The 57,671-nt window shown below is 64.1% G+C and carries 44 protein-coding genes (2 of these 44 only partly in view); 24 read left to right on the forward strand and 20 right to left on the reverse strand.

Features of this window, described 5'->3' with window-relative positions; all coding sequences use genetic code 11:
* Together GTP55_RS11205 and GTP55_RS11210 are read right to left on the reverse strand one after the other, a co-directional pair.
* Positions 1 to 917: the 5' portion of a GMC family oxidoreductase gene (locus GTP55_RS11205; protein WP_161045021.1), read on the reverse strand. 823 nt of this gene lie to the left of the window's left edge; only the first 917 of its 1,740 coding nucleotides appear in the window; it begins with the start codon at positions 915 to 917; its stop codon lies beyond the left edge, outside the window.
* Positions 918 to 919: 2 nt separating this feature from the next.
* Positions 920 to 1,612 carry a gluconate 2-dehydrogenase subunit 3 family protein gene (locus GTP55_RS11210; RefSeq protein ID WP_161045022.1) on the reverse strand — a complete coding sequence of 231 codons (693 nt, stop codon included), beginning with the start codon at positions 1,610 to 1,612 and terminating at the stop codon, positions 920 to 922.
* A gap of 146 nt (positions 1,613 to 1,758) precedes the next feature.
* Between GTP55_RS11210 and GTP55_RS11215 the strand changes: the two genes are divergently transcribed.
* Positions 1,759 to 2,625 carry an alpha/beta fold hydrolase gene (locus GTP55_RS11215; RefSeq protein ID WP_161045023.1) on the forward strand — a complete coding sequence of 289 codons (867 nt, stop codon included), beginning with the start codon at positions 1,759 to 1,761 and terminating at the stop codon, positions 2,623 to 2,625.
* 1 nt (position 2,626) lies between these two features.
* Positions 2,627 to 3,565 (forward strand): AEC family transporter, encoded by a 939-nt coding sequence (locus tag GTP55_RS11220; RefSeq protein ID WP_371868323.1) that lies wholly within the window; start codon positions 2,627 to 2,629, stop codon positions 3,563 to 3,565.
* Here GTP55_RS11220 and GTP55_RS11225 read toward each other — a convergent pair whose 3' ends face one another.
* Positions 3,566 to 4,561, reverse strand: a complete 996-nt coding sequence (locus GTP55_RS11225; protein WP_202423659.1) for an OmpA family protein — start codon at positions 4,559 to 4,561, stop codon at positions 3,566 to 3,568. It lies immediately after the preceding gene.
* Between the two features lie 120 nt (positions 4,562 to 4,681).
* Between GTP55_RS11225 and GTP55_RS11230 the strand changes: the two genes are divergently transcribed.
* Positions 4,682 to 5,185 (forward strand): hypothetical protein, encoded by a 504-nt coding sequence (locus tag GTP55_RS11230; RefSeq protein ID WP_161045024.1) that lies wholly within the window; start codon positions 4,682 to 4,684, stop codon positions 5,183 to 5,185.
* Here the strand turns inward: GTP55_RS11230 and GTP55_RS11235 are convergent.
* Positions 5,182 to 6,303 (reverse strand): mechanosensitive ion channel family protein, encoded by a 1,122-nt coding sequence (locus GTP55_RS11235; RefSeq protein WP_229257876.1) that lies wholly within the window; start codon positions 6,301 to 6,303, stop codon positions 5,182 to 5,184. The two genes, GTP55_RS11230 and GTP55_RS11235, sit on opposite strands and share 4 nt — an antisense overlap.
* A gap of 209 nt (positions 6,304 to 6,512) precedes the next feature.
* Here GTP55_RS11235 and GTP55_RS11240 point away from each other — a divergent pair, with 209 nt between their 5' ends.
* The gene (locus tag GTP55_RS11240; RefSeq protein ID WP_161045025.1) at positions 6,513 to 8,858 is read left to right on the forward strand and encodes a glycoside hydrolase family 31 protein; all 2,346 of its coding nucleotides are present in this window, start codon (positions 6,513 to 6,515) and stop codon (positions 8,856 to 8,858) included.
* A 1-nt stretch (position 8,859) separates the two neighbouring features.
* Here GTP55_RS11240 and GTP55_RS11245 read toward each other — a convergent pair whose 3' ends face one another.
* Together GTP55_RS11245 and GTP55_RS29545 are read right to left on the reverse strand one after the other, a co-directional pair.
* A complete protein-coding gene (locus GTP55_RS11245) occupies positions 8,860 to 11,130 on the reverse strand; it encodes an acyltransferase family protein (RefSeq protein WP_161045026.1) in 2,271 nt (756 codons plus the stop codon).
* Complete coding sequence (locus tag GTP55_RS29545) at positions 11,127 to 12,674, reverse strand: arsenate reductase/protein-tyrosine-phosphatase family protein (RefSeq protein WP_202423660.1); 1,548 nt, start codon at positions 12,672 to 12,674, stop codon at positions 11,127 to 11,129. Before GTP55_RS29545 ends, GTP55_RS11245 begins: the two co-directional genes overlap by 4 nt.
* A 186-nt stretch (positions 12,675 to 12,860) precedes the next feature.
* On the opposite strand from GTP55_RS29545, the gene GTP55_RS11255 reads away from it, so the two are divergent.
* The 3 genes from GTP55_RS11255 to GTP55_RS11265 all read left to right on the forward strand — a co-directional run bounded on the left by GTP55_RS11255 (position 12,861) and on the right by GTP55_RS11265 (position 17,491).
* Positions 12,861 to 14,381: a PAS domain-containing hybrid sensor histidine kinase/response regulator family protein gene (locus GTP55_RS11255; RefSeq protein ID WP_161045027.1), complete on the forward strand. Its 1,521-nt coding sequence runs from the start codon at positions 12,861 to 12,863 to the stop codon at positions 14,379 to 14,381.
* A 78-nt stretch (positions 14,382 to 14,459) separates the two neighbouring features.
* A complete protein-coding gene (locus GTP55_RS11260; protein ID WP_371868324.1) occupies positions 14,460 to 15,413 on the forward strand; it encodes a methyltransferase in 954 nt (317 codons plus the stop codon).
* Positions 15,414 to 15,415: 2 nt separating this feature from the next.
* The gene (locus GTP55_RS11265; RefSeq protein WP_161045028.1) at positions 15,416 to 17,491 is read left to right on the forward strand and encodes a Mur ligase family protein; all 2,076 of its coding nucleotides are present in this window, start codon (positions 15,416 to 15,418) and stop codon (positions 17,489 to 17,491) included.
* Positions 17,492 to 17,686: 195 nt separating this feature from the next.
* Here GTP55_RS11265 and cphA read toward each other — a convergent pair whose 3' ends face one another.
* From cphA to GTP55_RS11285, 4 genes are all read right to left on the reverse strand, one after another.
* Complete coding sequence (gene cphA, locus GTP55_RS11270) at positions 17,687 to 20,338, reverse strand: cyanophycin synthetase (protein ID WP_161045029.1); 2,652 nt, start codon at positions 20,336 to 20,338, stop codon at positions 17,687 to 17,689.
* Positions 20,339 to 20,342: 4 nt separating this feature from the next.
* Positions 20,343 to 21,170, reverse strand: a complete 828-nt coding sequence (locus tag GTP55_RS11275; protein WP_229257877.1) for a cyanophycinase — start codon at positions 21,168 to 21,170, stop codon at positions 20,343 to 20,345.
* Between the two features lies 1 nt (position 21,171).
* Positions 21,172 to 22,575: an iron-containing redox enzyme family protein gene (locus tag GTP55_RS11280; RefSeq protein ID WP_161045030.1), complete on the reverse strand. Its 1,404-nt coding sequence runs from the start codon at positions 22,573 to 22,575 to the stop codon at positions 21,172 to 21,174.
* A gap of 108 nt (positions 22,576 to 22,683) precedes the next feature.
* Entirely contained in the window at positions 22,684 to 23,145 is a 462-nt protein-coding gene (locus tag GTP55_RS11285) for a MarR family winged helix-turn-helix transcriptional regulator (RefSeq protein WP_161045031.1), read from the reverse strand.
* Between the two features lie 32 nt (positions 23,146 to 23,177).
* Between GTP55_RS11285 and GTP55_RS11290 the strand changes: the two genes are divergently transcribed.
* Positions 23,178 to 23,882 (forward strand): siderophore-interacting protein, encoded by a 705-nt coding sequence (locus GTP55_RS11290; RefSeq protein ID WP_161045032.1) that lies wholly within the window; start codon positions 23,178 to 23,180, stop codon positions 23,880 to 23,882.
* A gap of 4 nt (positions 23,883 to 23,886) precedes the next feature.
* Here GTP55_RS11290 and GTP55_RS11295 read toward each other — a convergent pair whose 3' ends face one another.
* The 6 genes from GTP55_RS11295 to GTP55_RS11320 all read right to left on the reverse strand — a co-directional run bounded on the left by GTP55_RS11295 (position 23,887) and on the right by GTP55_RS11320 (position 29,657).
* Positions 23,887 to 24,774, reverse strand: coding sequence for a LysR family transcriptional regulator (locus GTP55_RS11295; RefSeq protein WP_161045033.1), 888 nt, complete (start codon positions 24,772 to 24,774; stop codon positions 23,887 to 23,889).
* A gap of 175 nt (positions 24,775 to 24,949) precedes the next feature.
* Positions 24,950 to 25,669, reverse strand: coding sequence for a hypothetical protein (locus GTP55_RS11300; protein ID WP_161045034.1), 720 nt, complete (start codon positions 25,667 to 25,669; stop codon positions 24,950 to 24,952).
* A 20-nt stretch (positions 25,670 to 25,689) separates the two neighbouring features.
* Positions 25,690 to 26,223: a hypothetical protein gene (locus GTP55_RS11305; RefSeq protein WP_161045035.1), complete on the reverse strand. Its 534-nt coding sequence runs from the start codon at positions 26,221 to 26,223 to the stop codon at positions 25,690 to 25,692.
* Positions 26,220 to 26,675: a (2Fe-2S)-binding protein gene (locus GTP55_RS11310; protein ID WP_161045036.1), complete on the reverse strand. Its 456-nt coding sequence runs from the start codon at positions 26,673 to 26,675 to the stop codon at positions 26,220 to 26,222. Before GTP55_RS11310 ends, GTP55_RS11305 begins: the two co-directional genes overlap by 4 nt.
* Positions 26,676 to 26,688: 13 nt before the next feature.
* Positions 26,689 to 28,839 carry a xanthine dehydrogenase family protein molybdopterin-binding subunit gene (locus GTP55_RS11315; RefSeq protein WP_161045037.1) on the reverse strand — a complete coding sequence of 717 codons (2,151 nt, stop codon included), beginning with the start codon at positions 28,837 to 28,839 and terminating at the stop codon, positions 26,689 to 26,691.
* Complete coding sequence (locus GTP55_RS11320; RefSeq protein ID WP_161045038.1) at positions 28,836 to 29,657, reverse strand: alpha/beta fold hydrolase; 822 nt, start codon at positions 29,655 to 29,657, stop codon at positions 28,836 to 28,838. Before GTP55_RS11320 ends, GTP55_RS11315 begins: the two co-directional genes overlap by 4 nt.
* Positions 29,658 to 29,859: 202 nt before the next feature.
* On the opposite strand from GTP55_RS11320, the gene GTP55_RS11325 reads away from it, so the two are divergent.
* Positions 29,860 to 30,792: a GlxA family transcriptional regulator gene (locus tag GTP55_RS11325; RefSeq protein WP_161045039.1), complete on the forward strand. Its 933-nt coding sequence runs from the start codon at positions 29,860 to 29,862 to the stop codon at positions 30,790 to 30,792.
* On the opposite strand, the gene GTP55_RS11330 is transcribed toward GTP55_RS11325, so the two are convergent.
* Complete coding sequence (locus tag GTP55_RS11330; RefSeq protein ID WP_161045040.1) at positions 30,789 to 32,078, reverse strand: MFS transporter; 1,290 nt, start codon at positions 32,076 to 32,078, stop codon at positions 30,789 to 30,791. The two genes, GTP55_RS11325 and GTP55_RS11330, sit on opposite strands and share 4 nt — an antisense overlap.
* A 93-nt stretch (positions 32,079 to 32,171) precedes the next feature.
* Between GTP55_RS11330 and GTP55_RS11335 the strand changes: the two genes are divergently transcribed.
* Positions 32,172 to 32,807 carry a response regulator transcription factor gene (locus tag GTP55_RS11335; RefSeq protein WP_161045041.1) on the forward strand — a complete coding sequence of 212 codons (636 nt, stop codon included), beginning with the start codon at positions 32,172 to 32,174 and terminating at the stop codon, positions 32,805 to 32,807.
* Positions 32,808 to 32,828: 21 nt separating this feature from the next.
* On the forward strand, positions 32,829 to 33,734 hold the full coding sequence (locus tag GTP55_RS11340; protein WP_161045042.1) for a catalase: 906 nt from the start codon (positions 32,829 to 32,831) through the stop codon (positions 33,732 to 33,734).
* Here the strand turns inward: GTP55_RS11340 and GTP55_RS11345 are convergent.
* Positions 33,701 to 36,640, reverse strand: a complete 2,940-nt coding sequence (locus GTP55_RS11345) for a sensor histidine kinase (protein ID WP_161045043.1) — start codon at positions 36,638 to 36,640, stop codon at positions 33,701 to 33,703. The two genes, GTP55_RS11340 and GTP55_RS11345, sit on opposite strands and share 34 nt — an antisense overlap.
* A 303-nt stretch (positions 36,641 to 36,943) precedes the next feature.
* Between GTP55_RS11345 and GTP55_RS11350 the strand changes: the two genes are divergently transcribed.
* The 7 genes from GTP55_RS11350 (at position 36,944) to GTP55_RS11380 (ending at position 47,068) form a co-directional block, all read left to right on the forward strand.
* Positions 36,944 to 37,438 (forward strand): gluconokinase, encoded by a 495-nt coding sequence (locus tag GTP55_RS11350; RefSeq protein ID WP_229257878.1) that lies wholly within the window; start codon positions 36,944 to 36,946, stop codon positions 37,436 to 37,438.
* A 42-nt stretch (positions 37,439 to 37,480) separates the two neighbouring features.
* Entirely contained in the window at positions 37,481 to 40,474 is a 2,994-nt protein-coding gene (locus GTP55_RS11355) for a TonB-dependent receptor plug domain-containing protein (RefSeq protein WP_229257879.1), read from the forward strand.
* A 3-nt stretch (positions 40,475 to 40,477) separates the two neighbouring features.
* The gene (locus GTP55_RS11360) at positions 40,478 to 41,845 is read left to right on the forward strand and encodes a gluconate:H+ symporter (protein WP_161045044.1); all 1,368 of its coding nucleotides are present in this window, start codon (positions 40,478 to 40,480) and stop codon (positions 41,843 to 41,845) included.
* Positions 41,846 to 41,849: 4 nt separating this feature from the next.
* Positions 41,850 to 44,876 (forward strand): glycosyl hydrolase family 28-related protein, encoded by a 3,027-nt coding sequence (locus GTP55_RS11365; protein ID WP_161045045.1) that lies wholly within the window; start codon positions 41,850 to 41,852, stop codon positions 44,874 to 44,876.
* Positions 44,866 to 45,738 (forward strand): alpha/beta hydrolase, encoded by an 873-nt coding sequence (locus GTP55_RS11370; RefSeq protein ID WP_161045046.1) that lies wholly within the window; start codon positions 44,866 to 44,868, stop codon positions 45,736 to 45,738. The genes GTP55_RS11365 and GTP55_RS11370 overlap by 11 nt, the downstream gene beginning before the upstream one ends.
* A 92-nt stretch (positions 45,739 to 45,830) precedes the next feature.
* Entirely contained in the window at positions 45,831 to 46,073 is a 243-nt protein-coding gene (locus GTP55_RS11375; RefSeq protein WP_161045047.1) for a hypothetical protein, read from the forward strand.
* A 251-nt stretch (positions 46,074 to 46,324) separates the two neighbouring features.
* Positions 46,325 to 47,068, forward strand: coding sequence for a Crp/Fnr family transcriptional regulator (locus tag GTP55_RS11380; protein WP_161045048.1), 744 nt, complete (start codon positions 46,325 to 46,327; stop codon positions 47,066 to 47,068).
* Here the strand turns inward: GTP55_RS11380 and GTP55_RS11385 are convergent.
* Positions 47,065 to 47,253, reverse strand: coding sequence for a hypothetical protein (locus GTP55_RS11385; RefSeq protein WP_161045049.1), 189 nt, complete (start codon positions 47,251 to 47,253; stop codon positions 47,065 to 47,067). The two genes, GTP55_RS11380 and GTP55_RS11385, sit on opposite strands and share 4 nt — an antisense overlap.
* A gap of 172 nt (positions 47,254 to 47,425) precedes the next feature.
* Between GTP55_RS11385 and GTP55_RS11390 the strand changes: the two genes are divergently transcribed.
* The 5 genes from GTP55_RS11390 (at position 47,426) to GTP55_RS11410 (ending at position 55,458) form a co-directional block, all read left to right on the forward strand.
* Complete coding sequence (locus GTP55_RS11390; protein WP_161045050.1) at positions 47,426 to 49,678, forward strand: TonB-dependent receptor; 2,253 nt, start codon at positions 47,426 to 47,428, stop codon at positions 49,676 to 49,678.
* Positions 49,678 to 50,622, forward strand: coding sequence for a fatty acid desaturase (locus GTP55_RS11395; RefSeq protein WP_161045051.1), 945 nt, complete (start codon positions 49,678 to 49,680; stop codon positions 50,620 to 50,622). The genes GTP55_RS11390 and GTP55_RS11395 overlap by 1 nt, the downstream gene beginning before the upstream one ends.
* On the forward strand, positions 50,619 to 51,410 hold the full coding sequence (locus GTP55_RS11400) for a phosphate/phosphite/phosphonate ABC transporter substrate-binding protein (protein WP_229257880.1): 792 nt from the start codon (positions 50,619 to 50,621) through the stop codon (positions 51,408 to 51,410). The genes GTP55_RS11395 and GTP55_RS11400 overlap by 4 nt, the downstream gene beginning before the upstream one ends.
* Before the next feature lie 698 nt (positions 51,411 to 52,108).
* Positions 52,109 to 53,692 carry a rhodanese-related sulfurtransferase gene (locus GTP55_RS11405; RefSeq protein ID WP_371868343.1) on the forward strand — a complete coding sequence of 528 codons (1,584 nt, stop codon included), beginning with the start codon at positions 52,109 to 52,111 and terminating at the stop codon, positions 53,690 to 53,692.
* A gap of 83 nt (positions 53,693 to 53,775) precedes the next feature.
* Complete coding sequence (locus tag GTP55_RS11410; protein ID WP_161045053.1) at positions 53,776 to 55,458, forward strand: methyl-accepting chemotaxis protein; 1,683 nt, start codon at positions 53,776 to 53,778, stop codon at positions 55,456 to 55,458.
* A gap of 74 nt (positions 55,459 to 55,532) precedes the next feature.
* Here the strand turns inward: GTP55_RS11410 and GTP55_RS11415 are convergent, their stop codons facing one another.
* Complete coding sequence (locus GTP55_RS11415) at positions 55,533 to 56,576, reverse strand: ATP-binding protein (protein ID WP_161045054.1); 1,044 nt, start codon at positions 56,574 to 56,576, stop codon at positions 55,533 to 55,535.
* Positions 56,577 to 56,758: 182 nt separating this feature from the next.
* Here GTP55_RS11415 and GTP55_RS11420 point away from each other — a divergent pair, with 182 nt between their 5' ends.
* Positions 56,759 to 57,671 carry the 5' portion of a GlxA family transcriptional regulator gene (locus GTP55_RS11420; RefSeq protein WP_161045055.1) on the forward strand. It continues 41 nt past the right edge of the window, so the window shows 913 of its 954 coding nt (coding positions 1-913); it begins with the start codon at positions 56,759 to 56,761; the stop codon falls past the right edge of the window.

The raw sequence follows: 57,671 nt of genomic DNA on the forward strand, positions 1-57,671 counted from the left end.
ACGTTATTCATCTGGAAGCTGGCCAGCACCACCATCGCTGCCGGCTGGTCGACCTGCTTGCCGTTGGCATCGATGTAGCGCACGCCGGTGGCCAGCTTGCCGCTGCTGTCGAGCAGGATGCGGGTGACGTAGCTGTTGTGGCGCACGTGCAGGTTGCTGCGGCCCTTCAGCACCGGAATGATGGTGGTCTGCGGCGCCGCCTTGGAATAGAGGAAGCAGCCGAAGCCCTCGCAGTAGCCGCACAGGTTGCAGGGTCCCATGCGCACGCCATAGGGGTTGGTGTAGGCGGCGGTGCTGTTCGCAGCAGGTACGGCGAAGGGCTGGTATCCGAGTTCCCGCGCGGCCTTGGCGAACAGCTGGGAACTCAGTATCGGCGGCATCGGCTGCTGCGGAAACGGGTTGCTACGCTTGCCCTCATACGGATTGCCGCCGGCTGTTCCGGCCACGCCGGTGACTTTTTCAAAGTGGTCGAAATAGGGCTCCAGTTCCTCGTAGCTGATGCCGTAGTCCTGGATGCTCATGTCATCCGGGATGAATTTTTTTCCGTAGCGCTCTTCGTACACGCTGCGGATGCGCAGGTCGTTGGGCGAGGCGCGCCATTGCTGGCCATTCCAGTGCGCGCCTGCGCCGCCGGTACCATTACCCAGGATGAAGGAGCCGTATTGGCGATACGGCACGGCGATCTCGCCCGGATTGTGGCGGATGGTGACGGTTTCGCCGGCCAGCGGCTGCCACAGGTCGCCGCGCACCGCGTACTTCAGTTCATCGGCGATGCGCGGGTACTCAAAGTCCGGCGCGGTGTCGCGTTCAGGGCCGCGTTCCAGCACCAGCACGGACAAGCCGGCGTCGGTCAGTTCCTTGGCCATGATGGCGCCGGTCCAGCCGTAGCCGATGATGACTGCATCTACTGGTTTCATGGTCAGCCTCGCGATCCGTCTATCGACACCGGGCCGTAAGGATATTTGCGTCCCTTCTGGTCGATGAAATCGGTGAAGTCGGCGCGTGCGCCGGGAAAGCCGACCATCTTCCAGGCCGCCATGTCGCGGTTGCCGCCGTAGAGCGGATCGGCAAAGTAGCCTTCGCGGGTGTTCCGCAGCAGCAGGGCGAAGAAGGCGGCGGCCAGCAGGCTGTCTTCCGGCAGGTGGCCTTGATCGGCCTGCGTCAGCAGCGCGTCGCGCCGGGCCGCATCCAGTTGGGCGAACGGCTGTTTGTGGGCGTGCATGGCGGCGCGGTCGATCAGGGCGATGCCGGCCCGGTATAGCTCGCGCGGCGTCTGGCGCAGCTGATAGCCCAGCGTCGGCGGCGTGTCCGGGTGAAACGGCCCTTGCATATACCAGTAGGCGCCGTGGCCGTAGGGCAGCTGCATCTGCTTGTCGAGGAAGACCGGCACGCCGGCGTCCACGCCACCTGGGCCATTGCCGTCGTCGGGAATCAGGCGTTCGACGGCGGCGTTGATGAACGCCCATTCGGCGGCCGTGAAGTAGGCCGGCGAATAGGGCTTGGACTGGGCGCCGGCGCCGCTGGCGGTGCTGGCCGCGCCGATGCCGGAGGCCAGCGCAACACCCGCCGCGCCGCGCAGGAAGTCGCGTCGCTTGAGGGGACTCTCACTCATCTTGTTTTCCTTGCTTGGATGTCATCCCCCGGAGTGTAGGCGCGCGCGTCCTCATTCTTCCTCTCTCCAAAGTCCTCATCCTAAGATAGTGTTGATTGACAGGCCAAACTGATTTAATCGCCGGGTTATCCAATCGCGAGGAATCTATGAGCATCGACATCAAGCACCACACGGTGCAGGCCAACGGCATCCGTCAACACTATCTGGACGCGGGCAAGGGCGCGCCGGTGGTGCTGCTGCACGGCTTCCCTGAAACGAATTTCGCCTGGCGCTTCCAGATCCCGGAACTGGCCAGGCACTATCGCGTGATCGCGCCGGACCTGCGCGGCTACGGCGAAACCGACAAGCCGGCCGGCGGCTACGACAAGCGCAATATGGCGCGCGACCTGCTGGAACTGCTGCGCACGCTGGGCATTGAGAAGATCGCGCTGGTGGGCCATGACCGCGGTGCGCGCGTGGCGACCCGCTTCGCCAAGGATTATCCGGAACTGGTGGACCGCCTGGTGGTGATGGACAATGTGCCGACCCGCATCGTGGCGCGCGAATTCAGCCCGGCGGTGGCCAAGTCGTACTGGTTCTTCATCTTCAACCAGGTGCCGGACCTGCCGGAAGCGCTGATCTCCGGGCGTGAGGATTTGTGGCTGCGCCATCTTTTCTCCGACTGGTGCTACAACCCGCTGGCGATCGACGGCAAGGCGTTCGACACCTATGTGCAGGCCTACCGCCGTCCCGGCGCGCTGCGCGGCGCCATGTCCGACTACCGCGCCATCAATGAAGACGTGGAGCAGGACAAGGTCGATGCCGACATCAAGATCGCCTGTCCGACGCTGGCCCTGTGGGGCGAGGACTTCCACGCCGTCGGCAAAATGTTCGACATGGCGAAGATCTGGTCGGAGATGGCCAGCAACCTGCGCACTGCACCAATCGCACAAGCGGGCCACCTGCCGCAGGAGGAGCAGCCGGAGCGCGTCAACGAAGCGCTGCTGGACTTCCTGCTCGGCTGGAAAGGATAACGTGCAGGTTCTGTTCTCCATCGTGCTGCCGATCTTCGCACTGATCGGCGTCGGCTGGCTGGCGCGATATCGCGGCTGGATGGGCGAGGCCGGGGCATTCGAGATGAACCGCTTCGTGGTCTATCTCGGCATGCCGGCGCTGCTGTTCCAGATCATGGCCAAGTCCAGCTGGAAGCAGCTGGACCAGCCGGGCTTCATCGCCGCCTTTGGCCTGGCCAGCGGCGCGGTCTACGCGATCACCGTGGCGGTGAGCCGCATGCGCGGCGGCGAGCTGGCCGACGCCAGCCTGGAAGGACTGAACGCCGCCTACGCCAATGTGGGCTTCATCGGCTTCCCATTGGCGATGGCGGCGTTCGGCCCAGCGAGCATGATGCCGGCGACGATCACCTCGATCCTGACGGTGTGCGTGTTGTTTGGCATCGCCGTCACGGTGGTGGAGCTGGGCGTGAGCGAGGGCGGCGGCATCGGCCGCATACTGAAGAAGGTGAGTTGGTCGCTGGCGCAGAATCCCATGCTGCTGGCGCCTGTGCTTGGCGCGCTGTATGCCGGCTATGCGCCGCCGCTGCCTGAAGGCGCGGACCGTTTCCTGTCCTTGCTGGCGCATGCGGCCAGCCCGTGCGCGCTGGTGTCGCTGGGATTGTTCATCGCCGACCAGCGCGGCCGGCCGCAGATTCCGGCGCTGAGCGCGCAGGTGGCGCTCAAGCTGATAGGCCAGCCGGCGCTGACGTGGGTGCTGGCGGTATATGTGTTCCACTTGTCGCCGGCGATGACCGGGCTGGCTGTGGTGCTGGCGGCGCTGCCGACCGGCACCGGCCCGTTCATGCTGGCGCATATGTACAAGCGCCAGGCAGTCGGCATCGCCGGCAGCATCCTGGTGTCCACCGTGCTGTCGATCGTGACCATCTCGGTGCTGGTCAGCTGGTTCCGTACGACCAGCTGATTACTGCTTGACCAGCTCCACGCGGCGGTTTTTCTGGCGTCCGGCGTCGGCGTCGTTGGAGGCCACCGGCGCGTAAGAGGCCACGCCTTTGGCGGCAAGGCGCCTGGCATCGACCTTGTAGTCGGTGGCGAGCGTCTTGATGACCGCATCGGCGCGCTTCTGCGACAGCTCCACGTTGTGCGCCAGCGCCCCCTGATTATCGGTGTGTCCGACCACGAACACCTTCAGCTGCGGATTCTGTTGCAGCAGCTTGGCCATTTCGCCCAGCGCCGCCTTCGATTCCGGCTTGACGTCGCTCTTGTCGGTGTCGAAGTAGACGCCGTACACCGCAACCTTGCCCTCGGCCGCGATGCTCTTGGCCATATCGGCCGCATTCAGGTTGACGCTGACCTTACCGCTTTCCATCGGCTTGCCCTCGACCACCTGGATATAAAAACCGCCGTTGCGGTTTTCGGTCGGCGGCACCACCCACAACGCCACGTGCACCAGCATGCCGTCGGCGGTGGTGCCCTTGGCCACCAGGTAGCGGTCGTCGTGGCGGCCGTAGATGAAGGGTTCGTACTGCTGGCCGCCGTCGATGAAGTTATGGCCCATGTGTTTGTCGTACATGTATTCGCCGAAGTTTTCGCCGCAGGTCTCCTTGGCGCAGGTGAACACGGTTTTCAGGCCGGCCTTTTCCAGCGCGGCCTGGTAGTTGCGCATCACTTCGACGGCGGAACGGGTGCGCGGATAGTTGTAGGCAATGCGGGTATAGCGGCCTTCCAGCGTCAGTGCATTCTCAAATCCCGGCTTGCCGCTTTTGTCCACCACGCGTTTGCCGGCGGGGATCGTGACTTCGTCGAACTCCTTGAAGTCGTAGCCGACGATCTTCGAATCGGTAAAACGCGACAGCAGCGGATGGTCCTTGGCGCCTTTTACCGTGTCCTTGGCCGGCATGTCCGCATAGGCGGCTGAGGCCAGCACGGCGCCGCACACCAGCAGGGAGAGATTTCGCATGGCATTGCCTTGTAAAGATAATAAGAATTGCAATTATAGGAACATTTAATGTGCCCTAGCGCACGATTCGTGTGAGCAACGCGCTCTACAATCCAGCAATTAAACTGCGGAGTATCAACGATGAAGAAAATTATGCTGGCATTCGGTCTGGTGCATGCCTTGATCGCCTTGCTGTTCACCGGCGGCGCGCTGTTCCTGATCGTCATCGGCGCGCAACTGGGCTGGCACGCGGCGCATGCGGAGGGGCTGGTGGCGGCGCAGGAAGTGATCGAGGCGATCGGCATCCTGGCAGCTGCCGTGGTGGCGCTGCAAATCGCCGAGACCATTATTGAAGAAGAAGTGGTGCGCGACGCCGACATCAGCGCGCCGACCCGCGTGCGCCGCTTCCTGTCGCGCTTCTTCGTGGTCGTGGTGGTGGCGCTGGCGATTGAAGGCCTGGTCGCCACCTTCCACGCGGTGCATGAGGACGTCAGCGAATTGCTGTATGTCGCGGCGCTGATTGGCAGCGTGGGCGTGCTGCTGGCCGCATGGGGCGTCTTCGTTCACCTGAATCGCTCGGCCGAGGAACTGGAGCCGGAAGCGATGCAGGATGCGCAGGCCGAAGACGAAAAGCTCAAGCCTTAATGCGCGCGGGCGGCGAGATGGCGCTCCGGTTGCTCCGTCTCGTTAGCCGCCTGCGCACCTTTCTCGAACAGCAGGCGACGTGTGGGCGCGTTGGCGTCCACGCCCAATTCGCTGAACACTTCCAGGGCGCCCAGCAACACCGCCTGCTGTGCGTTCATGAAGTTGGCGTACGACGAATTCAGAATATAAAACACCAGCTCATATTCCAGCGCATCCTGGGTGATGGATTTCAGGTGCACGCGGTCCGCACGCACGTCCGGCTGGCGTTCCACCACGGCCTTCAATGCATCAGGTATCTTGGCGGCCAGCGCCGCCGGCGTGGCCGGATTGATACGCAATGAGAACTGCACGCGGCGGTTTTGCATGCGCTTGTAGTTGCGGACCACGTTTTTCAGCAGCTCCGCATTGCCGATGATGATTTGCTCGCCGCTGTCGGCGCGGATGCGGGTGGTTTTCAGGCCCACATGCTCCACCGTGCCGGAGACGTTGGTGATGGCGATCGAATCGCCCACCTCGAACGGTTTGTCCACCGCGATGGCCAGCGAGGCAAACAAATCGCCCAGCACATTTTGCACCGCCAGCGCCACGGCGATACCGCCGATCCCCAGGCTGGCTACCAGCGCCGAGACGTTGATGCCCAGGTTGGACAACGCAGCCAGCAGGAAGATCACCCATACGGTGGTCTTCAATGCCCACACCATCAGCGTGTTGGCAACGGTTGTGGGCGAATCCGGATTCTCAGAGTGATGGCGGAAGTAGCGGCGCGCCCCCAGCGTGGCGGCGCGGTCGAGGTACAGCACCAACTGGAAGCCCAGCACGATGAACCACAGATGGCCGAGGCGGTCTTCCCATAACGTGGGCAGTTCCAGCATTTTGAGGCCGACCAGCAGCGAGATCGCCAGCACGGCCAGAAGGCTGGTGCGGTTCAGCGTTTCCTTGAACAGCTGCACCGCCGGGCGGTCCGGGCGGCCGGCTGCGTCATGTTTGCAGAGGCGCCGGCGCAACAGCCGCAGCACGCCGTAAATGGCGCAGAAGGTGATCGCGGCCGCGGCGGCGGCAACCATCAGTTCCTCGCCGTCGAGATTCGTAAATGGGGTGAGATAGCGTTGAATATTCAAATCCTGCTCCTGTCGATGAGGCTGAGATTCTCCATCCTAGGCGTGCAGAGTGCAGTACTCTGTTCGTTGCAGCACATGCAAACGGCATTTTGCTTTCTGAGTAGCAACTTAAACCCGCATAAACATAGTCCGATTTGGTGATTTTCATAATTGCTATACTGAAAATGAAGACGCACAATGCTGGCACATCTCCACACTAAGAGAGGCTTATGAGACTGCTCGCCCCCACGCCGGTATTCACCGCGCTCGTATCGATTTTTGCGTTGACTTCTTCCGCGCTTGCCGCGCCTATCGCCACCCTGGACCGTGACGGCGCCTACGTGTCGATTGAAGCGTACGGCCCCAATGTGGTCCACGTGACGATCGCCGTCGACAAGGACCAGGTACTGAAAGGCCCCGGCTACGGCGTGCTGCCGAAGAACGCCGACAACGCTGCCTTCCGCCACAGCGGCGGCAAGGACGGCGACGTCTTCACCTCGGCCGCGATGACGGTGCGCGTCAATCCGTCGCCGCCGCCGTCGGTGCCGACCCAGGGCCAGAAGTATTTCGCGCCGTCGCTGGCGCCGGTCGGCCTGCAGGTGTTGAACGCCAGGGGCGAGACGGTCGTCAGCATGAATGGCTGGGAGATGTCGCCGCAGACCGTCAACACCGAAAAGACTTTCCAGGTCGGCGCGTCGTTCTCGGTGGCGCGCGACGAGCATTACTACGGCATGGGCCAGAACCAGGAGTCGCTCGGTGCGCTGGACCTGCGCGGCCGCGTCCTCGATTGCAAGCACTGGTACGATGCGCCGGCCGGCGAGACGGTGTGCGTGCCGTTCATGGTGTCGTCCAAGGGCTATGGCATCGTGTGGGACAACCCGTCCGCCACGCGCTTTATCGCCGGCGTCAACGGCCGCACGGCGTTCCAGTCAAATGTCGGGGAGCGCGTCAGCTTCTTTGTCATCACCGGTGCTACGCCGGAAGAGATTTACTCGGGCTATGCGCGCGTGACCGGCAAGACGCCGATTCCGCCGAAATCCGCCTTCGGCCTGATTCAGTCGAAAGCCCGCTACGACAGCCAGCAGGAAGTGCTGCGCGTGGCGAACACCTATCGCCAGAAGAAGTATCCGCTGGACGTGATGGTGGTGGACTGGTTCTACTGGACCCGCATGGGCCAGATGGATATCGACCCGGCGCAGTTCCCAGACCCCAAGGGGATGAACAAGCAGCTGCACGAGATGGGCATGGAGTCGATCATCTCGATCTGGCCGCGCTACGAAACTTCCGGGCGCTATTTCAATGAGCTGGATCACAAGGGCCTGCTGTTGAAAGACAAGGATGACAAGACCGTCGACGGCCTGCCGTTCCGCTCCGACCGCACCGGTGGCCTGATCGATCCGACCAATCCCGCCGCGCGAAAATGGTTCTGGGAGAAGGCGCGCGACAATATCCTGTCGCAGGGCTTCGACTACCCGTGGCTGGACGAGACCGAGCCGGATCTGGTGCCGGACGGCTTCTTCTATTCGATCGGTTCGGGCGACCGCTATCACAACCTGTTCCCGCTGATGCACGTGGAAGGCGTGGCCGAGAACATGCGCGCGTGGAAGCCGAACAAGCGGGTGCTGATTCTGTCGCGCGCCGCGTATCTGGGTTCGCAGCGTACCGGCGCCTTGTTCTGGTCTTCGGACATTCAGCCGACCTGGGAGGCGCTGACACGCCAGATCCCGACTGGCCTGAACATGACGGCGTCCGGCATCGCCTACTGGGGCAACGATATCGGCGGCTGGCAGAAGCTGGCGGCCGAGAGCAGCGCGGTCAAGCCGCCGTTGCTGGACCCGTCGGATGCCCGCAATGTGGTCGGCAATAACCATGACTACCCTGAGTTGATGACGCGCTGGTTCCAGTACGGGACCTTCCTGCCGACGCTGCGCCTGCACGGCGACCGCAAGGAAGCCGAGATCTGGTCTTTCGGCAAACAGGCGGAGGCCGTGATGGCGCGTTACGATACGCTGCGCTACCAGCTGATCCCTTACATCTACTCGCAGGCCAAGTTCACGCACGATACCGGCGCGCCGTTCATGCGTCCTTTGTGGATGGACTTCGCCAACGATCCGAACGTGGCCAACATCGGCACGCAGTACATGTTTGGTCCGGCCTTCCTGGTCGCCCCGGTGACGGAGCAGGGCCAGACCGAGAAGGATGTGTACCTGCCGGCGGGTGCGGATTGGTACAACTTCTGGACCAACGAGAAGCTGGCCGGCGGACGCTGGGTGAAAGTGGCTGCGCCGATCGACCAGATTCCGGTATTTGTGAGGGCCGGTTCGATCGTGCCGATCGGCGCCGAGGTGCAGTCGACTGCGACCAGGCAGGGCATCGCTGCGATCAACGTTTATCCGGGCAAGAGCGGCGAGTTCCGCCTGTATGACGACGATGGCGTGAGCTATGACTACGAGAAGGGCAAGTCGACCGTGACGCAGCTGAAGTGGGACGACGCGTCCGGCAAGCTGAGTGCCAGCGGCGGCGACGCCGGCCTGGTCAAGTCGGCGGCGGGCCTGCTGAAGGTGATCGGCAAGTAAGTCACTTTGCCTTGTTGGTCTGGTTTTGGTAGCGCTGTTCGCGCAATCGCTGTAATACGCTGTGGCGCAGGTCGCGCCACAGCGGCAGCGGATCGCGCCAGTCGTGGACGAAGTAGCAGGCGCCGGGACGCAGGAATTCGGTCAGGTAGGCCGCCAGTTCGCGCCAGCGTTTGGCCAGCGGCGAGGGCCGCATGAGCAGATGCAGCAGACGGCGTGTCTCCGCCGTCATGAAGCGGCAGCGCACGCCGGCGCGATACGGGCTGGCCGCAATCGGTAGTTGAAGACCGAGCGCCTGGTAGCAATACCACGGAAAGCTGGCGCCCGCGTGGCAGGCCAGCGGCAGGCTGCCCCAGAAGCGGCCATTCACCTCCATCAGCGCCGCGCGTCCGGTGGCGGGATCATAACGATATTCGACCATCGCCACGCCTTCCCAGTCCAATGCGCGCAGCAGGGCCACCGACTGCCGCATCAGCTGCTTCGACAGCGGCGTCGATACGCATAGCGTAGAGGTGCCGCCCTCCGGCGGCCACTCATGCAGGCGCCGATGCTGGAACTGAACCAGCGCCTCCCCACCCTTCATGAATACGAATTGTCCCAGGCCGTAGCCGTCGCAGTATTCCTGAATCATGGGATAACGGCCCAGCGTCCGGTAGCGCCTCAGGGCGGTCATCAGCGCCTGCGCGTCGCCGCAGTGCTGCGCCTTCTCCAGCGCCATGCCGGCCTGGCGCAGCAACGGCGCCACGGTGTTTGGATCCGCCCATTTCAGCACCACCGGATAGCGCGCTTCGCGCGCAGCGCCATCGGCCTGCGCGACCGATGCGGGGTGCCAGGTGCGCGGCACGAAGATACCCACGCGAGTCGCTGCCGCGTAGGTCAGCTCCTTGCGCAGCACGCGCTCCATGCGGACGGCGTCGGCAAACATCATGCGATAGCCGGGTAGCGTATCGCGCGCCTGGTTCAGCATCATGATATCGGCCTCCGAAATGGCGAACAGCGCGGCCGGCCCAGTCTCCTTAGCAAGCTGGCGCAGTTGGACGATCACATCGTCCGCGCGCACCACGCCGCGATGCAGGTAGCGCGAGCCGAGTCCCAGCGACTGCTCGCTGCGCGCAATCCCAACTACCCTGACGCCATGCCGGCCAAGATCGCGGATGATGGCCAGGCCGATGGGCGTGTCGATGCCCAGCACCACGGCCGGCATCGGCTGCGGTGCGGGCGACGCCAGCAGCCGGTGTATCGCCTGCCGCCAGTGGTGCCGCTGCTGCTCTGTTACCGTGCCGATGGCGAAGATGCTGGCAAACACCGCCAGCATGGTGGCGACATAGAACCAGGGCCTGGCCGGATCGCCGTTGAACAGCGCCGCGTAGAACTGCATCAACGGCTGGTGCAGCAGGTAGATGCTGAAAGTGTAGGCGGCCAGCGGCCGCACCAGCGGCGCCAGTCGTTCCAGCGGCGGCGCCAGCGCGCGCATGCCGACAAAATGGCAGGCGACGATGATCGCCAGCAGGTAGTCCGTCATAAAGTAGCGCGAGAACGCGAACTGCTGGTGCCAGTGCGCGCCGACGATCTGGCGCAGCCACGCGCTGCCTGCCTCCGTCAGCTGATAATGATGAAACAGCGCATAGCCAATGCCGGAGCAGGCCAGCAGCACGCCGCCGGCGACGCGGCCGACACGCTGCAGGGCCGTCCAGCGATGCAGCACCACGCCAGTTGCCCATACGGGCGCCAGCAGCAGGATCTTGGGGCCGATCAGCAGCGCCACCGCGCCGCACCACAGCACGCGCTTGTGGCCGCGCGTGAAGGTGAGGATGGCGAACAGCACGTAGTACCAGAACTCGTAGCACAGCGACCAATACGGCACATTGGAAAAGGACATGATCGACAGTGTCCATACTTCGTTGAGGAACGCCAGGCTGGTAAGGATGCGCAGCCAGGCCAGATCGCGGGTGGTGGCGTCGCCGTAGAACTGCGGCGCCATCGCTTCGCCGAGGCTATCGAGCAGCGGCGTAAGCAGCACTGCGGGCAGCGCCACGGAATAAAAGCGCGCCAGCCGGCTGGACCAGTATTCCAGCGGCGTGTTTTCGCGCGTGCTGGTGATGTGGGCGATGACGTAGCCGGACAGGACGAAGAACACAATCACCGCCGCGTGGCCGTGGGTGCTGAGCGGCAGCTTGTCCACGCTGAGCAGGCGGATGTTGGAGTGGTACAGCACCACCAGCAGCGCGCTGACGAGGCGCACCAGGTCAAGGTAAGCCGAGAACGAAGGCTTCATGCGCCGCTCCGTGCCAGGGTGCGGTGCAGTCCTTGCACCGCTTGCCGCAAGCGCGCAAAACACTGGTCGAAATAGGCGTCGCTGAGGGTGTACGGGTCGTGCAAATGCGGCGTGGGCGGATAGCACCACAGCCCGAGCAGGGCGATCTGGATGTCCCGGTGTGCGATCAGGCGGCGCTGAAGCTCGTGCGCGTGGCGGACTTCCATCGCCACAAACAGGTCGCCGGCTTGCACCTCGAAGTCGCGGAAGTCGGTCGCGCGGTGCGCCGACAGTTCTTCGCCGCTGCGCTCCGCCGCTTGCAGGGCGGATTCGGGCGGAGGCACGCCGGTGCAGGCGGCCAGGCCGATCGAGGCGGCATGCATGCCGAGTCCCTCGGCCACGCGCTCCGCATAGGCGCTGCGGCAGATGTTGCCCAGGCAGACAAACACCACGCGCCGTACCTGGTGAGGATGCTGCAGATGGAACGCCGCCAGCCGGCCAGTACGCAATTCCAGCCTTGCCAGCCATGCCCGCACGGCGCCGCGCCAGGTGCCGTGCGGCCGTTGGCCGAAGCGGATCGCCCACCTGCCGTAGCCGTCGTAGGCGATCTGCGCGGCGATGCGGCCGGCGGTGCGCCACGCCCATCCCTTCATTGGCGCGTTGTGCGAGGAGGCGGCTGTCAACGGCTGGCTGGCGGCAGCGGCCAGGCCGCATGCCTGGAAGCGCTGGGCGTGCGCCGCCAGGTAAGCGCACAGGCGCTCCATGCGCGCCTGGTTCAGCGCGTGCCGCCGCAGCCGCACGAAGCCCGCGCCCTCGCTTTGCACGTACTCAAACGGATGCGTGAGGATCACTACCATTTCCATGCCCGCCGCATACGCCTGATCCAGCAGCGCGCGCATCTCGCCGAAGCTGGTGCTGGAAACCGCGACCGATTTCAGATGCGCGCGGCGGTCGCGGTAACTCAGCACAGGGCATTCCAGCACCCCATGCCGCAGGTGCCGTCCGGCGTACAGCTGGTACCACGGCAGCCCGGCGTTGTACACGCCGAGCCCAATGTTGGAGCTGTACGGGATGCGTGCCGCCGCCAGCGCGCGAAACAGATTGTCGTCATATTGCAGATTCCCGGCGCGAAAGACCTGCGGTGGCGGCAGACCCCAGTCGGCAAACGTGGCCTGGCCGTGCCGCAGCAAGGCCAGCGTGGACGCCGGATCGCGCCCGGCCAGGTCGTCCTGGCGCGGCTGGCGCCGCACCCGTTGCGGCCAGTCGGGATACTGAAACACCGACCAGCAGGGATGTACATGGAGCTGCACCTCGTGGCCGGCGGCGGCGATTTGCTGCGCCAGCGCGCGCATCGGATCACTGCGGAAGTAGTAGCGTTGCGCGGTCTCGACAAAAAACGTCGCCTGCACCCCATGGCGGCGGAAACAATCGAGCAAAAAGCCCAGTCCCTGCGAGCGCCCGTCAACGTCGCAGCGCACCATCGGCGCGCCCACCGGCCGCCGCGCTGGATCGGCAAACGCCCCGGCGATGCTGAACTCCGTATCGATTGTGATGCAGACGCGCATGGCGGCCATCCGGAAAAAGCGATCCGGCCAGTGTAGCCAGCGCCATTGCGGCCGGCATGCGTTTGATCAAGCGCAAGGCAAAAACAGCGTTGCGCCGGATGAGCTGGATTGTCCAGGACAGGCGATTGTGTGCGTGTTTTCTTGTCTCTCTAGTAAAATCGGATGATAAGAGCCATCGAGGAAGTCATGCACAGTGTCCAGTCCAATGTAGACGCAATAGAAGCCGAACGGTTCCGCCAGTTCATCATGGGCGTGACCGACTACGCGATCTACATGCTGTCGCCCGAGGGCGTGGTGGTCACCTGGAACGCCGGCGCGCAGCGCTTCAAAGGCTATCCGCCCGACGAAATCATCGGCCGCCACTTCTCCATGTTCTACACCGAGGAAGACCGCGTCGCCGGCCGTCCGGCGTATGCGCTGGAGCTGGCGCGCAGCAGCGGCAAGTTCGAGGACGAGGGCTGGCGCGTGCGCAAGGACGGCAGCCGTTTCTGGGCCAGCGTGGTGATCGACCCGATTGTCGATCCGGCCGGCGAGCTGCTGGGCTTTGCCAAGATCACGCGCGACATCACCGAGCGCCGCGTGGCGGCCGAACAGCTGGAGCGTGCGCGCGAGGCGCTGTTCCAGTCGCAGAAGCTGGAAGCCATCGGCAAACTCACCGGCGGCATTGCGCACGACTTCAACAACCTGCTGAACGTGATCATGAACGGGCTGGAACTGCTGCGCATGTCGCGCGATCCGGCGATGCACAGCAAATCGATCGACACCATGTCGCGCGCAGCGCAGCGCGGCGCCTCGTTGACGCAGCAGTTGCTGGCCTTCGCCCGCCAGCAGCCCTTGCGCCAGGACCCGCACGACGTCGCGCGCGTGATCCGCTCGTTCGAGTCGGTGTTGCGGCGCGCGCTGCCGGACGACATGCGCCTGCATCTGCAACTGCAGAGCGACCTGCCGCAAGCCATGCTCGATCCGACGCAGTTCGAGTCGGCGCTGCTCAACCTCGTGGTCAACGCGCGCGATGCGATGGACGGCAGCGGCGAAGTGCTGATGGATCTGTCGGCCGTTACGCTCACCGAAGCCCAGGTCGAACAGCTGCCGGCCGGCCGCTATGTGCGCGTGATGGTCAGGGACCGTGGCGTCGGCATGACGCCGGACGTGATCAAGCGCGCGGTCGAACCGTTTTTCACCACCAAGGAAGTGGGCAAGGGCACCGGCCTTGGCCTGAGCCAGGTGTATGGCTTGATGCAGCAATGTCAGGGTGCGCTGACGCTGGAATCGCAGCCGGGCGAGGGCACCTCGGTGTCGATGTACTTCCCGGCCGTGCGCCGTCAGGGACCGATCGATGAGGGCAAAGGCCCGGCGGAGAAGGTGCTGCTGGTGGACGATCAGCCGGAGGTGCTGGAAACCGCCATCAGCCTGTTCACGCACCTGGGCTATGAGGTGCTGTCGGCCGATAACGGCATGCAGGCGCTGGAGACGCTGCGGCTCAATCCCGGCATCTCCATCCTGTTCAGCGATGTGGTCATGCCCGGCATGAGCGGGGTTGAACTGGGCCAGATCGCGCGCCGCGAGATCCCCGAGCTGAAAATCGTGCTGGCTTCCGGCTACGTCAAGGCGGCACTGGGCGACCAGATGCCGGACATCGGCAACTTTGAGCTGATTGCCAAGCCCTATCGGCTGAGTGATCTGATTCGTACGCTCAAGGTGTTATAGCGATTGCGTTGCAACGTGCGCTAGCGCACCCAAGCCGCCAACGGTGTGCGTCACTATCAAGGTTTAACAGGAGCCTTCGTGACGACCCCGTTTTTGACTGCCGTTCAACATCAGGCGTTGCTGGCGCTTGGCGCCGCGCTGCGCGCCCGTAAATACCAGTTCACCACCGTGACGCCGGCCACGCAGGCGCGCGTGCTGGCGCGTCCCTTCGCGCCGGACCAATCCACCCTGCGCGACATCTTCGGCTGGAACCGGCCCTTTACCGCAGCCGCCATCGACGATGATCTGCTGGCCTGCATGCGCGCCGCCGGCGTGCTGGAGGAACAGGATGGGCTGCTGCGCAGTAGCGTGCGGCTGTCGACGCTGGCCGGCGAGTGGCTGTTCCATTCGTCTTACCCGACCACCCAGGCCGATGCGGTGTTCTTCGGCCCGGACACCTGCCGCTTCGTGCGCGCCATGGAGCAGACGCCTGCGCCTGCGGCCGATCCTGTACGCCGCATCGTCGATATCGGTTGCGGCAGCGGCGTCGGCGCCATTACGCTGGCGCGCCGCTTCCCGCAGGCCGAAGTGCTGGCAGTTGACATCAACGACCGTGCACTGGCGCTGGCCGACGTCAATATCCATTTGGCCGGCGTAGAAAACGCCAGTGCGCATCACAGCAATTTGCTGACGCAGGTCGACGGCCTGTTTGACCTGATTGTCGCCAACCCGCCGTATCTGCTGGACGCGGCGGAGCGCGCATACCGGCACGGTGGCGGTAAGCTCGGCGCCGGCCTGTCGCTGCAAATCGTGCAGGCGGCGATTGTGCGGCTGGCGCAGGGCGGCGCACTATGGCTGTATGCCGGCGTGGCGATGGAAAAGGGCGAAGACGCGTTCCTGCGTCAGGCCACAGCGATGCTGGAAGAAGCAGGCCTGCGCTGGACCTACGAAGAAATCGATCCCGACGTGTTTGGCGAAGAACTGGAGACGACAGGGTATGCCGGCGTCGAGCGCATCGCGGCGGTGTGGCTGGTCGCCAGCAAGGAGGCCTGAGTATGCGGATATTGCAACAACGCCTGCTGCGCGGCGCAAACCTCTACAGTCCCACGCCGTGCATCGTCGCGGTGATTGAATCGCCGCTGGCGGAAGCCGGCCCGCAGCTCGCCTACACGGTGCGCTTCCTGCAGCAGGCCTGTGGTGAAGCGGTTGAGTTCATGCACGCCGAGTTGGAAGACAACAAGGCTGCCGCCGGCGACCCACCGCGCTGGCGCGTGGTGGTGCAATACACGCTGGAACATCTGGCGCAGGCTGCGCTGGCCGCCGCCGTCGAACTGATTGCCGCCACCGGGCGCGGCGAAGCACCGGACATTCCGGCGGCGGTGTCGACCCTGCGCGCGCTGGCCGAGTCGATGGCGCTGCCGGCGGCCACGCAAGCGTTGTTGCGCGAAGCCGCTGCGCTGGGCGTGCCGGTACAGCGCATCAGCGAGCATGGCGGCTTGATACGCCTTGGCTGGGGCCAGCGCCAATGGCGCTATCTGGCGCGCGCCGACGATGACAACCGGCTGCTGACCAACACGCTGCTGCGCGAGCGCCAGCTGATGCGGTCCTTGCTGATCGAAGCGCAGCTCGGCGTGCCGGCCGAAGATTTTCACGCGCCGCAGCGGCAGGAGGGCGAACGCCTGCGCGTGCAGATCCTTGACGGCGTGGCCCAGCATGCAGATGCGGCCGTGCGCGGCGTCGCCCAGCGCGCCGCAGCGACGCTGGGACTGGCGCACGCGCAGGTCGATCTGCTGCCGGGCCGGCGCCTGCCGAAAGTGGATGCCGTGCTGGCGGCGCCGCCGCCGAGCCAGGAGCAGCACGGGTTGCTGCGCGCCTTGCACGCCGATCCGGCCAGGGGACGCATACCGGTCATCGGTATCACCGGCACCAACGGCAAGACCACCACCACGCTGATGATCGCGCATGCAGTGCAACTGGCGGGCTTCCGCACCGGCTGCGCCAGCACGCAGGGCATCACCGTGGCTGGCGACCTGTATGGCGAAGGCGATTGCACTGGTTACTGGTCGCATCGCGCCGTGCTGGCGTCGCCGCAGACCGAATTCGCCGTGCTGGAGACCGCGCGCGGCGGCCTGCTGAAGCGCGGTCTGGCGTATGACCGCTGCAGCGTGGGCGTCATGCTGAACGTCTCCGACGACCATCTGGGCATGGACGGCGTTGACACCGTGGAGCAACTGGCGCGCGTCAAGTCGCTGGTGGTGAGCGCCGCCGATACCGCCGTGCTGAACGCCGACGATGCGCACTGCGTCGCCGCGCGGGCGCGCCTGGCGCCCGGTGCGCGCGCGGTCTACTTCTCCATGAAGCCGGACAACCCGGTGCTGCTGGCGCATCTGGCGCAGGGCGGCGACGCCGTGTGGCTGGAAAATGAAGTCATCATGCTGAGCCAGCGCCAGGTGCGCCAGCGCGTGATGCCGGCCACGCATATTCCCGCCACCAGCGGCGGGCTGGCGCGCTACAACATCGCCAACAGCCTGGCGGCGGCGGCGGCGCTGGCGGCCAGTGGTTTCAGCGTGATGCAGATCAGCGCCGGCCTGTCCAGCTTCGAGTCCAACGCGGCGACCAATCCGTTGCGCTCCAACGTGTTTGAACTGGGCGCGATGACCATCGTGCTGGATTACGCCCACAATCCAGCTGCCTACTCGGCGCTGGCCACGCTGGCGCGCGGTCTGGCGCAAGGGCAGGGCCAGAGCAAGGCCACCGGCCAGGCACCGGGCCGGGTGCTGGCAGTGGTAACGTCGCCCGGCGACCGGCGCGATGCCGATCTGGCGCGTACCGGCGCCACCTGTGCTGCGCACTTCGATGAATTGTTTGTATACGAGTCGGCTTCGCGCGGCCGTGCGCACGGCGAAGCGGCGCAAATCATTGCCGACGGCGCGCGGGCGTCCGGCGGCGCTGCCATTCACACTTACGACCATGCGGCGGCAGCGGTGCAGGAGGCATATCTGGCTTGCCGGCCGGGCGATGTACTGTTGTTCGCGTGCGGGACCGAGGTGGCGACCTTGATCGAGGCAATTCGCCCGATCGACGCACCGGCGGCTTCCCGCCTGGCACAGCAGGCCGCCCCCACCGCATAATGAGGCAATGTAAAAAAGCCCGCTTTTATGCGGCAGTGCCGCCCAGTTAAGCAACGTCGTTCCCGCGAAAGCGGGAACCCATGCCGCGTTTGCTCAGTAGACGTGTTATGGATTCCCGCTTTCGCGGGAATGACGATGTGAAATTTAAGCTTCACTGAACGGCATTGCGTTTTTTTGCCGGCCTTTTTTCAAGTCTTACACCAGCGTGGCGTCGATGCGCGCCGCGCTGACCGGGTCGACCGGTCTCAATGCATCCACCAGTTCCGATACCGACGAGCCGCAGGCATACACCAGCACATCGCCGGCACGGCATTGCGACAGGCCGAGACGCAGTGCCTGTGCCGGGTCAGCTTCCAGCAGCACGCCACCGGCGTCCCCTCGCGCGGCATGTGCCGCCGACTGCATCGTGGCGGCGCGCTGGCCTGCTTCGCGGCCACGATGTTCCGCCGGCCATTCATAAAATACCGTGGTATCGAAACCGCTGCCGCAAATCTGGCCGATCTGCTGGAAGTCGCGTTCGCGGCGGTCGCCGGGCGAGGTGACCACTGCCACAGTGCGGCCTTGCGTCATGGCGCGCGCGGTGGATGCCAGCGCACCAAATGCCGCCGGGTTGTGGGCAAAGTCCACGATCACCCGTACGCCGTTGACGTCATACAGATTGGCGCGCATCGGATTGTGGCGCGCGTCGGAGACAAAGCTGCGCAGGCCGGCGGCGATCGCGCCGTTACCCAGGTCGCTGGCCATCAGTGCCGCTGCAGCGGCCAGGCCGTTGGCGATGTTGTGGCGCGCGCAGCCACCCAGCGTGGATGGCATCTCGGTCGCATCGAGCAGCACCTGGCGCTGGCCATCGCGGTCGGACGCCATCAGCGCGCCATCTTCCAGCCAGGTGGCGCGGCCGCCGGCCTGCAGGTGTTGCAGCAGCGCTGGATGCTGGGCGTCGCAGCTGAAGTAGATGCGTTCCACTTTCTCATCCAGACCCGCGCCGATGGCGCAGCAGCGCGCATCTTCCGCATTCAGCACCACTGCGCGGGAAGCGGCTTGCAGCACCACGCCCTTGACGGCGGCCAGGTCTTCCAGCGTTTCCACGCCTTCCAGGCCGATATGGTCTTCGCTGACGTTCAGCAGCACCGACACGTCGCAACGGTCGAACGCCAGGCCGCGTTTCAGGATACCGCCGCGTGCGGTCTCCAGCACCGCAAATTCTACCTCCGGCGCCGACAGCACGGTGCGCGCGGACCAGTAGCCGCTGCAATCGCCGCGCTTGACCGTGGTGCCGTTGATGTAGACGCCTTCGCTGGTGGTGCAGCCGGTGGCAATGCCGGCCTGGCGCAGCGTGTGTTCGATCATCAGCGTGGTGGTGGTCTTGCCGTTGGTGCCGGTGACCGCGATCACCGGAATGCGGCCGTCCTCATTGCCGAACATTGACTCTACGATGGCGGCGCCGGCGTCGCGCGGCACGCCGGCGCTGGGATATTCATGCATGCGGATGCCCGGCGCGGCGTTGATCTCGATCACTGCGCCATTGCGGCCGTCCAGCACCTGCGAAATGTCCTCGCAAACCAGGTCGATGCCCGCTACATCCAGGCCGATCTTGCGGGCGGCGCGCACGCACATCTGCAGCGTTTCCGGCGGCAGCTTGCCGGTCACGTCTTCGGCGGTACCGCCGCTGGACAGGTTGGCGTTGCCGCGCATGACCACGCGGCGGCCGGCTTCCGGCACGCTGTCGAAGTCCAGGTTCTGCGCCGCCAGCGTGGTTTCGGCGTGGCCGTCCAGCGGAATGCGGGTCAGGATATTGGTATGGCCTTCGCCGCGCGCCGGGTTGCGGTTTTCCTGCTCCACCAGCTGACGCACGGTCGATTCGCCATCGCCAATGACGGCGGCAGGGCGGCGCAGGGCGGCTGCGACCACGCGTTCGCCTGCCACCAGGATGCGGTAATCGTCGCCGGGAATGTAGCGTTCAATGATGATGGTGCGGCCATGTTCGCGTGCGCGTTCGAATGCCAACTGCACTTCATCCGGGGTGCCGCAGCGCGTAGTTACGCCGCGCCCGTGGTTGCCGTCCAATGGCTTGACGGTGACCAGGCCTTCCAGTTCACGCGCGGCGCGCAGCGCCTGCTCCAGCGTGCGCACGCTGACGCCTTCAGGCACGGGCACGCCGGCTTCCTGCAGCAGCGCCTTGGTCAGCTGCTTGTCCGAGGCGATGCTGACCGCGATGTGGCCGGTGTCCCCGGTGATCGTGGCTTGCAGGCGCTTTTGCTGTGCGCCCCAGCCGAGCAGGAACATATTGGCGTCGTCGGTCAGGCGCTGATACGGGATGCCCTGGCGGATCGCCGCCCGCAGGATGGCGCCGGTGCTGGTGCCGATCGCGTGTTGTTCGGCGGTGTCGCGCAGCGCGGCGACGCCGGCTTCCAGCTGTTGCGCCAGACCCTGCGCGCCGGTGGCCAGGCCGCGCACCAGCGCGATTGCCAGGTCGCAGGCATCAATCGCCACGTGCTCCGATTCGTACGAACACACCACACGGTACTGGCCAGGCGTGTCCTGCACTTCATGCGTGCGTCCCAGATAGGTCGGCGTGCCGGCCAGGCATTGCAGCGCAATGGTCACGTGTTCCACCACGTGCGCCAGGTTGGCGCCGTTGTTCAGGGCCTGAACGAAGCCGCCGTATTGGCCTACCGAGCAGCGGTGATCGTACAGCGATGGCAGCAGTTCCAGCATCTGCTGGTTAAAGCCTTCGATGCTGGTGCTGGTGTGGTCGCGCAGCCCTTGCAAATCGATGACGCTCAGCAGGCAAGGCTGGTTGGAATACAGATTCGGGCCACGGAGTACGTGCTGTTTGACGATGTTCATGCGATCAGGTCCTGTCGGTTAAATATTGGATGAAATCTGCCAGCGCGCCGCCTGCGGCGGGGCTGGTAAAGCGGGAGCCGGACGGCAGCAGGTGCAGCCGCACATCCTGCATTTGCGGTACTTCCCCGCGCGCGATGTCGGCGATGGTGGTGACGGCATTGCGGCAATCGACCACCGTCACGCCGCCGGTGCCGGCTACTTCGATGGCGTTGTCCTTGACGATCAGCGCGGTGTCTTCGTCAATGCCGGCGCCCAGCAGGAACGGGCTTTGCGCGATGACGCTCAGCAGCCGGTTCAGGCGGTGGCGTTGCGAAAAGTGCTGGTCGATGATGACGCGGGTGACATAGCCCAGGCCTGCGCCGAGCCGCACCGCGCCTTTTTCCGGCGCCAGATCGGCCTTGCCCTCGGCCAGCATGTGGGTGCACATGCCGGAAGCGCCGGCGCTGGTGCCGGCGATGCAGGCGCCGTTTTCCAGATAAGCCATGCGCATGGCGCGGTCCATCTTCGTGCCGCCGATGAAGGCCATCAGGCGCTTCTGGTCACCGCCGGTCATGAATATGCCGCGCGCTTGCGCCAGCTTCAGCGCCAGCATATCGTCGTCGGCATCCGCGCGGCTGTCGATGCGCACATGGGTGACATCGGTGGCGCCGAGCGCGTCGAAGGCAATACGGTACATCTCCCAGACGTCCTCCGGCACCGTGCTGGCTGCCGTGGTGACGATGATCGGGCTATCCAGGCCGCCCGCCAGTTCGACAAATTTTTGCAGCACATCCTTGTTATCGGTACGGTCTTCATTACCGCCGATGATCATTAAACTACCGGTTTGGTTCATATCAGGCGATCAGTTGTCGGTACATGCGGGTCGCCATCAGGCCCAGAGGACGATGGTGCTGGGCTGGAGTCATCAGCGTCTGCAGCAGCTGCACGGCGGCTTGTTTGCTGCCTAGCGTGGCGACTTGCTGTTCCAGCTGGCGCAGCGGGCTGCTGTCGTCATCGTCGGCGTGGTGGCGCACGATGCCGCGCAGCGCGCCGTGGCGCGGCGTCTGGTGCAGGCCGAGCGAATCCAGCGAGCGCTGGCGTGCGCGGAAGCTCGGCACCCGCGCCGGCGTCACGATCCAGTCGCGCAGCACCTGCTGTTCGTAGGCGCTGAAGACGCCGAACATTTCGGCGCGCTCGCTCTGGATCAGGCGCCAGAAACGGCTGTTCTCCGGCGGCTGGCCGCGCTGGATCCAGCCGGCGCTTTCCAGTTCCGCCAGCATCTGCGGGATTTGCTGCGGATCGCTGAGCCACTGGTTGATGCTGCGGCCGGCCAGGCGGCAGTAGTCGGAATGCATATTGGCGCCGGCGTGGGCCTTGGCGGCCATGATGTTTTCCAGTTCTTCCTGCAGGTCGAAGCCTTCGATAATCGACGTGGTGCAGGCGCCAAGGTCGTTGAGACGGTAGCCGTTCTGCACGCGCTGCCACACGCTGGCGCTATCGCCAAAGCGCGGCAGCAGCTGCAACAGCGCCTGCACCGCCTTGTGCGCGTGGCCGGTGCTGCCGTTGTCCACCGTGATGTGGAGCGTGAAGTAATAGGGATCGATGCCCAGTTCATTGAGCTCGTAGGCGGTGATCAGCAGATGCAGCGGCAGCTGTTCGTAACCGAGGTTGTAGCCGATGATCTCCGGCAGGAAGCGCTCGGCGTCATAGGCCAGCGCCAGCTGAATCGCGCCTTGTTCAAAATAAGTGTCCGGCAGCTGCTGCCAGTCCTCGCAGTCGTGCGCAGCCAGCAGTTTTTTGTACAGCAGGACGTGGTTCTTTTCCGGCACGCCGTCGCCCAGTTCTTCCAGGTAGGTCTGGATCAGCGGGCGGAAGTCGGGATCGTCCCAGCGCGCCAGCAGGCCATACAGCCAGGCGCCGTCCACCAGCTTGGTGGGTGCGGCGTACTTAAGGAAGTGCAGGGCGTGCGCCTGGTTGCTGAAATAGCGGCGTGGCGCACCTTCGCGGCGGCCTTGCAGGTAAGCCTGGTATTCGACGCCGACGGTAAAGGCGCGGCTGGCGATCCATGGCGCCAGCTGCTCCGGTTCGGCCGGCAGGTCGTCGCGCAGTTGCTGCGCGGCCTGGAGCCGCTGCCCCAAAAAGGTGCGGGCATCGGCGAGTGTCGCATCGTCCGGCGGCCCGGCGTTGAGTGAACGGTAAATCGCTGCGGCGCTGGTGGCGACGGCAGGGGCGGAGACGGCATACGCAAGCTGTGACATGAGATTCCCGATAAGTGGGGTAGTGAGTCCGTTGATTATCAACGGTGCCAGCTATGCCCCACATCGGTGCGCCTCTTGTGTTTGTGTAAGAGTAGGCCGACAGACGATCTACATCTTGTCGTCCGCTTCCAGGTTATTGCGGATCTGCTGCAACAGTCCTTGTAATTGAGTCAACTGCTCGGCGCTCATGCCAGTGACGGCGGCCGACGAGGCGTGGATGCCCAATTGGTGCAGGCTGTGGAAGATGTTATGGCCTGCCGCGCTGAGCGTCAGGCGGGTGATGCGGCGGTCTGCCTCGTCGGCGGTGGCGTCCAGCAACTGCTTGTCGCGCAGGCCTTTCAGCAGGCGCGCCAGCTGCGCCTTGTCACGGCCCGAGTGGGCCACCAGATCGCCCTGGGTGGCGCCGGGATGGCGAAAAAAGAAGCCCAGCGCCTTGTATTCCATATGCGTCAACTCGTGCGGGTTGTCGCGCAAGCCGCGCAACTGGCGGGCGCGGAACAAATGCATGATCGAGTGGATGGCGTCGAACACCTGTTCCGATTGGTTGACTTTATTAACTTGTTTGGTCATAATAGGGGACATTATCAACTAAGGAGCGGAAGATGAGCAATCGAATTCAGCGCGTGCGGCACGACATCAAACGGCGGGAACTGCAAGTGGCCAAGGTACAGCATCTGGCTCCGGACTATGTCAGCGTAACATTCAAAGGCGAGACCTTACACGATTTCGTCTCGGCTTCCTACGACGACCATGTCAAATTCATGCTGAGTGATGAAGGCCGGCGCGATTTCACTCCGCGCAGCTATGACAATGTGGCCGGCGAACTGACCATCGAATTCGCGCTGCACGCCACCGGCGCCGCCTCCGACTGGGCGCGCCAGGCGGCCGTGGGCCAGACGGCGGTGATCGCCGGTCCGCGCGGCTCGATGATTATCCCGATGGATTATGACTGGCATCTGCTGGCCGGCGATGCGACCGCGCTGCCGGCGATTCGCCGCCGTTTGGAAGAACTGCCGCGCGAGGCGAAAGTAACGGTGCTGGTGGCGGCGGAGAGTGCGGCTTTGCTGCCGTTCCGCAGCGAAGCGCAGGTGGACCTGCAACTGCTGGACAGCCAGGAAGCGCTGCTGGCCGCGATCCGCGCCCTGCGACTGCCGGCGGGCGAAGGCTTCTTCTGGTTTGCTGGTGAAGCGTCGGTGGCCGCGCAGGTGCGCGACGCGGTGTTTGTCGACAAGGGCCACCCGCGCGAGGCAGCCCGGATCTCCGCGTACTGGAAGCAGGGTGCGTCCGGCCACCACGAAGACCTGTAACAGTTTAGATGCGCAGCGCGTCTACCACCAGCTGGAAGGCGGATGAGGACTGGCGGCGGCTTGGGTAGTACAAGTGATAGCCGGGGAAGGTCGGGCACCATTCTTTCATGACGCGTATCAGCGTGCCTTCCTTCACCAGCTCGCACACCATATCTTCCGGTACATACGCGATGCCGTAGCCGGCCAATGCGGCGCGCAGGCGCGAGGTGGTGTTGTTGAACACCCATTGGCCGTCGACGCGCACGTTAAGTTGCGTGCCGTTCTTTTCAAATTCCCATATCTGCAGATTGCCGTGCGTGGGCAGGCGCAGATTGATGCAGCTGTGCTGTTGCAGGTCTTGTGGCGCGCGCGGTTTGCCATGCTTGGCAAAATACTCCGGCGTCGCCACCACCGCCATACGCAGGTCGGGGCCGATGCGTACCGCGATCATGTCCTTTTCCACCTGGTCGCCCAAGCGCACGCCGGCGTCGAAGCGCTGGGAGACGATGTTGGTCATGCTGTAGTCGACGTTGATGTCGATCTTCACATCAGGATAGTCGTGCATAATCGGCGACAGCTTGGGCCACAACACATTGTTGGCCGCATGCTCGGCCGCCGTAATGCGGATGGTGCCGGCCGGCTTGTCGCGCAATTCGTTGAGCGAGGCCAGTTCCTGCGTGATCTCGTCAAAGCGTGGCGCGGCGGTGTTGAGCAGCCGTTCGCCGGCCTCGGTCGGGGTGACGCTGCGCGTGGTGCGCGTCAGCAGGCGAATGCCCAGGCGCGTCTCCAATCCGCGTATCGTGTGGCTCAGCGCCGACTGCGATACGCCCAGCTGCTTGGCCGCCTTGGTGAAGCTGCCCTCGCGCGCCACCGTCACAAACGCCAGCAGGTCGTTGAAATTCTCGTATTCCATTGATGAAGACTCGTCATAAGCTCATCCGGATTATACCGTCTTATCAATAGGCCGCTGCGCGCCCAGACGGTCGGCCATGCCTCCAACCTGGAATTCGTGGCGCTTACCGCATCCAGCATCTTCCTGATACTGGCGCTGCTGCTGATGGTGCGGTTGCAGCGATCGCGCGTCTTAGTTAGCTGAATTTGATCTGGCTGACGCCGATCGATACCACCAGCGGTTCCGGCTGGTGTCCCAGGTCGGCGTCTCGCACGTAGATCAGGTGGCGGGTCGGCATGCTGATGCCGTCGAAGGTGCCGTAGTCATGGAAGTAGTGCACCGCCGGCGTACCGCCGCTGATATCGACGTCATAGTCGTGGCGACGCAACTTGCCGTCTTCGGCGAAGTAGAACGTCTGTTCGCGGCTGTGGGTGGCTATGCTGTCCGGGTAGCGCACCTTCAGGCGGCGCAGCGATTCCCCGCCCTCCTGCCACGACATCAGTTCTTCGAACTCGAAACCTGGTTCGGCAAACGCGAACGGCAGCGTCAGATAATTCCAGATGGCGTAGCCGACGAAGTAGGCCAGTTGCGGCTCGCTCCATTGGGTCTCCAGGCCAAAGCCGGCAAACGAATCGCGCGGCGACGGCAGCGATTCGACCACCGTGTCGTCTGCCGTTTCGATAATGGCGTGCTGCGGCGTGACCGAGGTGCGGCGGCCCGCCGCGCCGAACGGCGAGTGCGAAGTCCACTGACGATGCAGTTCGATGCTGACATCCACTTCATCCAGTTTGCCACCGTGGCCTTTGAGTGGCCACAGAATGCCGCCCTGGCTCAGATGCGCGGTCAGCTTGTTCAGGCTTTTCCAGTGTTGCAGGCCGCCGTGGGCCTTCAGGACTTGTTTGAGCAATGCGTTCATGATGTTCCTTGGTGTGTGAGTTATTGAGGGCAGGGCATGCCGGCATCCGCCCATGTTTCCAGCGCCTTGATGAAGTCTTCATGCGACATCGGCGGCAGCGTGCGCTGGGCGCCCGGATTCCACGCCCACAGCACCAGCGGATCGGTTTTCATGTGTTCGATCACTTGTTCGCCGGTCTTGCGGTTGCCGTTGCGTTTTGGGTCTTTCATCTGCTGGCACACGCCTTTCTTGTCCAGGCCTTGCCACTTCATGCTGAGCGGCGCCAGGTGCCAGTTGGGCGCGCCCGGCACGCGGCCTTGCGCGCTGTTGGACGCCTGGTGGCAGGCGGCGCAATGCAGCACTGCCGAACCGTGGCCGTCGGCGCCGCGCACCACCTGCTGCGCGTGAACGATGCCGATGTCCTTCTGGTGCGGGGCCTCGACCTGGTGGCAGTTGATGCAGCGCGGCGACATCACCACGCTGGCCACCGGGTCGAACAGCTTGCCGTCACCTTTGGGCGCGGCCTGCGCTACCCCGGCAAGCGCGGCACACATCAGCAGGAGCGCGCGCATCATGCTTTCCCCGCTGCTTTGTGGATGGCGGCGCGGATGCGCGGATACGTGCCGCAGCGGCAGATATTGCCGGACATGGCCTGGTCGATGTCCTTGTCGGTCGGTCTGGGAATCGCCTTCAGCAGCGCGGTGGCGGCCATGATCTGGCCGGACTGGCAGTAGCCGCATTGCGGCACGTCGATTTCCGCCCATGCCATCTGCACGCGCTTGCCGACCGCCGATTCGGCGATCGCTTCGATGGTGGTGATCTTCTTGCCTGCCGCCGCCGATACCGGCGTGACGCAGGCGCGCGACGGCTGGCCGTCCAGGTGCACGGTGCAAGCGCCGCACAGCGCCATGCCGCAGCCAAATTTGGTGCCGGACATATGCAGTTCGTCGCGCAGCACCCACAGTAGCGGGGTGTCTGGTTCGGCCTCGACGTCGACCGCTTTGCCGTTGATGTTCAATGAAGTCATGCTCGTGCTCCTGTTAAGTGGTTGCCGCGGCCAGGGCCTTGGCGATTGGCAGCTTTCGCACCCGGGTGCCGGTGGCGGCATACACCGCGTTGGCCAGCGCCGGCATCAACGCCGAGGTGCCCGGTTCGCCCATGCCGCCGGGCGCCTCGTTGCTGCTGACGATGTAGGTATCGATCACCGGCGTTTCGTGCATGCGCAGCACGCGGTAGTCGTGGAAGTTGGTTTGCTCGACGCGGCCATCCTTGAAGGTGACGTCGCCATACAGCGCGCCAGAGATGCCGAAGATAACGGCGCCTTCCACTTGCGCCTTGACCGTGTCCGGATTGACCACCACGCCGCAGTCCAACGCGCATACCACGCGGCTGACGCGCACTTCGCCGTCCTGGATATGGGCATCGACCACCATCGCCATGTAGGTGCCGAAGGCGAATTGCACCGACAGTCCGCGTCCGGTCTTGCCGGCGTGAGATCCCTTCCAGCCGGCTTTTTGCGCGGCCAGCTTCAGCACCTGTTCAGCGCGTGGATTCTGCTTGAGTAGCGCCAGCCGGTAGGCCAGTGGGTCAGCCTTGGCGCTGGCCGCCAGTTCGTCGATGAAGCTCTCCACCACGAATACATTGTGGGATGGGCCGACGCCGCGCCAGAACGCGGTAGGGATGTGCGGCGGTTCGTGGCGGGTGTAGTTCACCTGGATCGCCTTGAAGTCGTAGGGCGGCTTCTCGGCACCGTCCACGGTTTCCGGGTCCCAGCCGTTGTTGAACGCCGGTGGCAGGAAACGGCCCAGCACCGAGGAGCCGGTGGTGTGATGCGACCAGGCCACCACATCGCCTTGCGCATCCAGCCCAGCGCGCATCTGGTCGTAGAAATAGGGGCGATACATATCGTGCTGGATGTCGTCCTCGCGGCTCCAGATCACCTTGACCGGATGCGGGACCTCGCGGGCGATGCGTACCGCGCGTTCAACGCCGTCGATTTCCAGCCGGCGGCCAAAGCCGCCGCCCAGCAGGAAATTATGCACGCTGACTTTTTCCAATGGCAGGCCGGTGACCTTGGCCGCCACCGCGCGGGCGCGGGTGATGACCTGGGTACCGGTCCAGACTTCGCAGCTGTCCGGCGTGACGTGCACGGTGCAGTTCATCGGCTCCATCGGCGCGTGGGCCAGGAAGGGCAGCTCGTAAGTGGCGTCGATGACGCGCGCGGCGCCGGCAAAGGCCTGCTCCGGGTTGCCGTCGCTGCGCACTTGCGCGCTGCCGGCATCGGCCGCGCGCACCATGTCGGCGACGATGTCGGCGCTGCTCAGTTTCGCATTCGGACCGTCATCCCAGCGCAGGTCCAGCAACAGCAGGGCTTTGTGCGCGGCGCCGTAGTTGTCGGCGATGACGGCGGCGCCGTCGTCCAGCCTCACCACCTGGTGCACGCCGGGCACCTTGAGCGCGGCCGCTTCGTCCAGCCCTGCCAGACGGCCGCCGAACACCGGCGATATCGCCAGCGCGGCCACTTTCATGCCGGGCAGCTGGACGTCGATGCCGTATTCGGCCGAGCCATTCAGCTTGTCCGGCGTGTCGAGACGGCGCGTGACTTTGCCGATCAGACGGAAGTCCTTGGGCTGTTTCAGTACGATGGTCTTCACATCCGGCAGCGGCAGTGTGGCGGCGGCGTCGGCCAGCGCGCCGTAACCGAGCTTGCGGCCGGACGGCGCGTGGATCACCGTGCCATGCTCGGCGCGGCAGGTGGCGGGATCGACCTGCCACTGCTGCGCTGCGGCCTGGATCAGCAGCAAGCGCGCGGCGGCGCCGGCCTGGCGCATCGGCATCCAGGCGGCGCGCATGGTGGTCGAGCCGCCGGTGACCTGGAAGCCCAGCGCCGGATTCATATAGCGCTTGTCGTCGGCGCCGGCATGCTCCAGCGCGACGTCCTTGAGGTCCACTTCCAGTTCCTCGGCGATCAGCATGGGAATCGAGGTGTAGGTGCCCTGGCCCATTTCGACATAGGGCATGGCCATGTGAACCTTGCCGTCGGCGGTGATGCGTACCACGGCGTTCGGTTCGAAGACGCTGGAGGACGTGGTCGAGGCGTCACGCGCGCGCGCCGCAGGAATGGCGATTTGCAGCATCAGACCACCGCCGACGGCGGCCATGGCCTTCAGGAATAGGCGGCGCTCGGTCATGCGAGTTCCTTGCGCAGGAAGGTGTCGACCTGTTCGACGAACAGCGACGGGTACTGGAACAGCGAGGCGTGGCCGGCGTCCGGATACAAACTCAGTTGTGCATTCGGCAGGTGCTGGAACAGGCGTATCGATTGCTCGGTCGGAAACATGGTGTCATTGCTGCCCTGGACCACCAATACCGGGTGCTTGATGCGCTTCAGCAGCGCGTAACCGGCGTCGCGCTGGCCGCACCAGCTTTCGATTGCCAGGTACTGGGCGGTGAATGTCTGCGACGGCGGATTGGGGCCTGCCTCATCGCGGAACTTCAGGCGTTGCAGGAAGGCCTTGCCGCGTTGCTGGCTGTTGGCGGTCGGCGTGAAGAACAGGTGCAGCAGGATTTCGCCCGGCGTCTTGCCGCCGATTTCGCTGATCACCTTGCGGAAGTCGCCCGCGCCCATGCCGGACGGGCAACCGCCGGCCAGCACCATGCGGCGCACGCTCTTCGGCAGGTTGGCGGCGATTTCCTGCGCCAGGAAGCTGCCCAGCGAAAAACCCAGCAGGTCGACCTGCCCCAGGCCCAGCGCCTCGATTACGCTCAGTGCCTGCTGCGCCATCTCCGGCACGTTGGACGGCGTGATCCCATGCGACGCGCCGACGCCGGCGTTGTCGAATACGACCACTTGCCGATGCCGGGCCAGGCCCTCGATCACCAGCGGGTCCCAGTTGTCCATGGTACCGGTGAAGTGCTGCATCAGGAACAGCGGTGGTTCGGTGCCGCGCTCGCCGTACAGGCGATAGGCGGTCTGGATGCCGTTGACCGTGATGTATTGGGTCGTCATGGGAGCTCCTTGCAGGGTGAAATGAAAAAATTATATGAGCGCGCTCCCTGCAATTTGGGACGTAAACCGCGCAATTCGGGACATGCTCCCCATATGAGGGGATGCTGCACAGCGACCGTGTGCAAGCTAGCCCCCGAAAGAGGTTAGATGCCCCCGCTTACGCTGGATCCCGGCGCGCGCGACGCTCCGCTACCATCGGCGCATGAAATCAATCGCCTTTTTTGTGTTCCCAGGATTCGAGGTGCTGGACTTCGCCGCGCTGACGGTGTTCGAGCTGGCGAACGTACTATCGGGCGCGCGTTTATATGACATGACGATGCTGTCGCAGACTGGCGGTAGCGTCGCCAGTTCCGCCGGACCGGCAGTCGCAACGCAGGCTGGCGCCGATACATCAGCCATCATGGATACGGTGCTGGTGTTCGGCACGGTCGGCAGCATGCCGACCAGCGCGCCGCTGCTGGAGATGGTGCGCAGCGCCTGCATGGCCGCACGCCGCGCCGGCAGCATCTGTACCGGCGCTGAACTGCTGGCGGCCACCGGGCTGCTGGACGGGCGGCGCGTCACCACGCACTGGGCGCGCGCCGCCGACCTTCAGCAGCGTTTTCCGCTGCTGAAGGTGGAGCCGGAGGCAATTTACATCCATGATGGGAAGTACTGGAGTTCGGCCGGCATGACGGCCTGCATCGACTTGGCGCTGGCCATGGTGCAGCAGGATCATGGCGTCGAGCTGGTGCTGAAGATCGCGCGCCAGATGGTTATCTATCACCGCCGTGCCAGCAACCACTCGCAGTTCTCCACGCTGCTAGAGATGGCGCCGCGTTCGGACCCGATACAAAAAGTGCTGTCCTATGCGCGCACGCATTTGCGGCGACAGCTGTCGGTGGACGAACTGGCCGGCGTGGCGAACCTGAGCCGGCGCCAGTTCAGCCGGCGCTTCCGCGACGAGACCGGGCAGTCGCCGGCCAGGGCGGTGGAGTCGCTGCGGCTGGAGTCGGCGCGCGCGATGATCGAAAACACGCGCCACACGCTGGACTACATCGCCCGGGAATCGGGCTTTGCGCAGGTGGAGCAGATGCGGCGCGCCTTCCTGCGCGTCTGTGGTGCGCCGCCGCAGTCGCTGCGGCGGGCAGCCTAGGTCTGAGCCTTGCGCACGAACAGTGCGGTGAGCATGCCGATCACGCAGACCGCGATCACATAGAAGGCCGGCGCCAGCGGTTCATTCTTCAGCATCAGCGTGACCACCATCGGCGTCAGGCCGCCGAAGATGGCGTACGACAGGTTATACGAGAACGACAGGCCGGAAAAGCGCACCTGCGGCGGGAATGCCTGCACCAGCACGCACGGCACCGCGCCGACCACGCCGACAAAGAATCCGGTCAGGCCGTACAGCGGCAGCAGCCATTCCGGCTGCACCCGCAACGTGGTGTAAAACACCCAGGTGCAGATGGCCAGTAGCAGGGCGCCGATAAACAGCACCGGCTTGGCGCCGATGCGGTCGGCCATCACGCCGTAGCAGATGCAGCCCAGCGCCAGGCCGACCGTGGCCAGGGTGTTGGCCAGCAGCGAGGTGCGGGCGTCGATGTGATACATCTTTTGCAGCAGCGCGGGCGTCATCAGGATCACCACCACGATCCCGGCCGACAGCATCCAGGTCAGCAGCATCGAGACGGCGACGGCGGCGCGGTGGCTGCGCAGCACGGTCTTGAGCGGCATCTCGGCGGCCAGCGCCTGGCGTTGCGCCATTTCGGCAAACACCGGCGTCTCGTGCAGCCAGCGGCGCAAGTACATCGAGGCCAGGCCGAACACGCCGCCCAGCAGGAACGGCCAGCGCCAGGGGCCGGCCAGTACTTCCGCTGGGAGGTAAGCGGTATTCAGGCCGGTCGCCACCAGGGAGCCAAGCAGGATGCCGACGGTCAGGCCAGCGGTCAGCACGCCGCAGGCGTAGCCGGTGTGGCGCGCCGGCACATGCTCGGAGACAAACACCCAGGCCCCCGGCACCTCGCCGCCGACCGCCGCGCCCTGCAGCACGCGCATCAGCAACAGCAGCATTGGCGCGGCCAGGCCGATGCTGGCGTAGGTCGGCAGCAGGCCGATGGCCAGCGTCGGCACCGACATCAGCAGGATCGACAGCGTGAACATGCGCTTGCGGCCCAGCAGATCGCCGAAGTGCGCCATGACGATGCCGCCCAGTGGCCGCACCACGTAGCCGGCGGCGAAAATGCCGAAGGTTTGCAGGGTGCGCAGCCACTCCGGCATGTCGGGCGGGAAGAACAGCTGGCCGATGACGTTGGCAAAAAAGACGAAGATGATGAAATCGTAGAATTCCAGCGCGCCGCCGAGGGCGGCCAGCGCCAGGGTCTTGTAATCCTGGCCAGTCAGCGGCCGGCTGGCGGTGGCAGGCGGAACGGCGGTGGCGATCATGTGCGCAGGTCTCTTATGTCGGTAGGGATAGGGGCGTATGCTACCCTAGAACGGGGGATGCCGGGCTGCGTCAAAATGCGTAGAATCACTGATATGAGCTATCCACACTCCATCCGTGTCATGATCGTCGACGATCACCCCTTGCTGCGCGAGGGGCTGCTGGCTATCCTGGCGAAAGCGCCGGATATCGAACTGGCGGCCGAAGCTGACAGCGGCGAAGAGGCGGTAGCGCGTTATGCCGAAGCCCGGCCCGATGTCACGCTGATGGACTTGCGCATGCCGGGCCTGGGCGGCCTGAATGCGATTTCGGCGATCCGCCGCAATCGTCCCAACGCCCGCCTGATCGCCTTGAGTACCTATGCCGGCGGCGCGCTGGTGCAGGCCGCGCACAAAGCCGGCGCCAGTGGCTATCTCCTCAAAAGCATGCTGGCCGAGAATGTGCTCGACAGCATACGCACGGTGCATCGGGGACGCGAGGTTTGGCCTTCCGAACTGCTGGGCGGGCAGATTTATTTTGACCGCGACCGTTTGAGCTTTCGCGAACTGGATGTGCTGCGCAATGTGGCCGGCGGCCTGTCCAACCGCGCCATCGGCGAAAAGCTGGGCATCAGCGAGGAAACCGTCAAGAGCTATATGCGCACCGTGATGACGAAACTGGACGCCAATGACCGCACCCACGCGGTCACCATCTGCCTGCAACGCGGCCTGCTGGAAACCTGGGAACTGTAGGCAGGACGGGCACACGGCACGATGACGATTTCCTCCGGCCGGCAGCCTTTGCTCGATGCCCTGACCCATCTTGGCGCCCATGCCGGCAAGCGCGCCAGCCACGCGCGAGGTTACTGCGCCGTTGGCCACTTCGCGCCGCATGCCAACGCCGCCCACTTTGCCGACATTGCGATACTGCGCGACGGCCCACTGCCGGCCACCGTGCGTTTTTCGGTCGGCGGCAGCGATCCGGCGATTTCGGAAAAGACCCGCAACCTGCGCGGCATGGCGGTGCGCGTGCACGGCGAGCATGAATCGTATGACATGGTGCTGGTATCCGAGCCGATTTTTTACGCCGCCACGCCGGTTTCCTATCTGAGCTACCTGGAAGCGCAAGCCGCTGACCCCAATACCGGCGTGCCCGATCCGCAGCGCATCGCCGCCCACGAGCAGCGCCACCCGGACACGCTGCGCCTGCCGGCCTTACTGGCGTCGCACGCGGCGCCGTCCTCGTATGCCTGCACGCCCTATCATTCGACCCATGCTTTTCTGTTCACCGGCGCGGATGGTGTTGCGCGGCCGGCGCGGCTCATGGCGGTGCCGGAAGCCGGTACGCGCTATTTGAGCGCAGCGCAGGAACGCCAGCTACCATCTGCCTTTCTGGAGCGCGAGATGGACGAACGCCTGCTGCAAGGGCCGATCCGCTTCCAGTTGTACGCGCAACTGCCGGCGGCGGGCGATCCGCTGGACGATCCCAGCATGCCATGGCAAGGGCAGGAGCGGGTGCCGCTTGGCGCGCTGCTGATCACCGCCCTGGCCGACACCAGCTGCGACTTCATGACCTTTATGCCCACGCGGCTACCGACCGGCATTGCCGCCAGCGACGATCCCATGCTGCGCGCCCGCGCCAACGTCTACGCCTCGGCCTCGCTGGCGCGGCGGCGATAGGCCAGCGTGGCCGGCACCGAGATGCGCCACACGGTGCCGCCGGCGCCGGTTTCCAATTCCAGCCCGGCCTGCAGGCGATGGGCGCGTTCGTGCAGGCCTTCCAGGCCCCAGTGTCCCGGCTTGCTCTGCGCGGCCGCCACTTCCGCCGGCATGCCGACGCCGTTATCGCTGACCACCAGCTTGAGCGCGCGCTCGCCCCACTGCAACACCACATTTACCTCGCTGGCCCGGGCGTGGCGGATGGCGTTGAGCAGGCACTCGCGTCCCATCAACAGCAGTTCGTCGTGGACGACGGGGTGCAGTTCGCGCGGCGCGCCTTCGCTGCGCACCGCGATTTGCAGGCCGGCGCCGGCATGTTCGGCGGCGGTGGCCTGCAGGGCGTCGCTCAAATTGAGCCGCGTGGCGGCTTCGGCGCGCAGTTCGCTGACGCGGTCGCGGCCCTCGACCAGCGCGTCGGTGGCCAGCTTGACGGTGCGGTCCATCGCGTGTCGCATCGGTTCCTGCGGCGGCAAGTCCATGGCGATCGCCTTGACGCTGTAGATCACCCCTTGCATCGATTGCAGCAGGGTGTCGTGCAGGTCGCGGGCGATGCTCTCGCGCTCTTCCACGCGCAGGTTGAAGCGCTCCAGCGCGCGCCGGGTGTTGATGCGCAGCCGCTGGCGGTACAGCAGATAGAGCAGGGTGGCGGCCAATAGCGCCAGCGCTGCCTTGAACCAGCCGGTTTGCGTCACGGTGGGATCAATGCCGAAGTCCAGGCTTGCTTCTTTGCTGCTGACGTTATTTTCGTTCACCGCGCGCAGCAGGAAGCGGTAGGCGCCCGGCCCCAGGTTGGTGTAATAGGCGCTGCGGCGCTGGCCGGCCTCCTGCCAATCCTGGTCGATACCATCGAGCCGATACTGGAAGCGCAGCTTTTCAGGTTTGTCGGTCCCCAGCCCGGTATAGTCGATGCGCAGTTGCACGGTGCCGGCAGGCAGGCGCAGTTGATCTTGCGGCGCGTAGGCCGCATCGGCTTGCAGCAGCAGGATTTCCACGCGCGGCTGCAGTGTGCTGCGCCAGAGTTTGTCGGGGTCCAGCCGCCACAGGCCGGAAGTGCTGGCGAACCACAGCTTGCCTTTGCTGTCGGTGAGCGCCGTGTTGTCCCATACGCCGGTAGCTGCTTCGCCGGCATAACCATCGGCGGCGTCGAACAGCGTATAGCGCAGCAGGCGCTCGGGATGCGTCATGGCGTCCTGCCAGTCGGCCTGAGTGATGCGCAGCACGCCATGGCCGCCATTGAGCCAGCGGTCGCCGTTGGCGCTGGCGGTCATGCCGGTCACATTGCTCAGCGCCGCCGGCTGGTCGGTGTTCAATTTGGTCCACTGGCCGTCGCGCAGTACGGCGACGCCGTTCTCGCCGGCGAGCAGCACCTCGCCGCCGGCAAAGATGCCGCAGATCGCCGTGATGCCGTGCTGCTCGGGCGACCAGGCGGTGCGCACCACGCCATTGTCAAAGTGCGACACCACGCCCTTGCTGCTGACGAACCACATCTTGCCGTCGCCGTCCACCGCAGAGTTGATGTAGCCCGATTCCATGACTGCGGAGCGCTTGCGCCACTGGCCGTCGACCAGCACAAAGGTGCGGCGATCGGCCAGCTTCAGCCACAGGCGGCGGCCGTCGTCGACTACCGCATAAGTCGCGTAACTGCCCGGTTCTGCGGGCCAGGCGATCTGCTCGACCCGCTGGCCGCGGCGTCGCGTGAGCGCGGTCGGACCCGCCATCAGCAAGGCGCCGTTGCGGTCGGCCGCGACGAAATCGTAGTCGGCGTGCGCGCGCGGCGGCTGGCCCGGCGTCAGCTGCCAGACGTTATGTTTGCGGCGGTCGCTGACCCACACCTCGCCGTCGTCGCCGCGCGCCAGCGTGTAGAAGCCGTCGGCGCCGCCGACCTTGGCCGGCAGCATGGCGCTGTTGCGGAAGCGCTCCAGGCCCGCCTGCGTCGCCATCCAGATATTTCCGAGATGGTCTTCCAGCAGCAGATTGGTCGACAGATTGCTGACCTGCCATGGCTGATCCAGTTTATCGGTGGCGTCGCGCGACGCCACCACGGGCTGGTTGCGCTGGTCGGCGCCGCGCAACAGGCACAGGCCGACCGGGCAGCGCACCGTCCACAGATTGCCGTCGTGGTCGAACTGGCTGTTGACACTGGCCCGCGACGGCGCCAGCCAGTCGGGCCGGCGCAGCGTCGGCGCGGGGGTGGGCAGTCTTTGCAGGCGGTCCCCGGCGCCGGCCCAGAGCTGGCCATCCGGCGTTTCGACCAGCGCGTCGGAGGGCGCGGCGTCGATCCGTTCAAAGCGGCCGCTGTCGCGGTTCAGGACAAAAGTGCCCTTGTCGGAACCGAGGTAGAGCCGTCCGTGCTGGTCGGCCAGGCTAATCGCGACCAGGCCCTCCAGCCCGGACGCCGGTCCGATCACCTGCCACTTGCCGTTGGCCCAGCGGCGCACGCCCTGGCCGCTGGTCACCCACAGGCTGCCGTCGATATCGCGCGCCACGGAGTACACCGACATCAGACTGTCCTGCGCCTGCGCCAGGTGTTCCAGCCGGCCGTCGGCATGGCGCACCGAGAAGCCAGGCCAGACATAGCCGATCATCAGGTCACCGTTGGGCATCGCCACCAGATTGCTGATACGCGAGTGCAGCAGCTTGCTGCCGGGTGGCGGCACATAGGGTTCGAAGCGCACGCCGTCGAAGCGGTAGATGCCGGTCGGTGTGCCCAGCCACAGCCAGCCATCCGGCGTTTGCGCCATGCTGGTGATTTCGGCTGGCGCGCCGTCCTTGCTGGTCCAGATGGTGTGGTGGTAGTCGCGCAGCGGCGTGGCGGGATCGAGCGCCTGTGCGGGGACGGCCGTCAGCACGGCCAGAGTGGCCAGCAACGGGATAAATCTCCTGAGGACAAGCGGCATGACGGAACAGAGGGCGGGACGAAGTTTGTAAATATAGCATGCTGCAATCTTCCCGGGATAGAAGCTCAACCGTTGTGCCGCCGCGACGCGCATGGTGCGATGCAATATGAATAAGTCTTTACAAATTCCCACGGTGAGCTAAAGTTGATGGAAAATGATAACGCTAACTTAGCGCCCATTGGACTCCCTCGATACCGTGTTGGTAAGTGCTTTCACGCGGCATCAATTCTTGCAGGAGGCTAATGTTAGCGCTATCTAATTTTGGAGACATGGATGCAGAGTATCCGGTGGGTGGTGATGGGCGTCAGTGGCTGCGGCAAGAGCACGGTGGGGCAGGCGCTGGCGACTGCGAACGAAGTCGGCTTCGTTGAAGGCGACCAGTTTCACCCCCCGGCCAACGTCGCCAAGATGTCGGCCGGCGTGGCGCTCAACGACGCTGACCGCGCCGAGTGGCTGCTGACGTTGCAGGCGCAGATCCGCGCAGCGCGCGAACGTGGTGAGGGACTGGTGATTTCCTGCTCGGCGCTGAAGCGGCGTTACCGCGATCTGCTGCGCGAGGGCGATCCGGCGCTGCGTTTCGCGCACTTGAGCGGACCGAAGGAACTGATCGCGGCGCGCATGCATACGCGGGTTGGCCACTACATGCCGACCTCCCTGCTGGACAGCCAGTTCCGCGATCTCGAACCACTGCAATCCGACGAAGCAGGCGTCACGCTGGACATAAGAGTACCGCCCGACGATCTGGTGACGCAGATCCGCAGGGAGTAGCAGCAAAGTAGCACAACACAAAAAAACTATATGGAGACCTACATGACTACACAGACTACCCGTAACACCATCATGCGCCTGGCCGTGGCCAGTGCGTGCAGCTGGATTGCCATCGCCCATGCGCAGCAGGCCACGCCGCCTGCACCGGCGGCCGATGCGCAACCCGTCGCACAAACCGACACGCCAGCACCATCCGGCACCGAACCGGAAGCCAAGGTGGAAAACGTGGTAACGGTGTCCGGTTCGCGCATCGCGGCGCGCGGCTTCTCGCAGCCGACGCCGACCACTGTGCTAAGCGCCGAAGACCTGGCCAAGAACGCCAAGCCCAATCTGTTCAACGCCATCGCCGAGCTGCCGGCCCTGCAGGGCAGCACCGGCCGCACCACCAGCACCAACAGCACCAGTAGCGGCATCCAGGGCCTGAGCTCACTGAGCCTGCGCGGCCTCGGTCCGATCCGCACCCTGACGCTGCTGGACGGCCAGCGCGTGGTCGGCGCCAACGTCACCGGCGTAACGGACGTCAGCCAGTTCCCGCAGCTGCTGGTCAAGCGCGTCGACGTGGTGACCGGCGGCGCCTCGGCGTCCTACGGTTCGGACGCCATCGGTGGCGTGGTCAACTTCATCACCGATAAAAAATTCGAAGGCTTCAAGGCCAACGTCGAGGGTGGCCAGACCACCTACCACGACGACAAGAACGGCACCCTGCAGGCCGCATGGGGCAAGGCCTTCCTGGACAATCGCCTGCACGTGACGGCCAGTGCTGAATATGGCCGCGAAAAGGGCATCGATTCGCCCGGCTTTGGCGAAGTCGGTCCGAACGGCCGTTCGTGGTACAAGAATCCCGCCTATCAGGTGCGCCCGCTCAGTGCCACCAACGACGGCAAGCCGCAGTACACCGTCATTGAACACGCGCAGCAATACCAGTATGCCAAATACGGTCTGATTACCAACGGCCCGCTGCAAGGCACGGCGTTCGGCGTCAACGGCCAGCCCTACAAGTTTAACTACGGCTCCGGCGGTGTGCCGACCGGCACCGGCGCGGTGACCGGTTGCGTCAATCCGTTCTGCGTCGGCGGCGATTTGAGCGGCAGTGTGGGCGCCGGCACCAACCTGGCGATGGACCTGACGCGCCAGGTAGCGTACACCCGCGTGGGCTTCGACATCAACCCTGATCATGAAATCTACTTCACCGCCAACTTCGGCAAGGTCAAGTCGGCGTTCACGCCCAATCCCGGCGCGGCCAAAAATGCCAATCTGACCGTGCAGTGCGATAACCCGTACCTGCCGGCGTCGATTGCGGCGGCGTGCGCGGCCAATAACATCACCAGTTTCCAGTACGGCACGGCCAACGGCCAGTTCCCGGAAAGTATCAACGTTCATCCTACCCGCGAGATGCGTCGGCTGGTGCTGGGCGCCGACGGCAATTTTGCGGCGCTGGGCAGGGATTGGCGGTATGACGCCTACGTTGAACGCGGCATCAACTTCACCGACATCATCGTCCACGATATGACGCTGAACAACCGCTATACCGCCGCCATCGATGCGGTGCGCCTGGCGGATGGCTCGATCGCCTGCCGCAGCCTGACTGCGCGCGCCGCCGGTTGCGTCCCGATGAACGTCATCGGCAATGTGCCGGTCAGCGACGCCACCTGGGCTTACGTGGCGCCGGAATACGGTCCGCAACAGCACACGCGCCAGCAGCAGGATGTGGGCAGCTTCAATATCAGCGGCGAGGCCTTCGATTCGTGGGCCGGCCCGGTGGCGGTGGCCACCGGCGCCGAGTGGCGTCGCGAAAGCTATCGCGTCAGCGGCGACCCATATGGCAACGGCGCCACCGGCGACACCCCGTACAACGTCAATTATCCGGCCGATCCGCTGTTGAATTCCACTGTCGGCAACAACTGGTATGCGGGTAACTACCATAACGCCTCCGGCACCTACAACGTCAAGGAAGCGTATCTGGAGCTGAACGTGCCGGTGCTGAAGTCGGCCACCTGGGGCGAGGCCAATGTCAACCTGGCAGACCGTCACACCAAGTACAGCACCTCCGGCCATGTGGAAAGCTGGAAGCTGGGCGCCAGCTGGAAGACCGGCATCGATGGCCTGCGTCTGCGCGCTGTCACCTCCAAGGATGTGCGCGCGCCCAATCTGAGCGAGCTGTATGCGGCGGCGGTGGTGGTCAACAACATCGTGCAGTACCAGGGCAATACCGTCACCATCCAGCAGCGCACCGTGGGCAATACGCGGCTGCGTCCTGAAATCGCGCGCAACAACATCTTCGGCATTGTGATGGACCGGCCGTCGTGGGCGCCGGGCTTCAGCGCCTCGCTGGACTACTTCGACATCAAGGTCGATGGCGTGATCTCGTCGCTGACGGCGCAGCAGGAAGTGGACCTGTGCGTGGCCGGCAACCAGGAAATCTGCGGCGCCATGTCGCTCAATAACACCGTATCGACCAACAACTACGTCACGGTGCAGGCGTTTAACCTGGCGTCGCTGCGCAGCAAGGGTTACGACGTGGAAGGCTCCTATCGCATGAACCTGAAGGACTGGAACCTGCCGGGCCGCTTCACGGTGCGCGCGCTGGTCACCCGTAACATCAGCTTCCTGACCGATCCGGGCGTGGTGGGCACCATTCCGTCGGAAGGCGCAGGCAACAACCTGGGTAACACGCCGCGCTGGAAGGGCCTGGCCTCGCAGTCGTGGGACACCGATAAATACAGCCTGACGCTGACCGAACGCTGGATCAGCAGCGGCAAGTACAGCAACGAGTTTATCGAGTGCCAGACCAACTGCCCGGTATCGACCGTGATCCATCCGACCATTTACAACAACCACATGAAGGGCGCCTTCTACGTGGACCTGGGCGGCAGCTGGAAGTTCTCGGACAAGGCCACCGCCTTCTTCAAGGTCGATAACATCGGTAACGTCGATCCGGCCGCCGCGCCGCAGACCAACCTGAGTTACGGCATCAACCCGGCACTGTACGATGTGGTTGGCCGTGTGTACCGCGTCGGTATGCGCTATAACTTCTAAGCGATGGCCATCACAAGTCCGTTGGCGGCGCTGTTCGGCGTGACGCCGGCTGCGTGGGCGCTGCTGGCCGTGGCGTTGTCGGTCGGCTTGCTCACGCTGTTGATCGCCTGGGCCAAGCTGCAGCCGCTGATCGCGTTCGTGGCGGCGGCGCTGGCGGCCGCGCTGCTGCTTGGCATGCCGGTGGAGAGCATCCCCAAGTCCATCGACAAGGGCATCGGCGATCTGCTTGGATCGCTGATCGTCATCGTCTGCCTCGGCGCGGTGTTCGGCAAGCTGATTGCCGACAGCGGCGCAGCGCAGCGCATCGCCAGTTACCTGATCGGCGTATTCGGTTCCTCGCGCATGCCGGTGGCGCTGACCCTGACCGGTTTTGTGGCCGGCATACCGCTGTACTATAACGTCGGCTTTGTGCTGCTGGTGCCGCTGGTGTTCTCGCTGGTGTACCAGAGCGGCAGGCCGGCGGTGGCGCTGGCGATACCGCTGCTGTGCGGCCTGTCGATTGCGCATGGCTTCCTGCCGCCGCATCCTTCGCCGACGGCACTGGTGGCGCAGTTCCATGCCGACATGGGCCGCACGCTAATGTATGGGCTGATCGTGGCGGTGCCGACGCTGATCCTCGCCGGGCCGCTGTTCGCGATGACGCTCAAGCGTATCCAGGCCACACCGGCGCCGATGTTCCGCACCGGATTGCGTGACGAAGCGGAGCTGCCCGGTGCGTTCAACAGCTTTGCAACGGCGCTGCTGCCGGTATGGTTGCTGGCTGCCGCCACGGCAGCGGCGGCGCTGCCGATTGCCGATCCGGCGTTGAAATCGCTGGTTGGATTCCTCGCCAATCCGATGATTGTGATGCTGGTGGCGCTGTTGGTGGCGGTGATCACGCTGGGTGTGGCGCGCGGGCAGAAGCTGGTGGTGCTGATGTCCGGCGCGCAGGATGCGTTGCGCGACATCGCTCCCATCCTGCTGGTGATCGCCGGCGCCGGCGCGCTGAAACAGGTGCTGGTCGATTCCGGCGTCAGCGCGCAACTGGGCACGCAGCTTGGCGCGCTGCCGGTGCCGCCGCTGGTATTGGGCTGGCTGGTAGCGACGCTGATCCGCATCTGTCTTGGTTCGGCCACGGTGGCGGGGCTGACGGCGGCAGGCATCGTGGCGCCGGTGGTACAGGCGTCCGGTACCGACCCCGCGCTGATGGTGCTGGCGATCGGCGCCGGCAGCTTGATGTGCAGCCACGTGAATGATTCCGGCTTCTGGATGTTCAAGGAGTATTTCGGCCTGTCGCTCAAAGACACCTTCCGTTCGTGGACCTTGATGGAAACGCTGGTCGGCGTATTCGGGCTGATTTTCGTATTGATTCTTTCTGCCTTATTGGGATAAACAGATGAAACCATTATTGACGATGCTGGCGGCGGCAGCCCTTGTTGCGCCCCTGCTGGCGAAGGCGGCATCCATTTCCGCCTACCAGACCATGCCGGACGATCCGCGCGCGGTGCAAGTGAAAGCGGCAGGCGACGGCCGCACCGACGATAGTGCCGCGATCCAGCAGGCGCTGAATGCGGCTTCCGACAAAGGCGAGGGCGGGGTGGTATTCCTGCCGTCCGGCCGATACCGCATCACGCGTTCGCTGCTGGTGCCGCAGGCGGTGCGCCTGTATGGCGTTGGTCCCACGCGGCCTGTGCTGGTGCTGGCAGCGCACACGCCGGGCTTCCAGAAGGGCGTGGCGAACATGGTGGTGTTCACCGGCGGCGACCAGTACACGGTCGGCAAAGTGCCGGTGCCGGTGAAGAGCGCGGTGCCGTATAGCGACAATGTACGCGATGCGAATTCCGCCACCTTCTATTCGGCGATGAGCAATGTGGACTTTGAAATCGGCGACGGCAATCCTGCCGCCGCAGCGGTGCGGCTGCGGACCGCGCAGCACTCGTATCTGAGTCACATGGATTTCCACATCGGCTCCGGCCTGGCCGGCGTGTACATGGTCGGCAACGAAAGCTTCGACCTGAAGTTCTATGGCGGCCGTTACGGCATCCTCACCGAGAAAACCTCGCCCGCGTGGCAGTACACGCTGATGGACTCCACCTTTGATGGTCAGCGCGATGCGGCGATACGCGGTCACGAGGCGGGGCTGACGCTGATTAACACTACCATCCGCAACACGCCGGTCGGCATCGAGATTGACCGTGGTTACGGCGACTGGTTGTGGGGCAAGGACGTACGCTTTGAGAACGTGTCGAAGGCGGCGGTCATCATCAGCAATGAGGACAACGTCTACACGCAAGTAGGCTTCGACAACGCGCTGGCGAAGAACGTGCCGGTGTTCGCGCGCTTCCGCGACAGCGGCAAGACGGTGGCCGGCTATGGGGCGGCCTATCAGATCAGCGAATTCAATTACGGCTTGATGCTGCCAGGCGTTGGCAGCGTGGGCAAGTTCGCCACCAACGTCAAGGGTGCGGCGCTGAAAAACTGGCCGACCGCACGTACCCCCGTGATGCGCACGCTGCCATCCACTAAAGAGTGGGCCAGCGTGCGTGCGTTCGGCGCCGTTGGCGACGGCGTGACCGACGACACGGCGGCGGTGCAGAAAGCCATCGACAGCAAGCGCGTGGTGTATCTGCCGCTGGGCTTCTACATGGTGCAGGACACGATACGTCTGAAGCCGGACACGGTGCTGGTCGGCCTGCATCCCGGCGTGACGCAGCTGGTGCTGCCGAATGGTTCCCCGGCGTATGCTGGCGTCGACGGCCCGAAGGCGCTGCTGGAAAGCGCCAGGGGTGGCGATGCGATTGTCTCCGGCTTTGGCCTGGCGACTGGTGAAGTCAATCCGCGCGCGACGGCGCTGTTGTGGCGCGCCGGCGCGGATTCGCTGGTGGACGATATCCGCATCCAGGGCGGCCATGGCACGCGCCTGTACGACGGCAAGCGCCGCGACCCGTATCAGAAAACTGCCAACTTCGATCCGACGCAGCATTGGGACCGGCAGTACCCGAGCATCTGGGTGACCGATGGCGGTGGTGGAACGTTTGTGGCCTGCTGGTCGCCGAGCACTTTTGCGCAGGCGGGCTTCTATGTATCGAACACCAGGACGCCTGGGAAGGTGTATGAACTGTCGGCCGAACACCATGCGCGCGCCGAGATCGTGCTGGATAATGTGGAGAACTGGGAGTTCCTGGCGCCGCAAACGGAGCAGGAGGTACGCGACGGCATGGACGCGGTGTCGCTGGAGATCCGCAACTCGCGCAACATCACCTTTGCCAACTACCATGCATACCGCGTCACGCGCTCGATCAAGCCGGCCGTGTCGGCGGTGAAGATGACCAACTCGGAGAACATCCGCTTCCGCAATGTGCATGTGAACGCGGAGAGTGGTTTTGCCACCTGCGACGAAAACGGCTGCGATACCTATCTGCGCGCCAGCAAATACCCGTTCGAGAACACACTGCAGGATCTGACACACAAGCAGGAAGTGCGCGAGCATGAATTTGCGATGCTGGATATCGGCGCGGGCGCAATGACCAACACGGCAAGCGCTCCCGCCGGCAAGGTAAACAAGCTGGAAGACGGCTTCTACTCCATCGCCGGCGCAACGGTGGATAGCAAAGGCACGCTGTACTTCGTTGACCGCCGCTTCAACCGCATCTACAGCTGGTCGAAAGCGCGCGGGCTGGCTGTAGTACGCGACGCGCCGCTGGACCCGGTCAACCTGGCGATCGACAAGAGCGGCGCGATGCTGGTGGTGTCGTCGTTCGGGCCGGAAGGCACGGTGTATTCATTCGATCCGTCCCAGCCGGCCGGCCCGATCACCGTCATCAAGCCGACGCCGGTGAAGCCGAACCAGGGCGCGCGCGTGCTGGCGCCGGTGAATTTCTGGCAGAACGGCGAGTTCCGCGACCAGCTCAACTTCGACACCTACGAATTCACTACGCTGGCCGAGATGTTCGCGCGCGACGTGGCGCTGCCGAAGCAGCGGGAATATGTATCGCCAGACGGCAGCCTGGTACTGCCAGCCTACCGCGTCTTCAAGCAGGGACCGAACGATCACCTGGGCTATCGCTTCTCGGACACGCTGGACACGCATGGTCTGGTATCGGCTGGCGCCAATGGCCGGGTGGTGTTCACCAACGGCTCCGAGAACCGCACCTTTAGTGGCGTGATCGGCGCGGGCGGCGGCATCACGGATCTGAAGCTGGCGGCCAATCGCGGCGGCGAAAGTGCGGCGGTGGACAGCAAGGGCAATGTCTACGTCGCCAACGGACAGGTCTTCGTCTACGCGCCGGATGGCAAGGAGATCGGCCGCATCGACGTGCCGGAGCGGCCGCTGCAATTGATCTTCGGCGGCGACGATGGCCGTACACTGTTCGTCCTTACCCATCACGCGTTGTACGCGACAGGAGAGATTCATGCGCAATAAACTGGCTTTGCTACTGCTGGCGTTCTACACCCACGCAGGGGCGCAGCAGCTCGCGCTGTGGCCGGATGGTGCGCCGGGTTCGGAGCCGCGCCGTGCCGAGGCGGAGAAGGTGGACAACACCTACATCAGCAATATCCACAATCCATCGCTGACGGTGGTGCGCGCCAATCCGCGCCACGCCAATGGCGCCGCCGTCATCATTGCGCCGGGCGGCGGCCACCGCATGCTGGTGTGGCAGAACGAAGGCATGGTGGCGGCCAAGTCGCTCAACCGCGTCGGCGTCACGGCCTTCGTGCTGAAGTACCGGCTGGCGCGCGACCAGGGCGCCAGCTATTCGATCGAGAACGACGCCGCCGCCGACTTGCGCCGTGCGGTGCGCTGGGTGCGCGCGCATGCGGCGGAGTATGGTGTCGATCCGCGCCGGCTGGGCGTGATGGGCTTCTCGGCCGGCGGCGAACTGGTGTCGCTGGTGGCGGATAACCCGGAGCCGTCACCGCCCGTGAAGCAGGACGCCATCGACCGCCAGAGCGCACGGCCGGATTTCCAGGTGCTGGTCTATCCCGGACCGCTGGGCGTGCCGGCCAAGGCTGCGCAGAACGCGCCGCCGGCGTTCATCGTTGCCGGTTCCAGCGACAAGTGCTGCATGCCGCCGGCGCTGGCGCTGTATCAGCAACTGGTCGGCGCCGGTGTATCGGCTGAGCTGCATCTGTATGCCGATACCGACCATGCCTTCAATATGGGCCAGCGTTCCGAGCGCTTGTCCGACGTGCACTGGCCGGATCGGCTGGCGGACTGGCTCAGCGACGGCGGCTGGCTGATCCCGCACAACGGCCAGCCACCGCAGGGCGTGCCCGCGCCGTAGTTGCGTCATCACCACGGGGGTACGTTACCGCACGGCGCAACCTGCTGTAGAATCCCAGAATTGGATTTTGTCCATATTCTCAGGAGGCAGTAATGTCTACCAAGCAAACTTTCCGGCCCGACTACCAATCATCCGAACTGGTAGAGGCAGGTATTGAACGCGCAGACCGGCTGGGGCCGGAAAGCGCGGCCGAGTACCTCAGCCATCGCGGCGTGCTGGAAAGCGTTATCAAGCGCGTCATCTCCGAGCCGGAACATCGGCGCAATCCGGGGCGTCTGCGCTCCCGCGACGAGCGCATGATTGAAGAAGGTTCGCGCTTCAAGTTTCTTCCTTGAGATACTGCGCCCGGCGGCGCAGTAGTTTCTCCCCTCAGCGGCCCGCCGCGCGGCTGCTGAGCATCCCCATGCCCATCATTTCCCTCGTGCATTTCCTTTCCTGGCCGCATCAAATCGCTCAAGCGTAGGATCAGGCTGACACCAGCCTATGTTCCCTGCCTACATAAGGCCTGTCTGTGTTCCTATAATCGAGCGTACATAGCACGGATATAGTGTGAGTCATCCAACACATATACAGATGAGGCACAAAAATGTACGCAGCTAATCAAACTTCCGTCTCCGCCAGCATCCCTCGTTCGATGCAGCAAACTGCTACGCCAGTGATCAGCCTGACCGGCGCCCAGCAGAACGAACTGCTGCGCGGCCTGTCGCGTGAAGAGCTGATCGACCTGTTCGCCCATCTGGATCTGGTGCCGCTGGAAGCTGGCAAGCGCCTGTTCGATACCGGCGAGGCAATGGAATACGCATTCTTCCCGACCAACGCCATCGTCTCGCTGCAATATGAAACCGAAGAGGGCGGCGCCGCCGAAGTCGCCGTGGTCGGCCGCGAAGGCGTGGTTGGCGTAACGATGTATGAAAACGAGCGCGCCAACTGCTCGGCCGTTGTACAGACCAGCGGCTACGGCTACCGCATCAAGTCGGCCGTGCTGCGCCAGGCATTTTTCAGCGGCGGCGCATTGGCGCAGCAACTGATGCGTCATACCAGCTCGCTGTTTGCCCAGCTGGCGCAAACCGTGGCCGGTGTCCGTCACGGCAGCATTGAGCAGCGCCTGTGCCGCTGGTTGCTGGAACGCCTGGACCGTTCCCTGTCCAACGAATTGAAAGTGACCCAGGAGATGATCGCCAACATGCTGGGCGTGCGCCGCGAGTCGATCACCTGCTGCGCCGGCAAGCTGCAAGAAGAAGGCTTGATTGAATATCGCCGCGGCACCGTCACCGTCATCGACCGTCACGCCATGGAACGCCGCGCCGGCGGTTGCTACTCCCCAGCCTAATGCAAGTATCGCGGCGCATGCTGGAGTTGATCCAGCTTGCGCTGCACCAGCTGATACCACGCCTGCGCCCAGCGCGCCGCCGCCTGCGACTCCTCCACAGTGCTTGCTGAAATCGTCCTGCGTACCGCCATCATCTGCCGGTGCATCGCATAGGCGGCGGGCGGAAATTTGCGTGGTTTGGTCATGTGGGGTTGCGTATCCATAGACTTTATTTTGCGCGCCCTCACTGGCTGCGGCTGTACGCTGTCTCACCTTGACGGCCACGCAATTTCTGCATAAAGAAGCTTGTTTAAATTCGTTTCCCGTTGCGTTGGCCCAATTTATACTCACTTTTGGGAGAACATCAAAAGGGTATAGATGAGCAAGCGCACTTTTCTGGCAGTCGCCGCCTGGTCGGCCGGCGTCGCCATCGCCGCAGAGCCGGACGCGGACAAGATAGAAAAAGTCGAAGTTACCGCCACGCGTTCCGCCACGGCGGTCGACGTGCAGCAGGTGCCGGCCGCCATTACCGTGATCAAGCCGGACAGCCTGACGCGCTACGGCCAGGGCAACCTGACCGATATCGCCAATCTGGTGCCGGTCATGTCGGTGCAGGAGCAGGGGCCGGGCGTCAACAACATCACCATGCGCGGCCTGGTAGTGCGCGGCATCGTGCCATCCGAGGTGCAGGATTCGTCGCTGGTGGCGGTGTATATCGACGATATGCCGGTGACGCTCAAATCCGGCAATCCGGACCTGAAGGTACTGGACCTGGAGCGCGTGGAAGTGCTGCAAGGGCCGCAAGGCACGCTGTTCGGCGCCGGCGCCATGGCTGGCGCGGTGCGGCAGATTACGCAAAAGCCGGAGCTGAACGATTTCTTTGGCACGGTGGAAGCGGTGGGATCGCAGACTTCCAGGTTTGGTGGAGCGAACCACAATCTGCGCGGCGCGGTCAACCTGCCGTTGAAGGATGATGTGGCGGCGCTGCGCCTGACCGCATATACCGGCAATGACTCCGGCTACATCCGCAACCAGTACAACGGCGCCATCACCAATGCGGTATCGACCAATCAGGGCAGGGCGGCCTTGCGCCTCAAGCCGTCGCGCGATCTGCTGATTGACGCCAGCGTCACTGCCTCCAATATCAAGGGCGGCATCAACGATGCCTACGCAGGCCTCGCGCCATACACCACCTTTGCGCTAATTCCGCAGACCAGCAACGATAAGCTGCAACTATATAACCTGGGCTTGAACTACGACTTCGGCGGCGCGCAGCTGGTGTCGTCCACGTCATATCTGCATCGCGATACGCTGTACGTGACATCGGCGCAGTATCCCGCTACCGCCTTCATCTTCGGCGGCAAAGATCCGCTGATGAAGGCTGCTTACACGATCGGCAATGCGGTCAAGGACTTCACGCAGGAATTCCGTCTGAGTTCCAAGGGCGATGGCCCATTCAAGTGGACCGCTGGCGCTTTCTTCGAGGCGGGCAAGCGCGATACCCGCCAGGATGAACCGACCGAAGGTTTTGATGCACGCTTCGCCGAGACGCACAACTTCCCCGGCTATAACTCGCAGGCCAACGAACTGGCCTTCAATCCGAACGACTTCTTCTCGGGCCAGCAGAACACTAAGTCACGTCAGGCCGCGCTGTTTGCGGAAGGGACGTACACGGTGTGGGATAAGCTGGACCTGACGGCCGGCCTGCGTCTGTTCCGCGGCACGCAGGATTTTGATTTGCGCTTCACCGGCTTGTTCGGCAATCTGGTTGGCGCTACCCCCACTGCGCCGGTAGGGCAGCCAGAACTGAGCAACAGCAGCGCTACCTCGCGCGGCGGCAATCCGCGCTTTGCGGCGGCCTATCGTCTCGATCCGGATCACACCTTGTACACGTCGGTGGGCAAGGGCTTCCGCTACGGCGGGAATAATCAGCCGGTGCCGTTCAACTTTTGCGGTATCAACGCGCCATCGACCTTTGCGCCGGACAGCTTGTGGAACTTCGAGGCCGGCACCAAGAACGCGCTCCTCGATCATCGCCTGACCTTTAACGCCAACGCCTACCTGATCGAATGGAAGGACGTGCAGGTGTTTAACAAGCTGCCGTGCACCTACTACTTCACGCAGAACGCCGGCAAGATCCGCAGCGAAGGGCTGGAGCTGGAGACGGCCTTCAAGATCACGCGTCGCGCCTCGGTGGGCTTGAGCGCCGCCTACAACCACGCTTACGCCACGCGCACCGTGGTGACGGGCATCGCCGCGCAGAATATCCCGGAAGGCAGCCGCGTGCCGTATGCGCCGCGTCTCGCCGCCACCGTCAATGCCAGCTACTACCTGCCGGTGAATGGCGTGGATGAATTGGGTTTTCTGGGAAGCTATTCGCATCGCGGCAGCGCCTACACCAACTTCGCGGCGGCGCAGGGCAGCTATGAAGAGATTCCATCGTCGAATACGCTGAACGCCACGGTGACCTACAAGACCGGCGCCTATGAATTCGGCCTGTTCGGCACCAACCTGACCAACGGCGCCAAAGTCAGCGACGTGACGGCGAACACCATCGCCATCCAGCCGGGTAACCTGGTGTACATGGTGCGTCCACGCACCGTGGGCCTGCGGGTCAAGGCGCGCTTCTGATGCAAGCCTGGATCGACGCCACCCAGCAGCACGAGGTCACGACCGAACGCCGGCGCCCGTTGTGGCGCGGCGAGTGGCCGACCTGGCTGCTGATTGTGGTGATCCATGGCGGCTGGCTGTCCACGCTGGCGTTTTGGCAGGTGCTGGGCACAGCGCCAGCGACTCTGCTGATGGTCTGGTGGTGCGCATGGTATATGTCGCTTCAACATGAGCTGATTCATGGCCATCCTACGCGCTGGCCAAGGATCAATCGGCTGTTTGGCTATCTGCCGCTGGCGGTGTGGTATCCGTATGAGATTTACCGCGAAAGTCATCTGCGGCATCACGATGACTTCAACCTGACCATGCCGGCGCTGGATGCGGAGAGTACCTATGTATCGCCTGCCGAGTGGTCGGCCATGAGCCGTCCGCGACGCGCGCTGCATTGGCTGAACAAGACCTTCTGGGGCAGGATCGCGGTCGGCCCGGCACTGGCGATCGCTGGCACCTTGAGCGCTGCCGTCCGTCGTATCGCCCGGGGCGATTGGAGCGACGCGGGCGTCTGGCTGCGGCATCTGGTCATGCTGGCTGGCTTGCTGTGGTGGGTGCAGGCGGCGTTTGGCGTATCGGCGATATGGTATGTGGTGGCGATTTCCTATCCGGCGCAGTCGCTGGCCATGATCCGGTCTTACTATGAACACCGGCCGGCGGAAGACCATAAGCAGCGCATCGTGCTGAATGACGCGGGCCTGGTGTTCCGTGTCCTGTTCCTGAATAATAATCTGCACCTGGTGCACCATGACTTGCCGTCGCTGCCGTGGTACCTGCTGCCGCGCGTGTATGGTGCGCGCCGCTCGGCTTATAATGCCCGCAGCGGCGGCTTCCAGATCAATGGGTATGGAGAGCTGATGCGCCGCTATGGATTCCGTCCCATCGACGCACCTGTACACCCTCGCATGCCATGAACTGGAAAGTAGCGCTGCCGATGTATAACGTCTCTCCGCGATTGCAGCGGGACTATGAAGCGTTTGCCGCGTCGCTGCTGGCGCAAGCCGAGGTGCAGGAAGCTGTGACGCTGCTGCCTTCTCCTGAGCTGCCGGCGTTGTGGCATCGCGAGGATGTGCTGTTGACGCAGACTTGCGGCTATCCCTACATAAAATCCTTGCGCGACAAGGTCTCGCTGCTTGCCACGCCGTGTTTTGACTTTGACGGCTGCGAAGGCAGCGACTATTCAAGCGTGATCATCACGCGCGCCGGCGAGGTGCACGCACTAGCCGATGCGCGGGGCCTGATCGCAGCGGCCAACGATCCACATTCCAACAGCGGCATGAATGTGCTGCGGCACGCGGTATCGCTGCTGGCCACCAAGGGGCGTTTCTTCGGCGAGGTGAAATGGAGCGGCAGCCATGCGGCCAGCCTGCGCATGGTGCGCGACGGCGAGGCGGATATTGCGGCCATCGATTGCGTCACCTACGGCTATTTGAAGGAAGAGTCTCCAGAGAGCCTGCACGGCACGGATGTCTTGCAATACACGGCGCAGACGCCCGGCCTGCCGCTGGTGGTGGCGCGCAGTGTGCCGGAGCCGTTGCAGCGCCGCTTGCGCGACGCCTTGCTGTCGCCCGGCGCGAAGCTGCGCGGGCATATGGAAGCCTTGCATATCCGCGAATTCCAACACATCGATGACGCCAAGTATGAACGCATACTGCGCCTGGAAGCCGTCGCACTCGCAGTCGGCTATCCGGCATTGCTTTAAGGACGGCGCTCATGAGAGAGCGGTGCTCCATTGGAAAATATGAACACCATACCTCACGTGGTAATCTGGGTCTGGACGTGCCGGAAAACCTCAGCACCGCCGCACGCCGCCGGGCTGCGTAAGGAGGAAGCAAGATGAGCGAAGTATTACAATCCGATCTGCCGCTGCGGCTACGGCATTTCGTCAGTCAGCTGGAAGCCGTGATCGGCCAGGATGAAGCGCAGATTGTCGAGCAGGGCTCGGCGGCACTGCGCGAGCTGATTGCCCATGACGACTGGCTGCCGCCGGAAGCCGCTGCGCCGCATCCGCAGTTCTATCGGCATTACCTGCTGTACCGCGATCCTGCCGCGCGGTTTTCGGTGGTCAGCTTTGTCTGGGGACCGGGCCAGTCAACACCGATACATGATCACACCGTATGGGGCTTGATAGGACTGCTGCGCGGCGCCGAGATTTCGCACGACTTCCGCCGCCATGAGGACGGCACGCTGGAACGACACGGCGAGCCGCAGCGGCTGGAAGCCGGTACCGTGGTTGCGGTTTCGCCGACCTTGGGCGATATCCACCAGGTCTACAACGCCTACAGCGACCGTGTGTCGGTCGGCATCCACGTGTACGGTGCGGATATCGGCGAGGTGGATCGCCATGTGTTCACGCTGGATGGCCAGGTCAAGCCATTCCGCTCTGGCTACACGCCACAGATTCCGTTGCGCAGCTACCAGCAGGTGCGGGCGGAGTTGCTTGCGGGCCGCGAGATCGCACTGCTGGATGTGCGCGAAGAAGATCCGCACGCGCAGGAGCATCCGCTGTTCGCCGCCAACTTCCCTTACGGCCGCATAGAAATCGACGCCTACACCAAGCTGCCGCGCCGCGATGTGCCGATTGTGGTACTGGACGATGGCGAAGCCCTGGCGCTGCCGTCCGCGCTGCGGCTGCACCAGCTGGGCTACACCAATTTGACGCTGCTGGACGGCGGCATCGCGGGCTGGCGCGCAGCCGGCGGAGAACTGTTCCGCGATGTGAATGTGCCGAGCAAATCCTTTGGCGAGCTGGTGGAGCATGAGCGGCACACGCCGTCGCTGTCCGCGCCGGAGGTGAAAGCGCTGATCGACCAAGGGGAGAACATCGTTATCCTCGACGCGCGCCGCTACGACGAATACCAGACCATGAGCATCCCCGGCAGCATCAGCGTGCCGGGGGCGGAGCTGGCCTTGCGCGCGCGCGAGCTGGCGCCCGATCCTTCCACCCGCATCATCGTCAATTGCGCCGGACGCACGCGCAGCATCATCGGCACGCAGTCGCTGATTAACGCCGGCGTGCCGAATCCGGTGTCCGCGCTGCGCAACGGCACCATCGGCTGGACGCTGGCGCAGCAGCAGCTGGAACACGGCCAGTCGCGCAGCTATCCGTCGGCGGCAGAGGCCAACCGGCAGACGGCTGCGCAAGATGCGCGCGCGCTGGCCGACCGCGCCGGCGTCCCGCGGCTGAATCGCGCGCAACTGGCAGACCTGCATGCGGACCGCGCGCGCACCAACTACTTCTTCGATGTGCGCAGCCCTGGCGAATACGGCGACGGCAGGCTGCCGCACTTCCGCAATGCGCCGGGCGGGCAGCTGGTGCAGGAAACCGAGCAATTTGCGCCGGTACGCGGCGCGCGCATCGTGCTGGCCGATAGCGACGGCGTGCGCGCCAACCTCACCGCGCACTGGCTCAAGCAGATGAACAACGACGTGTACGTGGTCGACGGCCTGCTGCCGGCTGACTTCAGCGTCGCCGGCGCGTGGCAGGACGAGCTGCCGCCGCATCCGCCGGTGGAGGAGGTCAGCGCCGAGACGCTGGCCAAGTGGCTCGATACTGCACCGCAGCAGGTGGCGATACTGGACTTTACCTCCGGCGTCAACTACCAGAAGCGCCATATTCCCGGCGCCTGGTTCGCGCTACGCTCCCAGTTGGCTGCGGCGCTGGCCCAGCTGCCCGATGATGTGCAGCGCTACGTGCTCACCTGCGGCAGCAGCGTGCTGGCGCGCTATGTCGCCGCCGACCTGAAAGCGCTGACCAAGCTGCCGGTGCTGGTGCTGACTGGCGGTACGGCCGCATGGCTGGCCGCCGGCAAGCCGGTGGAGGCGGGCGCCACGCGACTGGCGTCGCCGCTGATCGACCGCTATCGCCGTCCTTACGAGGGCACGGACAATCGCGCGGAGGCCATGCAAGCCTACCTCGATTGGGAGTTTGGCCTGGTGGCGCAACTGGGCAGGGATGGTACACATGGCTTTAAAGTGATCTGAGTTTCAATTGTTTCATTGCAATTTAAGTTGCAATGCAGCATAATTTTCTCATGATACCTGTTTAACTGGCTTGGGAAATGGCAATGACAATTACGAAGCGTTTGATATTGACCCTGTCGCTGGCTTTGGCGGCGCTGATTTTTGTCGGCGTCGCCGGCCTGACGCAACTGTCCAAGGCGCAGCAGCGGCTGGACATGGTGCAGACCCGCTTGATTCCCAGTATCGCCAGCCTGAATCTGGCCAAGGGCTACATGGCCGACACGCGTCTGGCCGGTTACCGGCTGTCGGTGTTCTCCAACCTGGCCGACAAGACCGCGCTGGATAAAGCCTACAACGACGCCCACGCCAAGTTTGATGAAGTGATGGCGACCTACGAAAAAGAGCGCATCTTCGACGACACCGATCGCAAGATGCTGGACGCCGACAAGGCGGCAATGGCGGCTTACCGCCAGGCGCTGGTGCCTTTCCTGAACGGTGCGCATGCGGGCGACATGGATGCGGTGCGCGCCACGCTGCAAGCCGGCACGCCGCTGGCCACGTCGGCCGGCGCGCTGAAAAAAGCGTTCGATGACCATATCGCCTACAACAACAAGCTGAGTGACGATGTGCGCGCCGAGAGCGTCACGGCGTACGGCTTCGCCTTCCGCCTGCTGGTGACCGTGATCGTGCTGGCGGTGATTGTGACCGGCGCGCTGGCGTGGCAGCTGTACGGAATCATCCGCAGCAGCCTGGCCTCGATCCGCGGCACGCTGGAAGATGTGAGCCAGTCGCTGGACCTGACCAAACAAATCCGCGTCGAACGGATGGACGAAATTGGCCATACGGCGGTGGCGTTCAACAAGCTGCTGGAGCAGATTGCGGGCGTGATCGACACGGTGCGCGCATCGACCAGCGCAGTGGGCGCGGCTTCGCAGCAGATCGCCTCGGGCACCGGCGACCTGTCGCAGCGCACCTCGTCGCAGGCGGCGGCGCTGGAAGAGACGGCGGCCAGCATGGAACAGTTGACGTCGACCGTCGGCCAGAATGCGGACAACGCGCGTCAGGCCAATCAGCTGGCGCGGTCGGCGTCGGAAGTGGCGACGCAGGGCGGCGCGGTGGTCGAGCAGGTGGTGGTGACCATGGGCTCCATTAACGAATCGTCGCGCAAGATCGTGGACATTATTTCGGTGATTGATGGTATCGCTTTCCAGACCAATATCCTGGCGCTGAATGCGGCGGTAGAAGCGGCGCGCGCCGGAGAGCAGGGACGTGGCTTTGCGGTGGTCGCCACCGAAGTGCGCAATCTGGCGCAACGCTCGGCGGCTGCGGCCAAGGAGATCAAGGCCCTGATTGATGATTCGGTCGACAAGGTCGGCTCGGGCACCAAGCTGGTGGAGCAGGCCGGATCGACGATGCACGAAGTGGTGGCCAGCATCAAGCAGGTGACCGACATCGTCGGCGAAATCAGCGCCGCCACGCAGGAGCAGAACGACGGCATCTCGCAAGTGCACCGCGCGGTGACGGAGATGGACCAGACCACGCAGCAGAACGCGGCGCTGGTCGAGCAGACCGCGGCTGCGGCGGCCACGCTGCGCGATCAGGCCGACAAGCTGGAAGAGGTGGTGAGTGTGTTCCGCATCAACAGCTCGTACGCGCCACCGGCCAGGCGAACTGTCGCCACGGTGACGTCGCTGCCGAAAGCACCGCGCGCCAAGCCAGCGCCCAAGCCGGCACCGCAAAAACTGAAAGCTGCCGCCGCGTCGAGCAACGAGTGGGAAGAATTTTAAGCAGACGCTTTTCAGAGTGAATGCGTGACGACAGGGCCAGATTTTCTTGGCCCTAGTGATGAGCCGCCTAACGTCTATCGCCTCATGCATTCAGGCAGCCAGTCCCATGGCTTGTGCTGGTAAGCCATTCTTGCGGGCAGCGTCACGGTGATGCGGGTACCATTCCCGGCAATGCTGCGAAGCGATAACTGCGCGCCAATCTTCGCCGCCCGTTCATACATGCCACGCAGTCCCCAGCGACCAGCTCGCCCTTGCGCTGCTATAACGGCGTTGGGGATGCCGGGGCCGACATCGGTGATTGACAGGCTGAAATGCCGGCGGCCATAGCGTAGCTCGATGTCGATCGCCCGGTACGCGTGGCGATAGCTGTTGATCAGCGCTTCGCGTCCGATCGCGCTCAGCTCTTCCTCCACGATCAAATGCAGCTCCCGTGCCAAGCCGATGACTTGAATCCGGGGCGGCTCTTTTAATTGTTCATCTGCGAACTGGTCTGCGGTCCCGCTCAACACTGCTTCCAACGTCGTGGCATGTAAGCCTTGGATGCGCAGGTTCTGCACGCGATCACGCCCTTCTTCCAGCGATGAGATGGCTTGACTGACGATGGCCTGGATCTCGTCGCGCAGCGCCTTCTTTTCCTTTGGTAGACCGAGCGCGACGGCCTGCACCTTGAGGATCAGGCCTTGCACCGATTGCAGCAGGGTGTCATGCAGCTCACGGGCGATGCGATGCCGCTCGTCCAGGCGCTCTTCCAGACGGCTTTGCGCCTGGGCGGCGGCCTGTCGCACGCGATACCGATACCACCACCACAGTGAAAATGCCGCCAATCCCACCACCAGCACGCGGAACCACCGTGTTTGCAAAATGGTTTCTGTCGTATCGGACTTCTGCGCTGCGCCATATTCCTTCCAGTTTCCGTCTTCATTCGCCGCCAGCACCTGGAAGCGGTAACTACCGGGCGGCAATTCAACACTGATTTCTACGGAGGCGGTGCGGTCTTGCGGTGCGACGATCAGCGTCCCCGTCTCCGCGCTGCTGGAGGCAACATTCATCCCCATCATTAAGGCGAAAAGCAGACTTCGGCCTTTCTGGCGGGCGGAAAATGGCTGGGACTGGAACATGCGTGTAGGGGAAGTAGACGCGCCTTGCGGAAACGAAGTAAGCGTATTGAGGGATTATACGAAGCCTTGGGCGGCAGAAGAGGCCAAACAAGCGCTGAAAAAGGACATCTACGGCGGCCGCATCAATTTCGGCGACCTCTTTTATAATAGTCGCTGCCCGAGGGATCCTCACGGAGTTAATCATGGTAGCAAAAGTCGCACTCGTCATTTTTCCACAATTTAATGTGCTCGATTTATCAGTCGCCACGGTGCTGGGGATCGCCAACCACTACGCCCCCGATACATACGCGCTGGACATCGTCTCGATGTCGGGCGGCATCGTCCACAGCATGAGCGGCGTTGGTGTCGACACCAAGAAATTTGACGCGCAGCGCTATGACACCATCATCGTCGGCAGCATGCCGGGCGTGCCCACGCCGGCGGCCGATCTGGTGGCGCGCTTACGGGTGGCGTTGACGGAGTCCCGGCGCGTGGCGAGCATCTGCACGGGCGCATTCATATTGGGAGCGGCCGGCGCCTTCGATGGACGCGAAGTGACGACGCACTGGGGCTATACCAATGAGCTGATCAATAAACTGCCTGGCGCGAAGGTGGTACCGGAGCGGATGTTTGTGCGCGATGGCCATGTCTGGAGTTCCGCAGGCATGACGGCGGGAACGGATCTGATACTGAGCATGGTGGAAGCGGATGTCGGCAGCCATGTGGCCAAGATGATTTGCAAGACCATGGTGCTGAGTCACCGGCGTCAGGGTGGGCAGAGCCAGTTTTCCGTATTGGATGACATTGATCCTAAACACGAGCGTATCCGCCAGGCGTTGGCTTTTATCCGCGACAATTTAAGCGAGTCATTGACTGTCGAGTTGCTGGCGGATCAGGTGAACTGGAGTCCGCGTCACTTCAGTCGCGCGTTCAAGGCGGAAACGGGTCTGTCTCCTGCCAAGGTGATCGAGAAGCTGCGCGTGACCGCGGCAAAAAATCTGATTGAGAGTGGCCATTCGTCGGCGTCGCGCATCGCGGTGCAGACCGGATTCGGTGATGAGGCCAGAATGCGGCGCGCGTTCCTGCGGGAACTCAGTGATGTCCCGCAGAAAATCC

This window comes from Duganella margarita, from assembly GCF_009857535.1.
In the GTDB taxonomy this organism is placed as follows: domain Bacteria; phylum Pseudomonadota; class Gammaproteobacteria; order Burkholderiales; family Burkholderiaceae_D; genus Rugamonas; species Rugamonas margarita.

Coding starts and splice junctions, on each gene's coding strand:
- GTP55_RS11310 (WP_161045036.1), bottom strand. CDS start 26,675: ATGACTTCATTGAACATCAACGGCAAAGCGGTCGACGTCGAGGCCGAA.
- GTP55_RS11375 (WP_161045047.1), top strand. CDS start 45,831: ATGTCTACCAAGCAAACTTTCCGGCCCGACTACCAATCATCCGAACTG.
- GTP55_RS11255 (WP_161045027.1), top strand. CDS start 12,861: ATGCACAGTGTCCAGTCCAATGTAGACGCAATAGAAGCCGAACGGTTC.
- GTP55_RS11410 (WP_161045053.1), top strand. CDS start 53,776: ATGACAATTACGAAGCGTTTGATATTGACCCTGTCGCTGGCTTTGGCG.
- GTP55_RS11365 (WP_161045045.1), top strand. CDS start 41,850: ATGAAACCATTATTGACGATGCTGGCGGCGGCAGCCCTTGTTGCGCCC.
- GTP55_RS11245 (WP_161045026.1), bottom strand. CDS start 11,130: ATGAAGCCTTCGTTCTCGGCTTACCTTGACCTGGTGCGCCTCGTCAGC.
- GTP55_RS11370 (WP_161045046.1), top strand. CDS start 44,866: ATGCGCAATAAACTGGCTTTGCTACTGCTGGCGTTCTACACCCACGCA.
- GTP55_RS11275 (WP_229257877.1), bottom strand. CDS start 21,170: ATGAACCAAACCGGTAGTTTAATGATCATCGGCGGTAATGAAGACCGT.
- GTP55_RS11380 (WP_161045048.1), top strand. CDS start 46,325: ATGTACGCAGCTAATCAAACTTCCGTCTCCGCCAGCATCCCTCGTTCG.
- GTP55_RS11355 (WP_229257879.1), top strand. CDS start 37,481: ATGACTACACAGACTACCCGTAACACCATCATGCGCCTGGCCGTGGCC.
- GTP55_RS11400 (WP_229257880.1), top strand. CDS start 50,619: ATGAACTGGAAAGTAGCGCTGCCGATGTATAACGTCTCTCCGCGATTG.
- GTP55_RS11265 (WP_161045028.1), top strand. CDS start 15,416: ATGCGGATATTGCAACAACGCCTGCTGCGCGGCGCAAACCTCTACAGT.
- GTP55_RS11330 (WP_161045040.1), bottom strand. CDS start 32,078: ATGATCGCCACCGCCGTTCCGCCTGCCACCGCCAGCCGGCCGCTGACT.
- GTP55_RS11225 (WP_202423659.1), bottom strand. CDS start 4,561: ATGCGAAATCTCTCCCTGCTGGTGTGCGGCGCCGTGCTGGCCTCAGCC.
- GTP55_RS11315 (WP_161045037.1), bottom strand. CDS start 28,839: ATGACCGAGCGCCGCCTATTCCTGAAGGCCATGGCCGCCGTCGGCGGT.
- GTP55_RS11415 (WP_161045054.1), bottom strand. CDS start 56,576: ATGTTCCAGTCCCAGCCATTTTCCGCCCGCCAGAAAGGCCGAAGTCTG.
- GTP55_RS11390 (WP_161045050.1), top strand. CDS start 47,426: ATGAGCAAGCGCACTTTTCTGGCAGTCGCCGCCTGGTCGGCCGGCGTC.
- GTP55_RS11300 (WP_161045034.1), bottom strand. CDS start 25,669: ATGAACGCATTGCTCAAACAAGTCCTGAAGGCCCACGGCGGCCTGCAA.
- GTP55_RS11340 (WP_161045042.1), top strand. CDS start 32,829: ATGACGATTTCCTCCGGCCGGCAGCCTTTGCTCGATGCCCTGACCCAT.
- GTP55_RS11320 (WP_161045038.1), bottom strand. CDS start 29,657: ATGACGACCCAATACATCACGGTCAACGGCATCCAGACCGCCTATCGC.
- GTP55_RS11325 (WP_161045039.1), top strand. CDS start 29,860: ATGAAATCAATCGCCTTTTTTGTGTTCCCAGGATTCGAGGTGCTGGAC.
- cphA (WP_161045029.1), bottom strand. CDS start 20,338: ATGAACATCGTCAAACAGCACGTACTCCGTGGCCCGAATCTGTATTCC.
- GTP55_RS11295 (WP_161045033.1), bottom strand. CDS start 24,774: ATGGAATACGAGAATTTCAACGACCTGCTGGCGTTTGTGACGGTGGCG.
- GTP55_RS11280 (WP_161045030.1), bottom strand. CDS start 22,575: ATGTCACAGCTTGCGTATGCCGTCTCCGCCCCTGCCGTCGCCACCAGC.
- GTP55_RS11385 (WP_161045049.1), bottom strand. CDS start 47,253: ATGACCAAACCACGCAAATTTCCGCCCGCCGCCTATGCGATGCACCGG.
- GTP55_RS11215 (WP_161045023.1), top strand. CDS start 1,759: ATGAGCATCGACATCAAGCACCACACGGTGCAGGCCAACGGCATCCGT.
- GTP55_RS11305 (WP_161045035.1), bottom strand. CDS start 26,223: ATGATGCGCGCGCTCCTGCTGATGTGTGCCGCGCTTGCCGGGGTAGCG.
- GTP55_RS11350 (WP_229257878.1), top strand. CDS start 36,944: ATGCAGAGTATCCGGTGGGTGGTGATGGGCGTCAGTGGCTGCGGCAAG.
- GTP55_RS11210 (WP_161045022.1), bottom strand. CDS start 1,612: ATGAGTGAGAGTCCCCTCAAGCGACGCGACTTCCTGCGCGGCGCGGCG.
- GTP55_RS11285 (WP_161045031.1), bottom strand. CDS start 23,145: ATGACCAAACAAGTTAATAAAGTCAACCAATCGGAACAGGTGTTCGAC.
- GTP55_RS11290 (WP_161045032.1), top strand. CDS start 23,178: ATGAGCAATCGAATTCAGCGCGTGCGGCACGACATCAAACGGCGGGAA.
- GTP55_RS11360 (WP_161045044.1), top strand. CDS start 40,478: ATGGCCATCACAAGTCCGTTGGCGGCGCTGTTCGGCGTGACGCCGGCT.
- GTP55_RS29545 (WP_202423660.1), bottom strand. CDS start 12,674: ATGCGCGTCTGCATCACAATCGATACGGAGTTCAGCATCGCCGGGGCG.
- GTP55_RS11240 (WP_161045025.1), top strand. CDS start 6,513: ATGAGACTGCTCGCCCCCACGCCGGTATTCACCGCGCTCGTATCGATT.
- GTP55_RS11395 (WP_161045051.1), top strand. CDS start 49,678: ATGCAAGCCTGGATCGACGCCACCCAGCAGCACGAGGTCACGACCGAA.
- GTP55_RS11230 (WP_161045024.1), top strand. CDS start 4,682: ATGAAGAAAATTATGCTGGCATTCGGTCTGGTGCATGCCTTGATCGCC.
- GTP55_RS11335 (WP_161045041.1), top strand. CDS start 32,172: ATGAGCTATCCACACTCCATCCGTGTCATGATCGTCGACGATCACCCC.